Source organism: Cupriavidus pauculus, assembly GCF_022179805.1.
In the GTDB taxonomy this organism is placed as follows: Bacteria; Pseudomonadota; Gammaproteobacteria; order Burkholderiales; family Burkholderiaceae; genus Cupriavidus; species Cupriavidus pauculus_E.
Map to the genome: position 1 here is coordinate 1 of NZ_BPUO01000003.1, position 57465 is coordinate 57465.

The following is a 57465-nucleotide window of genomic DNA, read 5'->3' on the forward strand; positions in this document are numbered from 1 at the left end:
CACGCGTTGATCCATGAGTGACACTTCCTTCCATGGCATGGCAGGTCTCCAAAAAGACACTGCCGGCCAGTCTAGACGTGTTACCCATGTTCCCGAACGGGTGTTACCTATGTTCCCGGTCTGTACACTCAGGAAGGGGGCCCGCCCTTCTCCGTACGGCTCTAATTCGACCACCCCACAGCCATCCGAATAACAGGCTGGCATGGGTGCCGATCTGATCGCCCGATCACAAGACCTATACGGAGAAGACAGAGCATGAGGAAGCAGCTTTTCGCGCTGGCGGCACTGGCCGCGGCCAGCGCCGAGTCGCACGCGCAGTCCAGCGTCACGCTGTATGGCGTGATCGACGGGTCCATCGAATACGTGAACCGCGTGGCCGCTTCGGCCGCGACGCGACGAGAAACATATCGGCAAGGTCATCGCCGACTTCCGCACCACGGCGCCGGCCAACCAGTTGTGATTCTTCGCCAAGGCCACCGGCGAGACGCGCGTGATCTACACCGACGATTCCGCCGCGCGCGACGCCGGATTCCGCGGGCTGCCGCTGCCGCCCACGTTCCTGTTTTCGCTGGAGTTGGCCAACCCGCCCAGCGGCTGGCGCGAGGATCTGGGCATCGTGACCGAGCGCATCCTGCATGGCGAGCAATCGTTCACCTACCACCGTATGGCGTATGCCGGCGACGTGCTGCACTTTCGCACCACCATCGTCGACATCTACGACAAGAAGAACGGCGCGCTGGAGTTCGTGGTGCGCGAGACGCAGGTGCGCAACCAGGACGACGAGCACGTGGCGGACCTGCGCAGCGTGCTGGTGCAGCGCAACGCCTAGGCCGGAGACATATCAATGAGCTTTCCAACGTACCAACAGATCCAGGTGGGCGACACGCTGCCGCCGCTGACGCTGACCCCGGTCGACCGTACCACGCTGGCGCTGTTTGCCGGCGCGTCGAACGACCACAACGCCATCCTTATCGACATCGACTATGCGCGCCGCGCCGGCATGCCGGACGTCTTTGCGCACGGCATGTTGTCGATGGCCTGGCTGGGCCGCCTGCTGACGCAATGGGTGGACCAGCGCCAGCTCCGTGAATTCGGCGTGCGCTTTGTCGGCATCACGCACCTGGGCCACCGCATCACATGTACCGGCCGCGTGGTCGAGAAATACGAAGCCAATGGCGAGCAGCGCGTAAAGCTGGAACTTCGCACGGCGAACCAGTACGGCGAAACAAGAATCCTGGGCGACGCCGTCGTCGCCCTGTAAGCCCCAAACCAATACCAAAGGAGTGGAAGATATGGGAGCACTGGAAGGCAAGGTGGCGCTGGTCACCGGATCGGGGCGCGGCATCGGCAACGCCATCGCCATGCGGCTGGCACGTGAAGGTGCGCGCCTGGTCATCAACGACCTGGACGCCGAGCCGGCGCACGAAACCGTGAAAACGCTGCGAGACATGGGCGTGGACGCCGTGGCGTGCGTGGGCAACGTGGCCGCGCCGGACTTCGCGGACCGCTTCGTGGGTGCGGCCATGAGCGAGTTCAAGGGCATCGACATCATCGTGAACAACGCCGGCTTTACCTGGGACGACGTGGTGCAAAAGATGAGCGACGAGCAGTGGTACGCGATCCTGGACTGCCACATGACGGCACCGTTCCGCATCCCGCGCGCGGCCTACCCGCACCTGAAGGCACTGCACGCCGCCGACAAGGAAGCCGGCCGCGAGGTGTACCGCAAGATCGTCAATATCTCGTCGACGTCGGCGCTGAACGGCAATGCGGGACAGATCAACTACTCGGGCGCCAAGGCCGGTGTGATTGGCATGACGCGCGCCATGGCTCGCGAATGGGGCCGCTTCAACGTCAACGTCAACGCCGTGGCGTTCGGCCTGATCCGCACGCGGATGACCTCGGCCGACGCCAAGGCAGGTGTCACCGTCAACATCGAGGGACGCGACATTCGCGTGGGCCTGAACCCCGAGATGCTGAAGACCCACGCCCAGCCCACTGGCCGTCGCGGCACGCCCGAGGAAGCCGCCGGTGGCGTCTACCTGTACTGCTCGCCCGACTCGAACTACATCACGGGCCAGACCATCGCCGTAGCCGGTAACCTGCAGTAACTCGCGGGATGCCGAAGCCGCCCGGGCCCGTTATGCGGACCTGGGCGGCTTCGGCTTGGGGAGCAAGACTCAGAAGTAGAAGTTGGCCGACAGCTCCGCCGAACGCGGGCGGCCCAGCAGCCATTGCTGGCCACCGTTCGAGAACGATTCGGCGTAGTCGCGGTTGAACAGGTTGTAGACCCGCAGCGTCAGCGCGGCCTGCTTCGACACACGCCACGACAGCGCGGTATCGACCGTCGTATAGCTCGGCACGCGTACCTTGTTCGCCGTGTCGGCGTAGCGGCCACCCACGTAGCGCAGGCCCGCGCCGAACGTCCACTGCGGGATGAAGTTCCAGGTCAGCCACGCGTTGGCCGCCTGCTGCGGCACGCTGGTCGGCACATTGCCGGCGCGCGATACCAGCACGCCGCCCACCGATTCGTTGAAATCGTCATAGCGCGCACGCAGCACCGTGCCGTTCACATCCAGGCGCAGCCCGCGCACCACTTCCACACTAGCCGACGCCTCCAGCCCACGCGACGACTGCTCGCCCACCTGCTGGGTAATGGTCGGATTGGCCGGGTCGCGCGAGAGGAGGTCGTTCTTGCGGATCTCGTAGGCCGCGAACGTCCATTCGCCACGATTGCCCCAGAACACCTGCTTCACGCCCACTTCCACCTGCTTGCCGGTGGCCAGATTGAAATTGCGCTGCGCGTCGGACGTGGTGATCAGCGCGCCCAGCGGATCGGTGGCCGTGGCGTACTGCGCATAGACCGACAGGCTCGGCGTGAACTGGTACACCGTGCCCACGCGCCACGTGGTGTTGGCGAAGGTCTTTTCCCAGCCGGCATTCGACAGCAGGTCGGTGCGGTACAGCGTGGCGTGGTCAAAACGCACCCCGCCGATAACCGACCACTGCGGCGTGAACGCAATGCGGTGCTCGCCGAACAGTGCGTACTGCGTGGTATTGGTGCGGAAGCGCGGCGACGTGACAATGCCCGGCGGGCTGAAGAACAGGCCCGGATCGAAGTTGTACGCATTGACCGTCGACGATCCGCCATACGGCGAGTTGTTCGAATGCGTGAAGTTGATCTTGTTGATGTCGAAGCCGACCGTCGTGGCGTTGTCCATCCCGAACAGGCGGCTCTTGACCGTCATGTCCGCGCGGTTGCCCACCTGTTCCTGGTCGTGCAGGATTTCGAGATAGTCGGTGCGGCGCACCTGCGAGGTAGCGGGCAAGAACGAGTATGTCTCGCTGTCGCGCCAATGGCGATGGCTGGTCAGGTAATAGAACTGGTTGCGCACCGTGACGCGGTCGTTGGGCGTCCATTCGGCGTTCAGGCGCGTCCAGCGGTCGCGGTAGCTGATTTGCGCGTCGCCGACGTTGTAGTTCTTCTTGCGCAGCGAGGTGTCCAGGCTGCCGTTGACCAGCGGCGTGCCCAGGTATTGCTGCGGATGCTGGGTGCCGTCGTCATAGGACAGCGCCAGGTTGAAGTCCGGGTTGATATCCAGCCGTACGGACGCCGACACCATCAGGTTGTTCGAATCGCCGCGATCGACCCAGCCGGCCGAGCGGTTGTAGGCCGTGGCGAAGCGGTACGACAGGTTGTCATTGACCTTGCCGCCGCTGTCGAACGCCACGCGCGCGGTCTTCTCGGTGCCGCCGGTGATCTGGAGTTCGTTCTCGATGGGCCCGCGGATCGGCTTCTTCTGCACCACGTTGACCACGCCGCCGATGGCGCCTTCGCCATACATCACCGACGCCGGGCCGCGCAGCACTTCGATACGATCCACGGACCAGGTATCGAACGGGAACGTGACCGTGCCCGATGCCACGTACATGCGCGTACCGTCGAGCAGTTGCATGACCGAGCCCTGCCCCGCGAACCCGCGCGCCGCCAGCGAGGTGCCGCCGTTGCCGGGTGCCGGGTTGGCCGTGATGCCGGTGGCGCGGGTCACCGCCTCGCGCACGGACTGGTCGCCGCGCGCACGGATCGTCTCGCCGCTGAGCACTTCCACGCTGGCCGGCGTTTCCAGCGGCGTCAGGCCCAGCCGGCTGCCGGTGTATTCGGGCTTCGACAGGGTCAGGCCAGGCTGGGCGGCCTCGCTGACCGTGACGGCCGGCAAGCTCGTGTGCCGGGATTCCGATGCCGACTCCTGGGCCAGTACCCAAGGCATGTTGAAACTGGCGACGGTGCCGACGGAGGCCACCAGCACACGCGAGCGTCGTCCACGCGCGGGACGCAGCAAGGGCTGATGGGATTGGAAAGTTTGGGCCGTGCGCGGGCGGCCAGCGGTATGCGCGGACAGGTTGTATTTCATCGTGAAGCCGAGCGACCCCGCCCGGGCAATGAGAGTCGATGATGACAACAGGCCGGTATCCGGGCTTGCAGGCTGGAGGCTTCCGCCTCCGGGACACCATCGCCTTCCCGCGCCGGCAAATGCCGTTGCGCAGTGACTGTCAATCCCGAACCGGGGATCGACCTGATGGGTCCTGAACCAGCTTACCGTTGCGGGGGCAGCACAGGCTGGCCGAGGGTCGGCATTCCTGTTTCCCGTTTAACCAATGGGATCTTCCATCGGCACCTGCATCACGTACGGCACGCAAGAGGGTGCGTGCCGCGGGCGCATTCTACGCGTAACACACTGTCAGCGGCCCGATACGTGGCAGAAACAACAGTGCGGCATTCGGCCGCTCAGCGGCTGGCGGCGTCGGCCATCGCCAGGTACTCGTGGATCTGGGCGATCACGGCGGCCCCTTCGCCAATCGCGCCGCCGACACGCTTGACCGATCCCGAGCGGACATCGCCCACGGCGAATACGCCGGGGACGCAGGTTTCCAGGGCCGAGGGCTGACGCTCGTCGGAACCCTTGTGGCCCAGGTCCGGCCCGGTGAGCACAAACCCGGACCGGTCGGTGTGCACGCCGCATTCGGCCAGCCACGACGTTTCCGGTTCGGCGCCGACGAAGAGGAACACGTTCCTGAGGGACTTCTTCTCGGTGGCCCCGCTGTGACGGTCTTGCCAGGTGACGCCCACCAGCCCGTTGCAATCGCCCTTGTGCAACTCCACGATTTCGGTGAAGGGCCGTATCTCGATGTTGTGGGCGGCCGCGATCCGGTCGATCAGATACCGCGACATGCTGGCCTTGAGCCCTGCCCCGCGCACCAGCACATGCACCTTCGACGCATGCTGGGACAGAAACACCGCCGCCTGTCCCGCCGAATTGCCGCCGCCGACCAGCGCCACTTCCGCTTGGGCGCACATTCTTGCCTCGATGGCCGAGGCCCAGTACCACACGCCGCGCCCTTCATAGTCCGACAGCGTAGGCACCTCGGGGCGACGATATCTCGCACCGCTGGCAATCACGACGACGCGCGTGCGCAGCCACCGGCCATCGGTCAACTGAATCCGCAACGCGTGGTCACCCCCGTCGCGCACGCAATCAAGCCTGCGAACCTCGGCCGGGATCAGGATCTCCGCGCCGAACTTCTCGGCCTGCACATGCGCGCGCCCGGTCAGCGCCGCACCCGATATGCCCGTGGGAAAGCCCAGGTAGTTCTCGATCCGCGCGCTGGCGCCGGCCTGCCCGCCATACGCGCGCCGATCCAGCACCACCACGTGCAATCCTTCGGACGCCGCATACACCGCCGTCGCCAAGCCCGCCGGGCCCGCGCCCACTACCGCCACGTCGAAGGTCTCGTGCCGTTCCTCGGTATCAACCATGCCCATGCAGCGGGCCAGCGCTGCTTCGCTGGGGTTGACCAGCACCGAGCCGTCGGGACACACCGCCACCGGCTCGCTGGGCGCCGCGCCATACTCCTCGATCAGCGCCGCCGCAGCGGCATCGTCGCGCGCGTCGAGCACGCGGTACGGCTCTCCGTTGCTGCGCAGGAATCCCTCAAGCCGCAGCAGGTCGGCCGACCCGACGCGGCCAATCAGCACCGGCCCGCTGGCGGCCCACTCGATCAGCGAGACGCGCCGCAGGATCAGGGCGCGGATCAACCGCTCGCCGAGATCGGCTTCGGCCACGATCAGCGCGCGCAGTTGCCGGGGCGGTACCAGCAGCGCTTCCACACGCCCCACGGCCACCGCGTCGACGAGTGACGGCTTGCCGGACATCGAACCCAGTTCGGCCGCAAAGTCGCCGCGTCCAAACTGGACGATGGGCCGCGCGTTGCCCAGGCCGTCGCGCTGGATGATGGCGACGGTACCGTTCAGGATCAGGAACATGCCGGGCGTGCGCACGCCGGTGGTCTGCAGATGCACGCCGGACTCAAACGTCTGCCGCGTGCCGAAGCGCAGCATGCGCTCGATCTCTGCCTCCGTGATCTGCGGATACATCTGATGGCGCCGCGAAGTCATTGTGCTGGGGGCGTCGCTTGTCATCGTATGGACTCCAGTGCGGGTTGCCGGTCGGCCGTCCGCAAACGGACGGGACGCTTAGACCTGTTAGGAGTTGGTAGCCCATCGATGGACGCAAGGCAAGGCGTTCCCGCATGCCGCAAGCGGGAAGCAACGCGTGGCTATGCAGCGCCCGCGTTGAACCGGTGCACTGGCCACTGCCCGCTCTCGACCAGCCTGCGGGTGATCGCCAGCAGGCATTGCCATACCGTCGTCACGGCCAGAGAGGCCGGCAGCGCAGCGGCCCGGCACAGGTACACCTGGCGCGTAATGCCGGCTTCGGCGATCTGGCCGCACGATACGATTCCGGCACGCCATTCCTCCTGCACCGAGGCGTGCGACAGGATCGTAAAGCCGGCGCCCGCCGCTGCCAGGGCGATGAGCTCCGGGATCGCGTTCACCTCGGCAATGACTTGCAGCGCGGTGTCATGGGACGCACTGAAGCGGTCGATGAGGCTGCGCAAGCCATGCAGGCCGGCGGGGAGGATCAGCGGATATTGGCTTAACCCGGAGAACGGCACGCTGATCGCGGAATCGATGCCGCCCGAGCCGCATGCGGACAGCATGCCCGGTGGCCCGACCAGCAGCAGCAGCTCTTCGAGCACACGATCGGCGCGCAACCCCGGGTCCGGGGTCCCGCCGAATGTCATGCCGATATCCAGGTGGCCGGTCAGCAGCCCTTGCGGGATGTACCCCGTGCTCTGCTCGATGATCTGCAGGTCGATCCCGGGCCATTCAGCACAGACCTCCTTCACCAGCGGCACGGTCAGCAGCTTTGCCAGCGACTGCGGCAAGCCCACGGCCACCCTGCCCTGCGGCTGCTTGATTGCCGTCCTGACTTCCTCGTAGGCAACATCCACCCGCTTCAGGATATCGATCGCGTGCGCCCGCAGCAGCTCGCCGGCCGCCGTCGTCACCACGCCCCGGGGCGTGCGTTCCAGCAGCGCGGCACCAAACTCCTCCTCGAGGTTCTTCATCTGCAGGCTCAGCGCGGGCTGGGCGATGTGCAGGCGCTCGGCCGCCCGGGAAATCGAGCCGGCGGCGCACACCGTGACGAATCCCCGCAGGGTTCGAAGTTCAAGCGGCATGGGCATCCCTCACCAATTCATCCACTAGTTCATCCATCAATCCATATCGAAATCTTATATCGGCTATCCGAAACCTGTCTTGTACTTATATCACGCCTCTCGGCATCCTGTTCGCAAATCACAGGAGACAAGGATGAATCCGATACGACGCACCCTGGTGCTGGGAGCGGCCGCCGCCATGGTGGCCGGCCCCGTTTTCGCGGCCGACTGGCCGAGCAAGCCGGTACGGATCGTGGTGCCCTTCGCCGCCGGCGGGCCTACCGACTTCATCGCGCGTCTGCTGGCCACGGCCTTGTCCCGCGAACTGGGACAGCCGGTGGTCATCGACAATCGCCCCGGCGCCAGCGGCAATATTGGCGCCCAGCATGTGCTCGACAGCGGCGCCGACGGCTACACGCTCCTGCACAACACCGTGGCCATGCAGGCCGTGAATCCGTTGATGTACCCGCACGCGCGTTTCCAGCCAGGCCGCGATTTCGTGCCCATCGCCACGACGGGCTCCATGCCAAACGTGCTGGTCGTGCACCCCGACAAGCTCGGCGCCAGCACGCTTGCGGACCTGGTCCGCTTGGGCAAAGCCAAGTCCGATGCCCTGACCTACGCCACGTTTGGCGCCGGCACGTCACCGCATATCTACGGGGCGCTACTCCAGAAGGCGGCGGGATTTCACGCGGTGGCCGTGCCGTACAAGGGCAGCTCTCCCGCGCTGACCGACGTGATGGCCGGCCAGGTGGATTTCGTCTTCGACTCGTTCACCACCTGTATCGGGCAGATCCAGGGCGGCAAGCTGAAGGCCCTGGCAATCACGGCGTCGCAGCGATCCCCGATGCTGCCCGATGTGCCGACCTTGAAGGAGGCGGGCTATCCCAGCGTCGACCTGAAGTTCTGGTTCTCGTTGCAGGCATCTGCGCAGACGCCCAAGCCAGTGGTCGACCGCCTGCGCGCGGCCGCGGCCAAGGCAGTCAACGACCCCGAATACGTCGCCGCGCTGCGCAACCGTGGCGCCGAACCGATGCCGACACGCCCCGACCAGCTCGTCGACTTTGTCCGCCACGACACCGAGCGCTGGACCAAAGTGGCGCGCGGACTCGGCATCCAGCCGGAATGAACAAGGAAAGCAAGCGATGCAACCACTGAAAGGCATTCGGGTCCTGGACCTGAGCAAGGTCCTGGCCGGCCCGCTTTGCGGCCAATACCTGGGCGAACTGGGCGCCGACGTCATCAAGGTCGAGCCGCCTGGGTTTGGCGACGACACGCGCGGCTGGCTGCCGCAGGACGCGGGCCAGTCCGCCGTGTTCATGGCGGTCAACCACAACAAGCGCAGTATTGCGGTGGATCTCAAGACCGAAGCCGGCCAGCGCATCGTGCAGCAACTGGCGGCCGATGCCGATGTCGTGCTGCAGGGCTTTGGCGGCGGCACCGCGGCAAAGCTCGGTGTGGACCATGCAACGCTGTCTGCCCTGAATCCACGACTGATCTATTGCGAAATCTCGGGCTACGGCCGCGATGGCCCGCTGGGCAACGAACCTGGCTACGATGTCATGCTGCAGGCGTTCAGCGGCATGATCAGCACGATGGGCGACCCCGGCGGCAAGTTCGCGCGCGCCAGCTTTTCGCCGGTCGATATCGGAACGGGGATGCATGCGCTTAGCGGCATCCTGGCCGCCCTGCTGGAACGGCACAACACCGGCACGGGCACCTATCTCGAAGTGGCGCTCATGGAGACCGCGCTCGGCTTCATGGGATACATGGCGCAGAACTTCTGGCGCAGCGGCAAGGTGCCGGAACGGATGGGCACCGCGCATCCGTCGATGTCTCCCTACCAGGCGTTCGAGACGGCCGACGGCCCGCTGATGCTTGGTGTTGGCAATGACGCCCAATGGAAACGCTTCTGCGCCGTCGCCGGCCTGGAGGAATGGGTCGATCACCCGGACTTTGCCACCAATGCCGCGCGGGTCCGGAACTTCGCCCGTACCGTGGCCCTGGTGCAGTCGCGCCTGGCGACCCAGCCCCTGGCTTACTGGCTGGAACAGCTCCGGCGCATCGGCGTGCCTTGCTCCCCGATCCAGACCCTGGACCAGGCGCTGGCGCACCCACAGGTAAAAGCCCGCCAGTTGATCGTGGAAACAGAACATCCGGTGCTGGGCACCGTGTCGAATGTCGGCCTGCCTATCCGCTTTCGCCGCGAAGCGCGCCAGGCAAGCCGCCACGCGCCGCTGCTGGGCGAACACACCGACGACATCCTGCGCGAAGCGGGCTTCACCCCGGAACAGATCGACGGCATGCACCGTGCCGGTACGGTTACCCGCGCCAATCCATGATGCAAACGCCCATGTCCCTGGTTACCTACACCGTCCGCGACCACGTCGCCGAAATCCTGCTCGACAACGCGCCGGTCAATGCGCTGACCGTACCGATGGTCGATGCGCTGATAAAAGCCCTCGATCGCGCCGCCTCCGACGAGGCAGTGCGCGCGGTCATCATTGCCAGCGCCGTGCCAAACCGCTTCTGCGCAGGGCTCGATATCGCAGCCCTGCAGGGCGCGTCGTCCGACACCGTTCACACGCTGCTGGACAAGCTCTACGTCCAGCTTTCGGAGGCCCAGCACCGCCTGGGCAAGCCGTCTATCGCGGCGGTAAGCGGCGCGGCGCGCGGCGGCGGCATGACCCTGGCGATTTCCTGCGACCTGATCGTGGCCGCCGACGATGCCAGCTTCGGCTATCCGGAGATCGATGTCGGCATGCTGCCCGCCATTCACTTCACGCACCTGCCGCGCATCGTCGGACGCCACGTCGCCTTCGATCTGCTCTTCACCGGCCGCTCTTTTGCCGCGCACGAAGCGCAGGCGCTGCACCTGGTCAACCGGGTCGTTCCGCCAGGACAGGTACTCGAAGCAGCGCGGTCGCTGGCTGCCACGCTGGCCGCCAAGTCGCCGTCGGCCATGCGCATCGGCCGGGCCGCGTTCCACCGGGCGGCCGACAGCGACTACCGTCGCGGCGTGTGGTACGCGGTGGATACGTTCTGCCGCGTCGCGGCGACCGACGATGCACGCGAAGGCATCGCGGCGTTCGTGGAAAAGAGGCGGCCAGTCTGGGGGTAGAGGCAGAGGCGAACAGGGGGGCCGTCACGCCCCGCGCCCGCCATGCACCGGCGCCCCACCCTGCTCCATCCGTGCGCTCAGGATCGTGCCGGTGGTCGATTCGGTCATCAGCAGGGTCTTGCCGTCCGGGCCGCCGAAGCAGAGGTTGGTCAGCGACGCGCCCACCGGAGTGCGGATCACCTCGACCGGCTCGGCGCGGTGGCTGAGCACCCAGACGTACCCCAGCCCGGGATTGGCCACCAGCAGGCAACCGTCGGCGCGCATCGTCAGGCCGTCGGGGCCGCTCGGGCCGTACGACGTGAAGAACTGCCCGACCTTGCTGACCGAGCCATCGGCTTGCAGGGGCACGCGCCACACGCAATTGCCGCGTGTCATGGCCACGTACAGCACGCGCTCGTCGGGCGACAGCACTAGGCCGTTCGGGCTTGGCGCGTTGGTCAGCAGCGCATCGAGCCGGCCGTCCGGCGACAGGCGATAGACGCGGCCCGTGGGATCGTGCATGCCGGTCTGGCCCTGATCAGTGAAGTACAGGTTGCCTGCCGCGTCGAAGGTCAGGTCGTTGACGCCGCGAAAGCGTTCCGAATTCCGGCGTTCCAGAAGCGGGGTGACCGTGCCGGTGCGGGCATCGAGCCGCATCAGGCCGTTGCGGTAGTCGGTGATCAGGAAGTCGCCGTCGGCCATGCGCTTCATGCCGTTGGGCTCGCCGTCGTACTCGGCCACCAGTTCCCAGTCGCCCTGCATCGACACGCGGAAAACACGGCCGTAGGGAATGTCGGTCACCCAGAGGTGGCCATCTGACCAGACCGGGCCTTCGAGGAACGAATCGGTGACGGCCCCGCCGCGATTGGCGCGCGACCAGGCGTTGTCCCGATCCTGCCGGCGAAACGAGTCCGGCAGCCTTGAAAGTACCGTGGCATCACGTACGACAGGTGGCTGAAGCAGCAGCATGATGAGTTCCGCGAGGTGATTGGCGTGGTTATACCCGTGGTTAAACCTGTGGTTAAACCCTTTACTGCCGCTCGATATTGGCCTTCTGCGCGACGGGTGCCCACTGTGCGGTCTCGCGCTGGATCAGCTGCGCAAAGGCGGGGCTGTCCAGATTGCCCGGCTGCGAACCCATCTGCGCCAGGAAGTCCTTCATGTCGGGTGCCTGGAGCGCCTTGTGGATTTCGGCCTGCAGGCGGGCGATAACGTCCTGGGGCGTGCCCTTCGGCGCAGCCAGGCCCGACCAGTTGAACAGGCTGAAGGCCGGCACGCCGGCTTCGGCAAACGTGGGCACGTTCGGAAACACCGCGACCCGGCTCTTGCCGCTGATGCCCAGCAGGCGCATCTGGTTGCCCTTGACCGGCGCGAGCGCGGTGGGCGTGGACACCACCAGCAGGTCAACGCTGCCGCCCAGCAGGCCAATCATCGCTTCGCCAGCCCCCTTGTATGGCACGTGCATCAGCTTGATGCCCGCCGCCTGCTGGAAAGCCTCGGCCGCAAAATGCGGCGAGCTGCCCGGGCCACCAGTGCCGAACGTCACCTCGCCCGGATGCGCCTTGGCATAGCTGACGAGCGAGGCCAGGTCCTTGAAGCGCGAATCGGCCTTGACGCCAAGCACCACCGGCGAGAATGCGAACGGTGCGATGGGCACCAGCGCGGTCTGGTGGTCCCAGTTCAGTTTCTTGAAGACGTAGGGCAGCGTGGTGTACGAGTTGTCGTTGGCCAGCAGCGTGTAGCCATCGGCGGGCGCGTTGACCACCTGCGTGGTGCCGATCGTGCCGGACGCACCGGGCTTGTTCTCCACGACAAAGCTCTGGCTCGTCTGCACGGTGAGCTTCTGCGCGATCTTGCGCGTCACTACGTCGACGGCGCCGCCCGGTGGATTGGGTACGACAATGCGCACGGGCTTGTCGGGATAGGCGGCAAGCGCGGGGGTGGCTGCCACGCCCAGCAGCGTGGCGACGATGGCAAACAGAGGTACGGCACGATCCAACATTGTGGTCTCCTGCAGTCGCGGTGGCGGAGGCCCGGTCACGCGGTCATTGCGCCGGACCTGCCCCACGACGATTTTCAATTCATTCTTGCTTCAATCCATTCAAGCCGGAATTGCGGCGGCCTGCAGTACTGCGATCACGTTCTTCGCGGCGCCCACGCCCATGTTCACGTAGGCCGCGTCGCTGACGCCGCCAATGTGCGGCGAGAGGATCAGGTTCGGCACCTGCTGAAACGGATGCGGCACGGGCATCGGTTCCACCGCAAAGCTGTCCAATCCGGCTGCGTACAGCTTGCCGCTCGCCAACGCCTCGGCCAGTGCGGGTTCGTCGATCAGCCCGCCGCGTGCGGTGTTGACCAGGATGGCGCCATCCTTGAACGTCGCCAGCGTTTCCCGGTTCAGCATGCCGCGGCTTTCTTCGGTCAGCGGGCAATGCAACGAGACCACATCCGACTCGCGGTATAGCTGCGCCAGGTCCACCAGCGTCACACCTTCGGGCGCCGACTTTGCGAACGGATCGAACGCGATCACTTGCATGCCCAGCGCCACGCCCGTGGCTGCCGCACGGCGTCCAATCTCGCCCAGGCCCACCACACCAAGCGTACGGCTGTTCAGTTCGATGGTCCTGTGCGTCGACTTGTCCCAATGGCCCGCGCGCATGCGGTCGTTCAGTTGTGGCACCGCTTTCGCGCAGGCCAGGATCAGCGCCCAGGCATGCTCGGCCACCGCTGCCGCATTGGCGCCGACGGCTGCCTTGACGGCAATGCCGCGCTCGGCCGCGGCCTTCTGGTCGATCACGTCGATGCCGCTGCCGTGCTTGGAGATGACCTTCAGCGACGGTGCGGCGTCCATCACGGACGGGCCGATCTTGCCGTAGCGAACGATGATGGCGACGGGGTCCTTTTCCTGCGCCAGCGCCACGACGGTGTCTTCACTGCATTGCTTGCCGGCAAAGCAGACCTCGAAGTCCGCGAGCAGCGCTAGCGCCTGCGGCGCGAGGTCGTTGCCGGTGACCAGCACGACGGGTTTCTTCACGGTGCTCACAGCGATTCACCCTCGGCCAGCACGCCGGCCGCGCGCAACTCTTTGTCCAGCCAGCCCGGACGCAGGTCGCCGGCCTTGATCGCGGCAATGCGCTTGGCTTCGGCATCCACCTTCTTCTGCGCCAGTTCGAGGATCGCGGGCACGTCTTCGCGCGGGATGACCACCACGCCGTCTGCATCGCCGACGATCAGGTCGCCCGGATTGACTGCCACGCCAGCGACCGAGGCCGGCCAGTTCACCAGGCCGCCGATGGCCTTGGTGGGGCCGCACGGGTTGGTGCCGGCCGAGAACACCGGGAACGCGCCCTGCGCAAGTTCGTGCGAATCGCGCACCGCGGCGTCGATCACAAAGCCTGACAGGCCCGATTCCTGCGCCTGCGTGGCCATGATTTCGCCGCACAGCGCGGCGGTCTGGTCGCCCTTGCCGTCCACCACGATGACATCGCCCGGCTTGGCGATGGCCAGGCCCACGTGGAACATCAGGTTGTCGCCGGGACGCACTTCGATGGTCAATGCCGGGCCGCACACCTTCATGGCCGGCGACAGGCCCTGGACGCGTGCATTCAGCGTGCCGCGACGGCCCACCACGTCCGCCAGGATGGCGGCCTGGAAGTGCGATGCACGCTCGACCAGTTCAGGCGAAACGCGCTCGAAATCGCGACGGATCGCGGGGGATGCTTTGGCTTGGGTGCTCATGTGCTGCTCCAGATATGACGGTCGAACAAGGGGGCGTAACAAAGGGGACAAAAAAAGGGGCTGCCGGCGGATCTCACTTCGCGGAAGCGATCTTCCAGAGGCTTTCGAACTTGCCGCGCTGCGTGGCCATGTGCTGGGTCCATGCCGCGCCAGACAGATAGGAGATGCCGCGCACCTCGTTGACGGCGCGGGCCAGGAATTCGGGGTCCTTGGTTGTGGCTTCGATGGCGTCCTGCAGGCGCCGCGCCACGTCCGGCGGCAAGCCGCGCGGCGCCGCGAAGCCGCGTTCCGACGAAATCACGATGTCCAGCTTCTGCTCCCGGGCCGTCGGCACATCCGCCACCAGGCCGGGACGGCGTTCGTTGCCCAGCTGGGCCAGCGCCTTGACGTCCTTCGATGCACGATCGGCTTCGGTGTACTCCGTGGTGCTCATCGCCATCAGGTCGATGTGGTGGCCTAGCAGGCTGGTCTTGGTCTGCGACGTGCCGGCGAACGGGATGTGGTTGACCTTGGCGCCGGTGGCCTGCTGCAGCGCCAGTGCGGCCATGTGGCCGTTCGTGCCAATGCCGTTGCTGCCCATCGACAAACCCTCGGGATTGGCCTTGAGCTGCTTCACCACGTCTGCCATCGATGCCAGCTTGCTGTCGCCGGCCACCACGAACATGGCCGGATCGTCGATCACGCGTGCCAGCGGCACGATGGCGGCCACGTCGTACTTCGGCTTGCGCTGGATGGGAATCGTCAGCAGCGAAGGCGTGGACACGATGCCGATCGTGTAGCCGTCGGCCGCCGCACGCGACAGCGACGAATAGGCAATCTCGCCCGATGCGCCCGGCTTGTTCACGACGATGATTCGGGCCTTGCCGCCCAGGTGCTTCTGCAGGTAAGGCGCCATCGCACGGGCCAGCAGGTCGGTTCCGCCGCCGGCCGCAAAACCGACATACACCTCGATCGGCCGGTCATCCGGCCACGCGGCGTGCGCGGACATCGCGGTGGTTGCCAGTGCGGCTAGCAAGAGGGATCGGGCTGCGTGCATCGTTGTCTCCGTTTTGTCGCGTTGTACGATGTACAACTGCGTTTCATTACTGTGAGACAACTATAGTCGGATACAGTCCTCGCTCCACTTGTCGTTTACCCGTGTACGCTACAAAATATCGTTGTACACAGTACAATGCCTAAAACGTGGACAGGATCGAACAATGAGTAATCACGGGGTAGCCGCCGTCGAGAAGGCGCTCGGTTTGCTGGACTGCTTCCGGCTCGGCGCCGAGATCCAGTCGCTCGCGCAGCTTTCCAGCACCTCCGGCATGCACAAGACCACCGTTTTCCGGCTGCTGAATTCGCTGGAGCGGATGAGCTATGTGGTGCGCACCGCCGATGGCCGGTATGCGCTGGGGCCGCGCGTGCTCTACCTGGGCAAGCTTTACGAGCAATCTTTCCAGTTGGGATCGGTCATCGAACCGGTGCTGCAGGAACTGGCGCTGGCCACCAGGGAAAGCGCGTCGTACTACGTGCTGCACGGCGACGAGCAGCGCATGTGCCTGTACCGCGCCGAGCCCAGCGAAGGATTGCGGGAGACCCGCCTGCCGGGCACCATCCTGCCGCTGGACGACACCGCAATCGGGTCCGTACTCAAGTATTGGGGCAAGGCAGAGGAATCGGCGCGGCGAGACGAACCGCTGCCGTGGTTCACCTCTGGCGTGCGGGACGTCTACACCGCGGCATTTGCGACGCCATTGTTCGGCGCCGGCGACAAGTTCATGGCGTCGCTCACGCTATCCGGACCGGCCACGCGCCTGCAGGCAGCGGATCGCGGCGAGATTGCCCGCGTGCAACTAGTGGCGGCTGCCAAGTTGTCCAGGCTGCTCGGCGCGAGTTCGGCGTGGTGCGAGAAGGTCTACAGCACCGGCAACTACGTCCACGACTGAATCCCCTGCTCGCCAATCAACCGCCTTCGGCAAACCACCGCAACAGCAACTGATTGACTTCAGCCGGACGCTCGTATTGCACCCAGTGTCCGGCGCCAGGCACCAGGCACCATTCCCGATTCGGCGAGTCGCCCGCGATCTGCTGCGCCGCGTCGACGGGATGGGCCGTGACGTCGTGCTCGCCCCAGATCAGCAGCGTGGGGCCCTGGTAGCTGTCGAGGGCCGGCTCCAACAGCGGGCCGCGCGAGATGGCCTTGCTGCGAAACCGCGTGGCAAGGCAACTCTGCTCATGCACGCGCAGCGCGAGCGGGTCGATGTTTGCCGCGTCGTGGAGCATCAGCACGGCGAGATTGTGCCGCAATCCATCCAGCATCTGCGTGCGGTCTTCGCTGCGCCATTCGATCATTTCGGTCTGCTGGCGCCGCTTGCCGCCGTGCCCCGCCGACCCCAGCAGGGCCAGCTTGCCGATGTTCGGCAACGCCGCCGCCAGGCGCGCGGCCACGAGACCGCCAAACGAAAAGCCCGCCAGACCGAAATCGTCGGCGGTGCCAAACCAGTCTTCGAGACTGCGCGCAACCGCCTCGACCAGCCGCTCCAGGCGATCGGCGGCGCGCGGATCGCCGTCGAGCGCTGCGGAGTCGCCAAACCCAGGCAGGTCCGGCAACAAGAGCGTGTGCTGCCGGCTCAGCGCCTCGATATTACGCACCCAGTGCAGCCAGCTACCGTGACCGCCATGGATCAGCACCAGCGGCGTCCCCCTGCCGATTTCGCGCCAGACAATCTCCGTGGGGCCCGAGCGGTCCCTGCGGAGCGTGGTCATCGCGCCAAGCCGGCCGAGGATCGCGTCCGGGCCAGCCGTGGAAGTCGCCGCCGGTTTCATCGTCAGGCCTGCAGCACCAGTGCATCCACCGCCAGCACGCCCTGGCCTTCCGGCAGCACCATGAGCGGGTTGACCTCGGCTTCGGCAATGCGCAGGTCCGGCTTCACAGCGAGCTGCGACAGCGCGGATACGGCCTTCGCCAGCGCTTCGAGATCGCCCTTCTGCTTGCCACGCAGCCCGGAAACCGTCTTCAGCGCCTTCACCTCGGCGATCATGTCGCGCGCCACGTCAACCGTCACCGGCGCCAGGCGGATGCTGCGGTCGCGCGCCACTTCGGCCCAGATGCCGCCTGCCGCAAGCATCACAATCGGCCCGGCTTCCGGATCGACGCGATAGCCGACCAGCACTTCGGTCAAACCCTTCGTCATCGGCTGGACCAGCACTTCGTCGCAGCGCTTGTCGGCCGCACGCTCGCGCAGGTTGTCGCGCAGCGTCGACAAGGCCGATTCCAGTTCGCGCTGGTTCTGGATGCCCAGCACTACGCCGCCGACTTCGGTCTTGTGCAGAATCTCGGGCGAGCACACCTTGGCGACGACCGGGAAGGCAAACGGCAGCGTGCTGGCCGGACCCGCCAGCGGCATGGTCACTGCCGGCGCGTGCGGAACACCCAGCCGATCCAGTACGGCGTAGGCCTGTGCTTCGCTCAGCGGCTTGGCACTGCTCAAGTCTCCGGCGTCCAGCGGTTGCTGGCCCGGCGCGCGGCGCGCGAACAGCGACGCAATGGCATCGGCGCAGGCCTCGGGCGAGCGGAAGCAAGGCACGCCGGCCTCCGTCAGTGAACGCAGCGCTTCGGGGGCATCGGGCACCAGCATCGCCGCCAGCGGTTTGCTGCTGGATGCACTGTCGATGATCGGCTTGACCGCCAGGTGCGGCTGGAAGCGTGCGGACGACCCCACCACGGCCAGCACGACGTCGAATTCCGGCGCGTCGAACATGATGTCGAGCGCGCCCTTCATGACGTTGTAGTTCGTACCGGCCAGCGTCAGGTCCAGCACCCGGCCCGGCGACACGCCAATGCCGGCGGCCTCGAACCTGGCCAGCGTCTCCGCCGACACCGGCTCGACGACCACGTCGCGGATGCCGAGCTGGTCCACCGCCATTGCCGCACCGCCGCCGGTGGTCGTCACCACGCCCACGCGGCGAAGCGAAGAATCCCGGGTCGGCAGCGGAATGCGCTTGGCCAGCGGGAAGGTCTCCAGCAATGCCTCAAGGATGCCAACGCGGGCGATGCCCAGGTCCTTGAGGAAGGCATCGGCAATGTCATCCTCACCGGCGAGCGCGCCGGTGTGCGTGGCGGCCATCTCCGCAGCCGCAGCCGACCGGCCCAACTTGTAGGCAATGACCGGCTTGCCACGCTTGGCCGCTTCCACGGCAAAGGCACGCAGTTGATCGCCATGGTGCAGGGTTTCCAGGAACAGCAGGTAACCCTCGATCGAAGGATCGTCGAGCGTGGCCGAGCAGATCTCGCCAACGCACAGGTCCGCCTCGCCGCCGACCGACACGAGCCCGGCAAACCCTACCCCGCGCGCCTTGCCGCGCGAGACCAGCGCGCCGATCATGCTGCCGCTGTGCGATGCCACGAACACCTTGCCGCGCGGCAATTCCGGTTCGGCAAACGCGGCATTGGCGGTCAACACCAGTCCCGCGCCGGGATTGATCACGCCCAGGCTGCTGGGCCCCAGCACGCGGATGCCGGTCTCCTTCGCCAGCACGCGCAGCGCCTGCTCGCGCGCCGCGCCTTCCGGCCCCGATTCCGAGAATCCGCTGGCCAGGATGGTGACTACCTTCACGCCCAGCCGCGCGCATTCGGCCACCGCTTCGAGCACAGTGCTGGTCGGGGTCAGGATGAAGACGTGCTCCGGCACCTCGGGCAGCGCTGCCAGGCTCGCGTAGGCCGTCTCGCCCTGCACCGTCTCGCGGTTCGGGTTGATCGGATAGATCCGGCCCTGGAAACCCGCCGCGCGCAGGAACTTCAGCGGCCGGCCGGCGGTTTTTCCGGCATCGTCCGACGCGCCATACAGCGCCACGCTGGCTGGGGCCAGCAGCGCCTGGGCCAAGGTTGCGTCTGCGCGGGTGGAGGCGGGAGCGGAAGTATTCATGGTCAATCCAGTGTCTCGTGTGTCGTTATCGCGTGGTTATCGCGCTGTTCTGGCCTGTTCGTTCAGCCGGCCTTCGGCGGGCGCTGCGAGAACGTCCGCTCGAACACGCCTTCCGCGATGCGGTTCTTCAGCACCTCGATGGAACCGCCGGCAATCATCCAGCCCCGGATACGGCGCAGGCAGTATTCGACGATGGATTCCTGGCTGTAGCCCATGCCGCCCATGACCTGCAGCGCCTCGTTGGCCACGTCCCAGCCCGCCTGGTTGCAGGCCAGCTTGGCCATTGCAGTGCTGTGCGCCGACGGCAGGCCGTGCTCCCCTTCCATCGCGGCGCGGTAGAGCAGCAACTGCGCGGATTCGAGCTTCAGCGCCATCTCGGCGAACTTCCACTGGATGCCCTGGAATTCGCACAGCTCGCGGCCAAACTGCTTGCGGATCTTGGCGTGTTCGCGGGCAATGTTGAAGCAATGACGGCCCAGCGCCAGCGCGCGCGACGAATTGCCCAGGCGCTCGACATTAAATCCCGAGATCTGGCGCTTGAAGCCGCCTTCGCCCAGCAGCAGGTTTTCCTTCGGAATGCGGCAGTCTTCGAAATAGAGCTGGCACCACTCTTCGCCGCTCATGAACTTGGAGGGCTCGCCCACCTGGAAGCCGGGCGCGCCGCGCTCCACCAGCACCGATCCGATGCCGCCCACGCCCGGACCAAAGCGCACGTAGATCAGGAACAGTTCGGCCTCGGGGCTGTGGGTCGAGAAGATCTTGCTGCCGTTGATGACGTATTGGTCGCCGTCCTGGCGTGCGGACGTCTTCAGTTCCGTCACGGCGGAGCCGGCATCGGGCTCGGTCATGCCCAGCGCGATCAGCTTCTTGCCGGCCAGCAGGTTGGGCAGGAAGCGCGCCTTCTGCTCGGGCGATGCGTATTCGACAAAGGTACGGATGGGGCCGAAGTTGCCTGCCTGCACGATGTCCGCGCTCTTGGGGCAGACCAGCGCCACTTCCTGGATGGCGATCACGGCGTGCATCAGCGTGCCGCCCTGGCCGCCGTCTTCCTCGGGGAAGGCGATGCCCAGCAGGCCCTGTTCCGCCAGCATGGCGGCTGCGTCCCACGGGTACTGCGCGGAATGGGCGCGCTCCAGGGCGCCGGGGGCCAGCTTGTCTTGAGCGAAACGGCGGACGGATTCCGCAAACGCCTGATGTTCTTCGCTAAGTTCGAAATTCATTTCCTGTCTCTCTCGTTGGATTCCTGACAGATGTCAGGATCGCCCATCGAGGTCGAGTTGAGAACTTCGCGTTTGGATCCTAGCCAGAACAAATTGGAATGCCTGCGCTTATGGCTAAGTCTATGCCTCGGATTTTCCGCCTTCCTTTGCCACCGTTTCCAGCAGCCAGTCGCGGAACGCCACGATCTTGCGTGACTCCCGTTGCACCAGCGGACGCACAAGGTAGTACGCCTTGTCCCGGCGATAGGGCAGATCGAAAGGCCGGATCAGGCGCCCGGACTCCAACTCTGACTTCAGCATCGACGTCTGGCCGATAGCGATACCGAGGCCATCGAGCGCCGCTTGCCAGGTCATCACGGAACTGCCGAAGCTCATGCGTTCGGTGTCCTGCGCGGCATCGCCCATCTGCGCGAACGCGAGCCAGTCGTCCCAGTCCGCGCGGCGATAGTGCGACACCAGCAGCCGGTGTTTTAGCAGCGGCTGCAGCGACTTGCCCCGGCTTGCCTTGTGGCTTTGCAGATAGGCCGGCGTGCAGACCGGCTCGATTTCATCGCCGAACAGCATGTCGCTGTGGACCCGTGGCCAGCGGCCGTCGCCGAACTGGATGGCAAGGTCCGCCGGATCGCGGTCGAAATCTACGTCCGGGATGGCGTTGTCGATACGGACTTCGATACTGGGAAACTGGGCCTGGAAATCCGGCAAACGCGGAATCAGCCACTTGGCCGCGAAGGTCGTGTAGGTGCGCACGCGCAGCGCGCCCTGGGACGTGCTCCTGAGCAGCCGCGCGGTGGCCGTGGCCACGGCGTCGAATGCCGGGACCACCTCTTCCGCATAGCTCTGGCCGGCACGCGTCAGCGTCACGCCATGGCGTTCCCGGCGGAACAGTTCCACGCCGAGATAGGTCTCCAGCACCGCGATCTGTCGGCTGACCGCCGACTGCGATACATGCAATTCCTGCGCGGCGAGCGTCAGGTTCTGCGTCCTGGCCACGACTTCGAAGACCCGCAATGGATTCATCGGAGGAATGCGTCGCGCCATGTCACTGAGCCTTGAGAAATGATTTTTGATTATATCTGAGCGGCCCCAATGCAAATCGCCACCCGAAGGTGGCGATGCGTTCCTGCCTTGCTTTCCAGGCTTACGGCACTTCAAGGCAACGATGAAGCCTGCTCCAGTGTCCACAGGCATTGCAGCAGATCCCTGGCTGCGGCGGTACCCAGAACCGGGCCGGCCAGCTCGAAGAACTTCTCGTTCAGGTCGTCGTCGCTGAGCGGTTCCTCGGGGTCGCCCTTGCGATTCGGCTGCAGGTAGGCGAGTTCGCGACCGTCGCGCAGGCGCACCGCCACCCGCGCGGCACGCTTGCCCGGAAACGCCGCATCGATTTCCGGATCCACCTGAAGCTCGATCCGTTGCATCATCGCGCGTACCGAGGCATCGGTGAGCCGTTCCGGCGTAAAGGCCGCCAGCCGCACGCTGCCGTGAATCAGCGCATTGGCCACCACGTACGGCAGGCTGAAGCGCCCTTCCGCCGCCGTCCTCGGCTGCGGATTGCCCGCGACTTCGAGCGCCGGGCGATAGGTGGCCACGCGCACCAATTCGATGTCCTCGGCGCTGAATCCATGCTGGCGCTGCAGTGCCTGTGCCCCGTCGATGGCGGCAAACGTGTGGCCGCAGCAGGCGTGATTCTTGAAGGTCATCTGGGTGATGTTGTACTCGCGGCCCAGCGTGGCGGCTGCCGCCGTCCAGTCCGGACCATCGCTCATCGCCCGGCCGATGCCGGCCTCGCCATCGATGACGTCCAGCGAACCCGTGACACCGGTCTCGGCGGCCAGCGCGGCCAGCACGCCGCCCTCGGCCGCGCGCCCGGAATGCAGCGGCTTCGACATCGAATCCATGCGGAACGCCTGCTGCAGCCCGGCTGCGAACGTCGCGCAGGTGGCCAGCGCATGCGCGGTCCGCCTGGCGTCGAGCTTCAGCACGGCGGCCGCAGCGGCGGCGGCGCCGAACGTGCCGACCGTCCCCGTGTTGTGCCAGTACTTGTAGTGCGTGCGCCCCATGGCCGCACCAATGCGGGTGGAGACCTCGTAGCCGATGATGACCGCGCGCAGGAATGCCTTGCCATCGATCCCGCGTGCCTGGCCCGCCGCCAGCGCAGCCGCGATGGTTGGCGCGCCCGGGTGGTAGATGGCGTGCTTGTAGATGTCGTCCACCTCCACGGTGTGCGCGGCGGTGCCGTTGATCAACGCGGCCGCCCTGACCGTGGCGCGGCGCCCCAGCGCCAGCCGTGCATCGCCGCGATCCAGATCCTCGGCCAATGCCGCCTCCAGCAACGTGCCGGGCGCCGTCACCGCCCCGGGAATCAACGCCGCGTACCAGTCGACGACCGCGCGCTTGGCGTGGTGCAGCACTTCGCCCTGATCGGCGCCCGAGCCGGGGTGTTCCGCGTAGGCGGCAAATGTCTCGATGATTGTCATAGTGGTGTGTCGCGGCGAGGTCGCGGGAGTCTGCATGCCTTGCCTCGCATGTTGGCGCGGGGTCCACCGCGTCACCACTTCCAATTTGGCACCGAGCCATGAGTTTTTCGAATTTCAGGCGGGCCAGCCGAGGCAACTTTACAGCAATGACTTTTTGTTATGCCACGGTGCGCAATGGGCATTTCTCCCGTCACCCGAAATCGCCCACTATGGCGATGACACGAGATGCACGCCCGGCCCATCGGTCCACGGCGACAGCGTCCGACGGTTTTTCGGAGACAACACCATGCAATTCCCTCGTCCACGCCTGGGCGTGGCAACGGGCGTCCTGCTGACGCTTGGCGCCGCACTCGTTGCACATCCCGTTCATGCGGCGGAGCCCTACCCTTCGCAGCCGATCCGCATCGTCGTCGGCTACCAGGCCGGCGGCCCGACCGACCTGACCGCTCGGCTGGTTGCCAATGCCATGCAGGCATCCATGGGGCAACCGATCATCGTGGAAAACAAGGTTGGCGCGGGTTCGAACATCGCGTCCGAGTACGTGGCAGCGGCAGCACCCGATGGCTACACGCTGCTGCTGGCGGCGGCGCCCATCACGATGACGCGGTACCTGTACAAGAACCTGAAGTTCGATGTGCAGAAGAGCTTCGAGCCGATTGCCAACGTGATGAACGCGCCCGCCGTGCTGGCCGTCTCCAAGACGCTGCCGGTGACCGACCTCAAGTCCCTGATCGCGCTGGCCAAGCAGAAGCCGGGCAAGCTGACGTTCGGCTCCAGCGGCCTCGGCGGCACCCAGCATCTGGCCGGCGAACTGCTCAAGCAGAAGGCCGGGCTCGACATGCTGCACGTGCCATACAAGGGCGCATCGGGCGCGCTGACCGACCTGATGGCCGGCAACGTGGACATGGTGTTCATGACGTCGATGTCAGCGCTGCCGGCGCTGAAGTCGGGCAATCCGCGCCCGCTGGCGGTGGGTTCGAAGAAGCGGCTGCCGCAGATGCCCGACGTGCCCACGATGGACGAATCGGGCCTGCCCGGCTTCGAGGCCGACTCCTGGAACGGACTGCTGGCGCCGGCCGGCACGCCGGCCCCGATCCTTGACCGTCTCAATGCCGAAGTGAACAAGGCGCTGGCATCGCCCGCCGTGCGCGAGAAGCTCGAAGCGCAAGGCGCGGTGGTGGTGGGCGGCTCGCGCCAGGACTTCAAAAACTACCTCAAGCACGAAGTCGATCGCTGGGGCACGGTGTTCAAGACCGTGAAGGTCTCGCTGTAGGCGAACTACGCCGACAGCTGCCGCATCACGCTGTAGAGGTCTGACTTGCCCTCGAAGCCGATACCCGGCAGGTCGGGCATCGTCAGGTAGCCACGCTCGACCTTGACGCCATCGGGAAAGCCGCCGAACGGCTGGAACAGGTCGGGATAGCTTTCATTGCCGCCCAGGCCCAGGCCGGCGGCAATGTTCAGTGACATCTGGTGGCCGCCGTGCGGAATGCAACGGCTGGCCGACCAGCCGTGCTGCTTCAGCATGTCCAGCGTGCGCAGGTATTCGACCAGGCCATAGCTCAGCGCGCAGTCGAACTGCAGCCAGTCGCGGTCGGAGCGCATGCCGCCATAGCGGATCAGGTTGCGCGCGTCCTGCATCGAGAACAGGTCCTCGCCGGTAGCCATCGGCTTGTCGTAGTAGTTGCGCAGCGTGGCCTGCAGCTCGAAGTCGAGCGGATCGCCCGGCTCCTCGTACCAGAACAGGTCGTACTGCGAGAGCGCCTTGGCATACTGGATCGCCGTGTCCAGATCGAAACGGCCGTTGGCGTCCACCGCCAGCTTCTGGCCGTCCTGCAGCACGCTCAGGATCGAGTCGATACGGCGCAGGTCTTCGTCCAGCGACGCGCCACCGATCTTCTTCTTGACCACGGTATAGCCGCGGTCGATGTAGCTGCGCATCTCGTCCTTGAGCTTGCCGTGGTCCTGTCCCGGGTAGTAGTAGCCACCGGCGGCATACACGAACACCTTGCGATCAGGCTGTCCGTTGCCATAGCGGTCGGCCAGCAACTGGAACAGGGACTTGCCCTCGATCTTTGCCACCGCGTCCCAGATCGCCATGTCGATGGTGCCGATGGCCACCGAACGCTCGCCATGACCGCCCGGCTTCTCGTTCTTGAACATCGTGTCCCAGATCTTGTGGGGATCGAGGTTGTCGCCAGTGGCGTCCACCAGCGAGGCGGGATCGGCTTCCATGATCCGGGGAATAAAGCGCTCGCGCATCAGGGTGCCCTGCCCATACCGGCCATTGGAGTTGAAGCCATAGCCCACCACCGGCTTGCCGTCGCGGATCACGTCGGTGATCACGGCGACCAGGCTGAGGGTCATCTTGCTGAAGTCGATGTAGGCGTTGCGAATGGGCGAGCTGATCGGGAAGGTCTTCTCGCGGATTTCTACGATTCTCACTGGGTGTCTCCTGATACACGTAAGCGCACGCAACCGGCGTGGGAGTTCGTAGCTTAGGCGTGGGAGCCTGTTCTAGAATTCAATCAGGCTCACAACATTATTAACTCAAGGTGAAGACTGATCTTGCTTCGGAACTGGAGTTCTTTGTGCTCGTCGCCCGGCTCGGAACACTGTCGGGCGCCGCTCGCGAACTGGATCTGACACCGCCCGCGGCCACCAAGCGGCTGGCGCTGATGGAAGCCCGGCTGGGGGTTCGCCTGGTCAATCGCACGACGCGCAGCATCAGCCTGACGAACGAGGGCGAGACGTACCTGGCCTATGCCACGCGGATCCTGGCGGACCTGCGCGAGATGGAGAACGTGGTGTCCAGCAGCGGCGCCGAGCCGCGCGGCTTGCTGCGGGTGAATGCGACGCTGGGCTTCGGGCGCACCACCATCGCGCCACTGGTATCCGAATTTGCCAGGCGTTACGCCCATGTAGAAGTCCAGCTAGAGGTCACCGACCGGCCCGTGGACCTGGTGGACAGCGGCATCGACCTGGCCATCCGGTTTGGCGAACTGCCTGACCGCAGATTGTCCGCGCGCCGCATCATGTCGAACCGGCGCTTCCTGTGCGCGGCACCGGGCTATCTGAAGAAATTCGGCACGCCGCAATCGCTTGCCGACCTGGCGCAGCATCGCTGCATCATCCACCGGCAGAACGACAGCGCCTATGGCGTGTGGCGCTTCGACCGGGGCGGACGCCAGGAGACGATCAAGGTGGAAGGCGCGCTGTCGAGCAACGACGGCGACATCGTGCTGGGCTGGGCGCTTGACGGCCACGGCATCCTGGTCCGCTCGGAATGGGATCTGGCCAAATACCTGGAGAGTGGACGCCTGAGGGTGGTGCTGCCCGACTACAAGGTGCCCTCGGCAGACCTGTTCGTCTACTACCCGCAGCGCCGCAATCAAACGGCACGCGCACGCGCCTTCATTGACTTCCTGATCGAGGCTTTCAATCGGCCAGGCGAGGAAAAGACCAGACGCGGCCGATGATCATTGCCGCGCCCATCACGCGGCTCATGTCTTGATTGTTTCCATTCCTGTTCGTCAAATCCGCGCGTCGATTGTCGCCATTCGAACAACACACTGAGCGCCTTGGCGGCCCTACTGGTGCGCGCACCCCCTGCCTACAATCGGTTCCGACGGTCGAGGAAGTCATCCGCGCAGCAAGGCGGAATCGATGACTCCCATACGGTGCACCGGTCAATAAGCGCCCCCGCCGCCAGCGCGGCCTACCCATTTGATGAACAGGACTACAGAAATGCAAACAACCCGCAATGTGCAGCCGGTTATCGAAAACATCGGCAAGGAAGGTTCCGGCGAACTCGTGTCGTCCCGCTACGCCGTGCGCATCGGTGACGTCGACGTGGTGCTGATCAGCGATGGTTTGCTGCCGCTGCCCACCACCACGATGTCCACCAACGTCAGTGATGCGGACCGCAATCAATGGTTCGACAACCGCTTCCTGCAGCGCGACATGTTCGACTGGGCGCTGAACATCGCGCTGGTGCGCAGCGGCAACCGCCTGATCCTGATCGACTCGGGCGTGGGCGACGGCTTCGAGTACTTCACGCGCGCCGGCCGCTCGGTGATGCGCCTGGAAACGGCCGGCATCGACCTGAGCGCGATCACCGATATCGTGATCACGCACATGCATATGGACCACGTCGGCGGCCTGAACACCGATGGCGTCAAGGCCAAGCTGCGCCCGGACGTGCGCATTCACGTGGCGGCAGCCGAAGTCGAATTCTGGAAGAACCCGGACTTCAGCAAGACGGTGATGCCGGAGACGGTGCCGCCCGCACTGCGCAAGGCGGCCGCAACGTTCATGCAGCTGTACGGCGAGAACGTCGTGCAGTTCGACCAGACCGTGGAAGTTGCGCCGGGCGTGTCGGCGCGCGTGACCGGTGGTCACACGCCGGGTCACTGCGTGGTGGACGTGGCATCGAACGGCGAGAAGCTGACGTTCGTGGGCGATGCGATCTTCGAAGTGGGCTTTGACCACCCCGAATGGCAAAACGGCTTCGAGCACGACCCCGAGGAATCGACCCGGGTGCGTATCGGGCTGCTCAACGAAGCCGCCGAAACCGGCTCGATGCTGGCCGCCGCGCATATCGCATTCCCGTCCATCGGACACATCGCCAAGAACGGCAACGCATTCCGCTTCGTGCCGGTGCTGTGGGATTATTGATTGGCGGGTTGAGCCTGACTGACTGAAAGAAAGCCGCCGGGAGTCCTGCAGGACTCCCGGCGGCTTTCTGCTTTACTCCCCTCTCCCGAGTCTGATTTGTTCCCCTCTCCCCCAGCCGCTCTCCCACGTTGTGGTAGAGGGGAGCGCATTATGCCTATCTGGAATCCCGTGAAGGTACGAATTTTGCGTCATCTCCCCCGCGCTGGCCAGCGTCTGCGCCGGCCAGGTACCAGGCAACGTACCTGATGCAAACTTTCCCCTCGGAGACCGACATGGACAAGTCAAAAGTACCTGTTGAACAGCGCCCGGCCATCGGCCTCTTGATGGACGACCATCGCGCCGTCAAGAAGCTCTTCAAGCAGTTCGAGTCGGCATCGAACCAGCGCGAGAAGCACTCGATTGCCCAGGAGACGTGTCAGCATCTGAGCGTCCATGCGCAGATCGAGGAAGAGATCTTCTATCCCGCGCTGCGCGACGTCTCCGACAAGCTGGACGACATGCTCGACGAGGCCAAGGTGGAACATGGCGTGGCCAAGGACCTGATCGCCGCGATCGAGCAAGGTGCCGACGAGATGCTTGAAGCCAACTACAAGGTGCTGACGGAATACGTGGGGCACCATGTGGAAGAAGAGGAAAGCGAACTGTTCCCAGCCGTGATCAAGGCGAAGATCGACCTGCGCGAGGTGGCAATGCAGCTCGAAGCGCGCAAGATGGAACTGCTCGGCCAACCGGCCTGACAACAAAAAGCCCTGCTGGCCTTTCGGCCGGCAGGGCTTTTCCCACCCCGCCTCTCGCGGCGAGCCGCCGTTTCCGCCGAGATCAGCGGGTCGACCACGGTAATGCCCTCCTTGCCCTCGATCATGGTCATGTTCGACAGGTCCTGGTTGCGGACCTGGTAGATGCGATCGGTAACCCGGAACAACCCGCTGATATTGATGAGCTGCGCCTGCCGCCAGAGGCTGGGGTTGACCGTGCCGGGCGCGGCCGCCCCTTCCTTGATAAAGGCGTACTGCTGCGGATTCCAGATCGCGTTGCCGTACGGCCCCTTGATGACGGCGTCGGGAAGCGGCGCGACAAAGCCGCGATGCGCGTCATCGAAATCCGAAAAGTGAGAATGGCCAGCGTGATGCCACTGACCAAGACATTGCGGTTTTTGGTCACCCCTGACTCCCCAATTCATTTCCGGTTCCGTTGTGCGCGGCACCAATCCGGGCGGTGGCGCCTCCTTTTCCAAGTGCTGGGAAAACCTCTGACAACCCAGTTAGCAGCGGAACTGAATCTTTTCGGAAAGCCTGTTAATGGAAATAGGAGCCACCGGCGGAGGCCGATTTTCGCTCCGCCTGATGGGCCATTTTTCTTCAACTTTCCTGCTGGATCACGCCTAACCTTAACCCAAGCGGTGACGCGCGCACGCCATTGGCCGCCGACTTGATTCCCAAACAATAAGGAGACAATCCAGATGTCCAAGTCAAAGAACAAGAAAGGCGCTGAAGGGGTTGAAGGCCAGGCCTCCCGATCCACCTACCTGACGGCCGACGAGCGCTCCGCCAAAGGCCGCGCGCTGCGCGATACCGTGCCGCGATCGTCCCAATCCGGATGGAAGAGCCCGGCCAAGCGCAAGGACCCCGTGGCGCTGCTGGAGGCATCGAACACCGGCCGCATACTGGAACTCGTCCCCATCCGGTTTGGGCGCATGTCTGCCTCGCCGTTCGCCTTCTATCGGGGCGCGGCCGCGATCATGGCCGCCGACCTGGCGACCACGCCGTCCAGCGGCATTCGCGTGCAGTCCTGTGGCGATGCGCACCTGATGAACTTTGGCGGATTCGCGACGCCGGAGCGCAACATCATTTTCGATATCAACGACCTGGACGAAACCCTTCCGGCTCCGTTCGAGTGGGACCTGAAGCGCCTGATCGCCAGCATCGTGATTGCCGCCGACCATCTGGCACTGCCCAGAAGCGATGCGGCACGCGTGGCGACGGATTCCGTTCGGGAGTACCGCGAGCGCATGCACAACTACGCCGGCATGCGAGCGCTCGACGTCTGGTACGACCGCATCGACCTGCAGAAGTACGAGGACCGCACGGGCGACCCCAAGGTCGTCGAGGCCACGCGCAAGCGCCTGGCCGAGCGCATTGAGGCGGAGCGGCGCAAATCAGTGCCAGACCACCTGTACCCGAAGTTTGTGGCCGAAGAGGGTGTGCACCCGAGAATCAAGGACGAGCCGCCGTTGATCTTCCATCCGACCGAAGAGCTGGCGCCCGACATGGAGTCGGGATACCAGGCCGCGATCGAAGCGTATCGGCAAAGCCTGGCCGACCATACGCGCGTACTGTTCGACCGCTACCACTTCTTCGACATGGCCATCAAGGTGGTTGGCGTCGGCAGCGTGGGCACCATGTGTGCCGTGTGTCTGTTCATGGCCGCAGACAACGACCCGCTGTTCCTGCAGGTGAAGGAGGCGCGCGAGTCGGTGCTGGAACCCTACGCCGGCAAGAGCGTCTACAGCAATCACGGCCAACGGGTCATCGTGGGGCAACGGCTGATGCAATCGGCCTCGGATGTGTTCCTGGGCTGGACGCGCGGCAAGAATGGCAAGGACTTCTACGTCCGCCAGTTGCGGGACATGAAGCTGTCGGCACTGATCGAGGATTGGGACAGTGGTACGCTGCGCCAGTACGGCAGGATGTGCGCCCACGCCCTGGCCCGCGCCCATGCCCGCACCGGTGACGCCGCGATGATGGCCGGATACATGGGCTCGGGACGCACGTTCGATGACGCGATCTGCGAGTTTGCCACCGAGTACGCATCGCAGAACCGCAGCGACTATCGCACCTACCTCGCGGCCATTCGCAGCGGGCGTATCACGGCGACGATCGAGGACATCTGAATGGTGCAAATCGGGGCGGACCTCAACCCGCCCCATGCCCCTGCATGATTTCCTTGGCGATGGTATTGCGCTGGATTTCACTGGTTCCCGTGACGATGCGGTATAGCCGGAGCCTGCGGAAGATGAACTCGACCGGATGGTTCTTCGTGACCCCCACGTTGCCGTGGATTTGCACGGCCTTGTCCGCGATCTGGAAGCAGGCTTCCGAGACGAAGAGCTTGCACATCGACGCTTCCATGCGGACATCGATGCCCGCATCGGCACGGCGCGCGGCGGCCAGAACCATGCTCTCGCAGGCAAACAGGCTGGACGACATGTCCGCCAGCATGTGCTGGATGGCCTGGAATCGCATGATCGGGCCGCCGAACTGGCGGCGTGTGTTCGCGTAGTCAATGGACAAGCGCAGAGCCTGGCGGGCCAGGCCGATCATGGTCGGGCAGTGCAATAGCCGGTTGAGGCTGATGCGGTTCATCGCCAGCCGGAATCCATTGCCTTCTCCACCGATGCAGTTGCGGCGCGGCACGCGAACATGGTCGAGGATGATGTCGGCGTCCACGTACTGTCCGGTGATGGGCACGCAGGCGGTATCGAGCGTGACGCCCGGACTATCCAGGTCGATGAAGATCGCGGAGATGCCTTCGTTGCCCTTGTCGGGGTCCGTGACGCACATCGTGAGTGCGTAGTCCGCAAACACCGAGGCGGTAATGAAGTGCTTGCGGCCCGTAATGACGTAGTCATCGCCATCCACGACCGCACGTGTCTGGATGCTGGCGGCATCCGAGCCCGACGCCGGCTCCGTCATGGCAAAACACGCGCCGAGCTCGCCGGCGATCACCGGGTCGATGTAGCGTTCCCGCTGGTACGGCGTGGCAAACCGGACGAGGTTGCCCACGCGCGACGGCCCGCCCCAATCGCCCAGCACATGGGGGAACAGGATGGCGCCCGACGCCGCCACATCGTCCTTGAGCTGGCACATGGCTTCCACCGAAAGCCCCTGCACCCCGAGTTCGACTGGCAACTGGGCGCCATAAAGGCCGAGTTCCCGGCTACGCCGCCAGATCGATCGGACCAGCTCGCGCGAGATCCGGTCTTCGTAGCCGATGTTCTGTTCCCGCTCCAGCGGCAGCAGTTCGTCCTCCAGGTAGCGATGCAGCACGGCACGCAGGTCGCCAAGGTTGGCGGTAACGTCGGGCATTTTTGACTCCTCTTCCGATCCGGGCAGTGTTGACCGGCCGGTATTCCTCCCCCATGATCGGAACGTCAGTTTCGATAACGCGGCGGAATCAGATGAGGCTTGAGGACCTGAATTATTTTCTGGAAGTGGCGCAGGCCGGCCACGTGGGACGTGCCTCGGAAAAGCTCGGCCAGAGCCAGCCGGCCTTGACCAAGGGAGTACAGCGGCTGGAGCAGGAGCTTGGCATCCAGTTGTTCGAACGCAGCGCAAAAGGCATGACGCTCACATCCGCCGGGGCGGTGTTCTTTGAACGCGTGCTGCAGGTACGGTCATCGCTGGACGATGCCATCAAGGAAGCCAACGACCTGCATCTTGGCAAGATCGGCCTGGTGCGCGTGGGCGTACCGGCATCCATCCTGAGCATGTTCTTCTCGGACGCCTGCACGGAGCTGATCAAGCAGCGTCCGGCCGCCCATATCCAGATCACCATCGGCCTCAACGATTCGCTCTACTCGTCGTTGCGGCTGGGCGACCTGGATCTTTGCATCGCGGCACTGGCGCGCAAGGGCGATCCCGAATTCGAGCAAATTCCCCTGTTCGACGACGAACTCGTTGTGATCGCCCGCGATCGGCATCCATTGCTGGATCGGCGCTCGCTGCGGCTTGCCGACCTGTGCGACTACTCCTGGTTGCTGCCCAATGCCAACGTCGTGGCGCGCCGCCTGGTGGAAGCGCGCTTCGCGGAAGCCGGCCTGCCTGCCCCGAACGTGGCCATGGAGACCAACTCGTCGGCCGCCGCCCTGCTCTCCGTCATCCACAGCAGCGATCTGCTGACCGTGTTGGGCTGCCGTATCGTGGCGCAGACCCAAGGCCTCGCCATCCTTGAAATCGCCTCGGCCCGCTGGCCGCGTTCCATTGGCGTGCTGCGCCGCAAGGATGCCTACCAGTCTCCGCTGGCCGAGCGCCTGATCGAAATCTTGCTGGATCGCTCGCAGGTCTTTCGCGATACCTGAAGCCGCCGCTTCATCACGCGCCTGGCCGATTCCGTGGCGTTATCGGCCAGGCGCACACCGCTATCGGCACGCCCCGCACCGCTGCCTAGACTGATCGCCCCAACTATCCAACGGGGAACATCATGAATCTTGGGCGATTCGTATCACGCAGCGCGCACTACTGGCCCGACCAGTCCGCCATCATCTTCGCCGACCGCCACATCACTTTTGCCGAACTGGATGCGCGCTCCAGCCGCCTGGCCAACGCGCTACTCGACTTGGGCCTGCAAAAGGGCGACCGGGTGGCCGTCCAGTCGTGGAACCGGCCGGAGCTGATCGAACTCGAAACCGCGCTGTACAAGAGCGGCCTGGTCAAGGTGGCTCTCAATGCGCGGCTTTCCAATGACGAAGTGCTGGAGACGCTGCGCAATGCCGCGCCCGCCGTGCTGATCAGCGGCCCCGCCCATGCGGATCGCTTGCATGGGTTGGCCGATGCCGTGCCTTCCGTGCGCCACCGTATCCTCTTCGGCGGTACTGACCCGCGCTTCCAGGACTATGAACGGATACTGTCGCAAGCGTCCGCCGCCACTCCTGACGTTGAACTGGCGGATTCGGAACTGGCCGTGCTCCACTACACGTCGGGTTCCACCGGCAAGCTCAAGGCAGCCATGCAGACCATGGGCAACCGCATGGCATCGCTGCGCAAGGTGCTGACCGGCCGGATGCGTGTCAACCCCGGCGACGTGCTGGCGCTGGCCGGCCCCATCACGCATGCCAGCGGCATGTTCATGCAACCGTTCCTGTCGCAGGGCGGCACCATCCTGCTGCACGAGCGATTCGACCCCGCAGCCTTTCTTGCATCGGTAGCGGCGCATCGCGTCACGCATACCTTCGTGGTGCCCACCATGATCAATATGCTGCTGACGGTGCCGGACCGCGCACGCTTCGACCTTTCCACGCTGCGTTCGATGACCTACGGCTCCGCGCCAATGGCCCCGGCACGCATCGTCGAAGCCTGGCACGCGTTCGGGGCCATCCTGTCGCAAGGCTATGGCGCCGGTGAAACGACGGGCGGACTGGTCGCCCTGACCATCGACGATCACCGCGAGGCCATCGAGCAAGGCAGGCCCGAGCGGCTGGCTTCGTGTGGACGTGCGTTCAGCGAAGCCCAGGTGTGCCTGGTCGACGACGCCGGCCAGAAAGTACCGGCCGGCGAGATCGGCGAAATCGTCATCGCAGGCCCCGACGTGTTTGCCGGCTACTGGCGCGAGCCCGAACTGACCGCTGCCGCGCTGCGCGATGGCTGGCTCCATACCGGCGACCTGGCACGTGCAGACGACCGGGGCTACCTGTACATCGTCGACCGCAAGAAGGACATGATCATTTCGGGCGGCTTCAACGTGTACCCTGCCGAGATCGAAACGGTGCTGTACCAGCACCCCGCCGTCTACGAAGCCTGCGTGGTGGGCGTGCCCGACCCGGTCTGGGGCGAAAGCGTCAAAGCCGTCGTGGTGCTGCGCGATGGCGCCAGCGCGCAGGCCGACGACCTGATCCAGCATTGCGCCGAACGGCTGGCCGATTTCAAGAAGCCGAGGTCTGTCGACGTCGTCGCCGAACTGCCGAAGAACGCTAACGGCAAGCTGTCCCGCAAGGCAGTACGCGAAGTCTTCTGGAAGGATCAGGAACGGCGCGTGGCCTGACCACCCTTGGCTAGCCCTCAAATGACATAGACCTCGCGCGAGCGAGGTCTATTCGTTGGCAGACGATGCGGATTCAGCCCATCAGCATTTCGGCAATTTCCCGATGCAGGCGTGCGTACGGCACCTCGAACGGATGCGGCGACTGCCCCGGTGCCGCGCCAAAGTGCGCGATCACGACATCGGCTGTCGGCGATACGTAGAGGCGCTGGCCATAGCGGCCTTGCGCCGAGATGCCCTGCAGACAATCGTGAGACAGGTAGATATAGTTGCGATAGGAGCCGCCCGGGTGGGCCGCGGCAAAGCGGCCTTCCGCGAACAACGCCTTGTCGCCGCCGGCACGGATGTCAGCCAGCACCTCCTCGGGAATGATCTGCCGGCCGTTGAAGAAGCCATTGCACCGGATGGTTTCGCCGAAGCGCGCCAGGTCGCGCAGCGTCAGGCTCAGCCCGCCGGACGCAAACTCGGCGCCGGTCTTGTCGACCGAGTAGAACCCGTCGCGCCCGGTCGACATCGGCTGGAACAGGTAGGTCGACATCAGTTCGGCGATGGAGTTGCCGGTCACCCTGCGCAGCACCCAGGCCAGTGCCTCGGGCTGACCGTTGTCGTAGTAAAGCCGCTCACCGTGGCGCCCAGCAACCGGCTTCTTGAGCACAAAGTCGTAGAAATCGGTCGGGGAATCGGGGCGGCGCGGCAACAGCCCAAGCACTTCGAACACACCTCCGTCCTGGGCGCCCAGCGCGGAGGGCCTGTCGCCGAGGTCCGGACGCACGATGCCGGCCTGCATGTCCAGCAACTGCTGCAGCGTGGCACTGCCCATTGCCGTACCGCGCATTTCGGGTACGTAGCTTTCCGCCGTGGCCGCCAGGTCCAGGGCACCCTCTGCTGCCAGGATGCCGGCAACAATGCCCAGGTAGGACTTGCTGATCGACGCACTGCCGTGCCGCAGGTGGGGTGCCATGCCGTGCAGGTAGCGCTCGAATACCACCTTGCCACGATGCAGCACCATGAAGGCGTCGATTTCCAGCTGGTCCAGGGCCTGGTCGAGGCCCATCTTCGAGCCGTCAGGCCCCGACACCAGCGTCGCGCCATCGAGCTCGTCGCCCGACGGCAAGGCCGAAGGTGCGGCGTCGCCGCGCCAGATATCGACGGTGGGTACCGACAGCGAACGATGGATCAGCGACCAGCGCAGCCACGGCAGTTTGAACCAGTTGGTGGGCCCCACGCGCGTTTCGGGGGCTGGCGGGAATCCGGCCATCACCTGGCTTTCAGGTACGAGATCGGTATGGGCCTGCATTGTCGTTGCTAGTGGGTTCACTTGTACGTTCACTTGTGCGCTCATGTCACTCAGTCTCCGAATACACCCGAACGGCGCACGAGGTCGCCCCATGCGGCCACTTCGCTCTGCAGTTGCTGTTGCAGCTCGACCGGCGTCAGCGGCTTCCAGCCGGACCACACCTCGTCGCGCTTGCGCGCCCATTCCGGCGTTGCATTGATCTTGTTGATTGACCGGTTCAGCGACGCGACGATGTCGGGCGACGTGCCGGCCTTGGCCATGAATGCCGTCCAGCCGGTGCGCTCATAGCCGCTAAAACCGAGTTCGCGGAACGTCGGCACATCGGGCAGGTATTGCGAGCGGTCCGCCCCGGTCACCGCCAGAATGCGCACCTGCTTCTTCGCCAGCAGCGGACGCAAGTTGAACGTGTCGAGCATGATGTACGAGATCTGCCCGCGCAGCATGTCGATCAGCGCCGCGCCCGACGCCTTGTACGGAATGTTGGTGGCATCGAGCTTGAAGTCGTCGCGGATCTGGAACCCGTACAGGTGCGATACCGATCCATTGCCCAGCGATGCGTAGTTCAGGTTGCCTCGCTGCTGCTTCGCCCAGGCCACCCACTCCTTGAAGGTGCGCGCGGGGTTGGATGCCGGCACCGCGAAGCCGATCGGGGCCGAACCGGACAGCGCCACCGGCACGAAGTCCGACAGCGGCCTGTACGGGAGCTTGCGGAAGTACGAGGGCGTGATTGTGAACGTGGCGTTGGCCAGCAGGAAGTCGTAGCCTTCGGGCGGCGCCAGCAGCACGGACTGGGCGGCAATCTGCCCGGCCGCGCCCGTCTTGTTCTCAACGATCATCGGCGTGTTGCGGTACTCGTGCGTTAGCGATTGCAGGAAGTCGCGCAGGCGCAGGTCCACCGGGTCGCCCGCGCCCGAATACGTGACAAAGCGCACCGTGCGCTCCGGCCATTGCGCCGCGAAGGCACGCAGCGGCAGCCCCAGGGCGCCAAGGGTGCTCAGTCCCAGCAGGCCGCCACCGGCCCCCGCGATGAAACGGCGTCGATCCGCCGCGAAGTTCGATTCACTCATGCTTTACCTTCAGTGAGGACGTGGTTGGCGCGATCAGAAAATGTGTTTGATGCCCAGGCTGACGGAGTAGCCGCTGTCTCCACTGCCCTGGTCGATCGGAATGGCGTTGATGGAAACGCTGCCGCCTGGCGAGTTACGGATGTAGGCCACGCGGCTGTACAGCATCGTCCGGCGCGACAGCGAATGGTCCACGCCAAACGCCATGCCCAGCGGCCGTTCGGTCATGCCGACCACCACGCGCTTGACCACCGCCAGCTTAATCGTCCAGGCAGGCGTGGCGACCCAGTCCATCGTCAACGCGTAGTAGCGGGCCGCCGCGGTTGTCGCGATCTGGCTCGCGCTGTAGCCAAAGAACGCACCCAGCTCCACCTTCCTGGCGATGTTGTAGGTGCCGCCCACGTAGTGCGAGCGCGTCTGGCCTTGCGGAATGGCTGCCGTGGCCGGCTTGTTGGTGCTGGCCTGGAAGCCGTACATCAGGTAGACCGGCCCGCGAAAGTACTGGATGTTGGCGCCGTAGGTACTGGCTTGCTGCATCTCGCCGGGCACCTCGCCAAACGCGTAGGTGGCCGATGCGGAGAGCCCGTTCCAGTCCGGCGTGTTGTAGGTGACGGCGTTATCGGCGCGCGACGCGTAGGGCACGTAGCCCGTACCCTGGGCGCTCGACTTGGCGACCAGCGTGAACGGCGACACCGCCGCGTTGAGTGAGAACGGGTCGAGCCGCGCGATGACGTAGAAGGCCGGCGTGTACTGCCGGCCCATGCGCACTTCGCCCCAGTTCCCTTTCAGGCCGACAAAGGCTTGCCGGCCGAATAGCGATCCATTGCCGAAGAACTCGGCGCCCGTATCCATCCGGAAGCCCGCTTCGGCAACGAAGATTGCCTTCAGGTTGCCACCCAGGTCTTCGACGCCACGCATGCCGAACCGCGAGGCCGCCTGGCGGCCATCTTCAACGCGGGTCACGCTGCTCGACCCATGCGCGTACTCCACCGCCTGGTCCGCTACACCGTACAGCGTCACGGATCCCGCATGTACGGCACCGGCGCCCAGGGCCAGCCCGCCAATGGCGAGCCCCCTGCTCCATCCTCCTCCCATCTTGCTCCCCCTCTTGTCAGAATCCCTTGCGCATACGGCTCAGCGCAAAAGTTAGAGGAAGACGGCAGGCGGACAGATAACGCGGACGGCTTGTCCGATAACGCAGCGGAATCGCACGACCGGTGCGTCATACCCCGGTCATCGGCAAAGGATCAGGCGTGCCGCGCGTGGGCGTGGGTGTCGGCGTGGTGATCGTCGATATGGACTGCCTGGCCCACGCGCCACCCCAGGCCGCACATCAGCAGTGTCAGTACGATGCAAAGCGCCAGCGGCGGCGTCCAGCCCCCGACGTTCTCGTGAAGGATGCCGCACAGCGTCGGGCCGACCGCCGCCAGCAGGTATCCCACGCACTGCGACATGCCGGACAACGCCGCCGCCACGCGCTGGGTGCCGGCGCGCAGCCCGACGAACGCAAGGCTGAGGATCAGCGCGGAGCCCATGCCCATCCCAAGCAGGAAGACCCAGACGACGGCCCCGTGCGGCAGCACGATCAGCCCGGACAGCCCCACGGCACTGATGGCCGGCGACACCAGCGCCGCCGCGCGCTGATCGGGCATGCGCTTGAGAACCGGCAGCAACAACAATGACGGCAATGCCGAACCCAACTGCATCCAGCCATGCAGCGTGCCTGCCTGTGCCGGCGAATACCCGACGTCGTGCAGGATCGACGGCAGCCACGCCAGCGCGGCAAAGAACACGAAGCACGTCAGGCCCAGATAGATGGCCACCTGCCAGGCCAGCGGCTCGTGCCACACCGAGCGCCGGCGCCGCGCGTGCGGCTGCAGCACTGGCGGCGCCGATGGTGGCACCGGGGCCGGAATCGGCTGGCGTGCCGGCAGCAGCGGCAACCACAGCAGTGCCGCGATGGCTGGCAGCAATGCCACCGATGCCAGCGGCACGGTCCAGTGTCCGCCGATTGCCGTGTGCAGCGGCACCGCCAGCGCAGACGCGCCCCCTGCCGCCGCGATCATCGCGAACGCGTAGCACGCAGTAAGCCTGGCCACATGCTGCGGAAAATCGCGCTTGAGCAGGCTCGGCAGCAGCACGTTGGCCACCGCGATGGCCGCGCCCATCACGGCCGTGCCGCCATAGAGCGCCGCCGCCGAGCCATCGACCGAACGCGCCACGATGCCGGCGCCCAGTATCAGCAACGCCCCGAACAACGCACGCTCCACGCCCCAGCGACGCGCAAACCCTGCCGCGAACGGCGAGACGACGGCGAACGCCAGCAATGGCAACGTGGTCAGCATGCCGGCCTGCGAAGCATCGAGGCCGATGTCGGCGCGAATCACGTCGAGCAACGGGCTGACCACCGTGATTGGCGCGCGCAGGCACGCCGCCATCACCAGGATGCCCGCGATCAGCAGGACGGGGGAATTCTTTCGCATAGCGGAGCGCGGAGGGTTGCGGAGAGCGTCCGATTCTAGGGATCCGTCACGTGCCTGAATTGGCGTATTCTGTCTAAATCTGTGCAGAACCCGTCAACATGGTCGCCCCCGCCTCTACCACTTCCGCCTCCCCTTCACGCCGCTCGCCGTGGTCGTTCGATTTCGATCGCATGGATGCCGACCTCGATGCCGTCCGGGTCGAATCGAAGGCAGAACGCGAGGAACTGCCCACGCATCGCCACCGCCAGGCACAACTGGCCATCGTGCTGCGCGGCGCGATGGCTTGCGAGGTACCCGGCGCGCTATGGATGGCCCCGCTGCACGGCGGCCTGTGGATTCCGGGCGGCGTGCCGCACAGCAACCGGATGACGCCGAATGGCGAGGTGTGCTTTCTGTTCGTGCAGGCCGACGTGCCGCACATGCCTGAAACCTGCTCGCAGTTGGCGGTGACGCCGCTTCTGCGCGAACTCGTGCGCCACCTGGCGGCTCTGGCGCCCGCCCAGCAGCGCGGTGCCGAGGCAGCACGACTGCGCGCGGTACTGCTCGACCAGCTCAAGCTGGCGCCCACACAATCGCTGCACCTGCCCGTCAGCGACGAACCCCGGCTGCGCCGCCTGCTCGACGCACTGATGGAACGGCCCGGCGACGGCCGGACAGTCGCGCAATGGGCCGCCGCGCTGGCGATGAGCGAGCGGACGCTGACGCGCCTGATCCAGACCGAAATCGGCATGCCGCTGGGCCGCTGGCGCCAGCGGCTGCATCTGGTCATTGCCGTGCAGCGGCTGTCGATGCGGGTGTCCGTGCAGCAAGTGTCGGCGGAACTTGGCTATGAATCGGTGAGCGCGTTCATCCGGATGTTCCGCAAGGCGCTGGGCAGGTCGCCGGGGCAGTATCTGGCGGGGACGGCGGGAGCGTAAAGGCGCCGTCATTATTCCAATCTCAGCAACTCAGTTGCTTCAATTTCAGCATCAATAGTCCTTCGCCAGATTCCGTTAGCCGCTCTGTCGGCGCCAAGGCGAACATGCCTGCCTGCGCCTTTTATAAAGGATATCCATAATGTATTTGGCTGCGACTAGTGCTATTCCACCCGCCACGACTCCCGACGTCTCGCTCAATCCGGCCACGCCGGCAGCGGCTTCGACCGACCAGGCCGATGCCACGCGTCCCGCGGAATCGGTGGACCAGCAGGACAACGCCAACGCCGGAACCGATGCGAAGAAAGTCACTGCATCCGACCGGATTACGGTGTCGGACGGTGGCCGCATTCTTTCGAAGTCGGGCAAAAGCGGCAAGGACGCGGTGACGCAGGCCATCGAGAACAGCAAGTATCCCGACGAGATCAAGAAGCTGATGATCAAGATCCGCGAGCTTCAGCAGCAGCTACGCGACAAGGCCAAGGAATTGCAGGAGGTATCGGCCGATCAGCAACTGCCCGCGCGCCAACGGGAAATGAAAGTGTCCGCCATCCGCGACGCCGTGGGCACGATCACGTCCGCCATTCAGGCAGCCACGACCACGCTCAACGACACCATGACCACGATGCGAATGTCCAGCGACGACCGCAAGGAGATCGCCACGCTGATCTCGGCCTAGGGCACGCCGCGCTTATCGCCGGCGGCGTCGAGCCTTAGCTGGCGCATTGGCCAGACCAGGCTCGCATGGCACCGCGTTGGAGGCCTTGGGCCTGACCCGTTTTCCCAGCACATCAGACAGCTTCGGACCCTGTTCGAACGCAACCGCCCAGGGCGTGCGCTGCGCGCCCGACGCCGGGCGTTCCGTCCGGGGTTCGAAGCAAAGCACGTAGGCACTCAGGCACGCCACCAGTACCAGGTCCTCATGCCCACCGAACCAGGCATCGTTCTCGAACCAGGCGGCAACGTCGACGTCGAACGAGAGCCTGCCATCGAGCTGCTGCAGGTCCGGCGTCACGGAATCGACCGCCATCAAGAACGAGAGATCTGTCGTCGTATTGAGGAAGCGAAGGGTTGCGGTAGCCGAAGCGAGGGTGTTCTCCTTGTACCAGTCGTAATGAGACTGGAGGTATCCGTCGATGCGAAACTCGGTCTGAAAGCGAATCTTGCTTCGGACAGGCTCGCCGCTCACGAGGGGGACGTCGATACCGCGTGCCCAGCAACGCAGGTAGACGAGCGTATTGCAGGGCTCCGGACCCTGGGCCGGCGAGCGGATGATCTCGGTCTTCGCGGTGCTTTGGATATCGGCCATATCAACGTACCGGTCGGAAGCGATCCACCGAGAAATCGATGCCGTTGGCGTCCGGAGCCGTGCCCGTCAGCGTAATGGGCCTCGGTCCCGCAACCTGCCCTACGCCTATCGACCCCGGCCATCCCGCGCCCACCAGCTTGACCTCCACAACAAGCGACGTGGCAAAGGGGCAATTGTCGATGGCGTATTCGACAAACTGCATGCCGTCGCTGCCTTGTCGCAGTGCGTGGGTTGCGCCCACTGCAACCGGGATCAGCTTTTCGAACGCGAAGCCACCCGGCACCCCCCCCTGTTCCACCCGATTCGCGGTGATTTCAAAAGCGTTACCCCTGTCCGCCGGCGCGAGCCCTCGCAGGTCACGAATCCCAGCCGGGACGCCAATCACGCCGGAGATTTGCGCGCGAGCCCGGCGCACATGCGCGACGATCTGATAGCTGAACCGGTGTAGATATGTGTCTTCGCCGAGAATGGCGGCCACGACTCGCAGAATCAATTCGCCACTGGCTGGATCGAGCTCGAGCTTGCCCTCATCCACGGCGAACAGGAAATTCGTCTCATCATTCTGGATACTTGCCAGCCCGACATTTGTCACCGCCTTGTCGAGTTGTGCCACGTGCACGCCCAGCCGGACGACGATCTCCTGCTGATTGACCTCTTCATCATGGTTGGTCCGGAACTCCGGGATCGCGATGCCCGACATGATCAGCAGGCGCTGTGCCGGTTCGCCGAGCAGAACTTCAAATTGCGTCGCCGACGCGACCTGCTTGGGGTCGAGGGCCGAGAGTACGATCGCCATGCGATGGCTCCGTGAGCGGTTGTCGGGGTCAAACAAGCCGGAAGGAAAGCCGGGGCCAGCGCTGAGAAGAGAATAAGAAAGCGTCGGCGGAATGCAAATTCCGAATGGTTAGCTCAGACGTAAGGCCGATTTACTGACGGCAGACAGCGGCGGCTGTCGTTGCCACGTGTCGAAAGTGCCGGGATAAGGACCCCCACCCAACTGTTGACTGGCACTACTCAGACGGGCCATGGACGCCAGATCATCTCGGCTTCCGCCCACCACGCCGCCCACACGCCACCTTCGCTTACCGAACAGTATCTGCAAATCCACATTGACCAAGTGTGAATGCGCGAATGATAATCACTCCCATTCAAATATTACAATGCGTTACACAGGGAAATGAGCCGTTATCTTCACTCGAAATACGTTGTCCGGACCCTGGCGGCTTGCCCCGCCCTGCTAGTCAGCCTGGTCCACGGACAAACCGCGACATCCGAACCGCAAACCCTTCCGCCCGTTACCGTCAGGGCCGATGTCAGCAAGGAACTTGGCGCCGGCTACAACCCGCCCAACGCGGTCAGCGCCACCAAGACCGACGCGCCACTGCGCGACATTCCGCAAACCGTGAACGTGGTGACCGCCGAGGTCATGCAGGACCAGCACGCCACGTCGATGCAGGACGCGCTCAAGAACGTGCCGGGCGTGAGCTTTTCTACCGGTGACGGCCAGCGCGACCAGGTATCGATCCGTGGCTTCTCCGCCATTGCCGACCAGTTCGTCGACGGCATCCGCGACGACGCGCTCTACTTCCGCGATCTGTCGAACGTGGATCGCATCGAAGTGATCAAGGGCCCGGCCGCCGTGCTGTACGGCCGTGGCTCGTCGGGCGGCCTGATCAACCGCGTGACCAAGAAGCCGGGTATCGACGTCACCGACTTTGCGTTGAGCTACGGCATGTGGGCCGACCGCCGCGTCGAGGGCGACGTGGGCCGCGTGTTTGGCGATGGCGCCGCAGCGTTCCGCATCACGGCCGCGCACGAAGAGGCCAACAGCTACCGCTCGCAGCAGTTCCTGAACCGCACGGCCGTGGCGCCGTCGCTGGAACTGCGCATCGCGCCGCAGACCACGGTGCTGCTGCAGGCCGACTACCTGGAAGACCGCCGCGTCACGGACTTCGGCATTCCCGCGTACAAGGGCCGCCCGGTGGCCGTCGACCCGTCCACCTACTACGGCGCCGCCAACGCACGCGACGCCGACTACAGCCAGAGCCGCGTGTATTCGGGCACGGCCACGGTCAATCACCGGTTCAACGAGAACTGGTCGATCCGCAATGCCACGCGCTACTACCACTACTCGCTGGACCGCAACAACACGCTGCCCGGCACGGTGAACGAGTCGGCGCTGACGGTGAGCCTGAACCGGTCGAACGTCTACCGCGAGGAACATGGCTGGTTCAACCAGACCGACCTGATCCAGAAGGCCGAATTCCTCGGCATGAAGCACGAACTGCTTTACGGCGTGGAAGTGGGTCAGCAGAACAAGGACCTGGTGAACTATTCGCGCAACAACATCGCCACGGTCGACCTGTTCAATCCGGTGCTGCCCACGCTGCCGCGCCTGCTGGGCGGCACGCCGGGCACCAGCAACCTGGGCATCTTCAAGACGCTGGGCATCTACACGCAGGACATGGTGCAGTTCAGCGAACAGTGGAAGGCGCTGGTGGGCATCCGCTACGACCGCTTCGAACAGGAAACGATCCAGCGCGTTGCCGGGCAGCAGAACCTGTCGCGCACCGACAATAACTGGAGCCCGCGCGCCGGCCTGGTGTGGCAGCCGTCGAAGCAGCAGTCGTACTACGTATCGTGGAGCCGCTCGTTCCAGCCGTCCGGCGAAGCGTTCTCGATCGCGGCGAGCAATGCCCAGTTGGCGCCGGAATCCACACGCAACACCGAAGTCGGCGCCAAGTACGACTGGCTCGATGGCAAGGCGACGACCACCGTCTCGCTGTTCCGTATCGAACGCACCAACATCAAGACGACCAACCCGGCCGCCCCGACCGTGCTGATCCCGATCGGCGAACAACGCACCGATGGCCTGGAACTGAGCGGCGCGGCAGAGCTGGGCGGCGGCTGGCGCATGCTGGCCGGCTATGCCTACCTGGATGCCAAGGTCACGAAGTCCACCCCGGCGCTGCAAGGCAAGCAGGCCACGCTGACGCCGCGCCATTCGGGCAATTTCTGGCTGACCAAGGACCTGGGCCATGGCTTTGGCCTGGGTGGTGGCCTGAACCTGGTGGGTGCACGCCAGGCCGACCCGGCCAACACCGTGACGCTGCCCGGCTACGTCACCGCCGACATGGTGGCCTGGTATCGCCGTGGCAAGTTCGAGGCGCAGCTCAACGTGTACAACCTGTTCAATCAGGGGTATATCGTGTCTGGCCACGGATCGAGCCCGAACCTCAACATGCCCGGCGCACCGCGCAGCGTGATGGGGACGATCCGGTATCGGATGTAAGCAGGCAGTACCGTGGGTGACACCGGGCGCCTTGGGCGCCGGCGTGCCACCCACGTTGCATCAACCCGCTGTGTGCCGGGTGGCCGTGCGATTCAGCGCGACGCCCACCTGGATCACGGCCTTCTCGGCGCCCTTGTCATTGAGCCGCCCTTCCGCGTCAAACGCCTGATGGGCCAGACCCAGCGCGAAAGACTCGGGAATCACCAGCACGCCAAGCTTGTCCAGCACCGTGCGCATGCCCATCTGCGAACGCAATCCACCCAGCGGCCCCGGCGACGCCGACACCATCGCGGCCACCTTGCCCGCGAACAGCGCCACCCCCGACGTGCCGTCCGGCTGCGGACGGCTCACCCAGTCAAGCGCGTTCTTCAGCGCAGCGGTATAGCCGCCGTTGTACTCGGGCGTGGCGATCAGCAACGCGTCGTGCCGGGCAAACTCCTGCTGCAGACGCAGCGCCTCGGCCGGCAAGCCATGCTCGGCCTCGAGGTCACCGTCATAGAGCGGCAGGGCAAAGTCCGCCAGCCGGATCGACGTCACGGTCGCGCCCGCATCGCGAGCGCCATGGGCGGCAAGGTCCAGCAGCTTCTGGTTCAGCGATTCGCGACGCGAACTTCCGCTTACGGCAAGGATTCGAATACTCACAGGGTCTCCTGAAGGACGATGTTGGCAAACAGTGGTGGAAGGGAATGCCCCTTGCCTCGCATGGTGCCGTCATCGGCGCGTCCCGGGTAGCCATCCCCCCATCCGCGCTGCACGAGGTGGTTCGATCGCTATAGAAGCGTGCGAATTGGCAATGCCCGACAGCCCCCGTGCCGACATCCTGTAAAAGAATTCACTGCGCGCGAAGAAGACGTTTAATACGCTTCCGCCCCCGAAGATCAAGCGACCGCAAGTGATCGAAGGTACGCGCATCCGCCAGCACTGCCAACAATCCCAAACCACGCGCCAGGCCTTGATCCGCTTCGGATTTGTGCTCGCAGCCTGCCAGAATGTCGGCCGTGGTGCGCCCCCGCCACGCAACCCGATGCGGCCGGCATCGCCCGATCATCGATTCGCGGCACCCAGGCAAGCAGTGTCCGCCATCGCTGCCTCCTCTCATTCGGTGATAACAATTTCCGTCGAGAGCGCCTAATGTAGTTCGCGAACCTCTTCCATTATTTCAGCGACCTGCCTGAAGGGAGTCCGTCATGGTGCGCTTAGCCGTCCTGAGCCTGATTGCAGTCACCGTTGCGGCATGTAGCAATGCGCCGCCGAAAACTACCCCCGACCAGTCCAAGGCACCGCCTGCCGCCATGACGCCAGCCACGGCGGCAGCGTCATCGCCTGGGGCGGCGCCGCCGCCCGCCGCCAACGCGGTAGACCCGGCCACCGTGCAGGCGCTGCGCGACATGGGCACCTACCTGCAATCGCTCAAGCAGTTCGAGGTGATGGTGAACCTGTCCGGCGAACGCGTGCTGGCCGATGGCCAGAAGCTCACGCACACGGCCACGTCCAAGCTCGTTGTGCAGCGGCCGAACAAACTGCGCGCGGACATGCGCAGCGCCCGCTCGGCACGTGACCTGATCTACGACGGCAAGACCGTGGTGCTCTACCAGCCCGAGGAGAAGTACTACTCCACGGCGCCGTTCACCGACAACCTGGGACAACTGGTGGGGCGGCTGCGCGAGCGCTTTGGCATCGAGATTCCCATGGCGGACCTGTTCCTCTGGGGCACCGATCATGCGCCGCTCGACAACATGACGTCGGCCATGAACGCCGGTCAGGACTTCGTCGACAACACGCTGTGCAATCACTACGCCTTCCGGCAAGGCGACATCGACTGGCAGATCTGGGTGGAGGCCGGCTCGCGCCCGCTGCCGCGCAAGCTGGTGATCACCAACCGGACCGACGACGCGCGGCCGCAGTCGATCTCGCTGATGCGCTGGAACCTGAGTCCGAAGCTGTCGGAGTCGCTGTTCACGTTCAAGCCGCCACAGGGCGCCAAAGTGGCAGAGTTCGTTCCCCTGAAGACCAAGTAGAAGGAGCGTCATCATGAGACATACTCTCGCGCGGCATTGTGCGGCATGGATGGTGGCCCTCTTCTTGTGCGCCGTGAGCTGGTCACCGCTGGCGGATGCACGGCCCGGCGGCGGCGGTGGACACGGTGGAGGGGGTGGACACGGCGGTGGCGGTGGTGGCGGACAGCGCGCCGCTGCACATGCCGGCGGCGGTGGAGGCGGTGGCCGGCAAGTCAACAACACGCGGGCCGATGCGCGGACCAACAATGTCCGCAGCACCAGCGTCAACAGCGTCAACTCCAACCGGAACGTCAACGTCAATTCGAACCGCAACGTCAACGTGAACGTGGACAACGGCGGGTGCTGCCATGGCGGATGGGACAACGACTACCACCCGGTTGCCACAGCGGCAGCCGTGACGGCCACGGTGGCCGTGACCTCGGCCGTCGTGGGATCCATCGTGCGATCGGTGCCGCCGACGGGCTGCGCGCCGGTCAACTACGGGGGCATGATCTACCAGCAATGCGGCAGCACCTGGTACCAGCCGCAGGGTTCGCAGTACGTCGTGGTCAACGCACCGTACTGACGGACAACCCACTGCACTCTCCATGCTCTGAGGGACATCTCCCGCGCGTCAGCAAGCACGTGCGGGGAGCCTTCTAGTCGCACACCCTTTTCGATGATGTTCGAACTCCCGATTGAGGCCGGTTTGGCGGGATCGGATACGCTGTCCGCGCCCGTCTCCATCCGACCGACGAAGCGACCAATAAAGCCCCCGCCGAGACATGCTCGCAGTGAAGACGTACCGCGTGTGCCTGTTCCAGCGCGCGAATCGCCAGTGTCACCGTGGGCCCGTCGTACCCACGCTTGACGCGGCCCCGGCTCCCGCCAAATACCCGCCGAACACCCTTCCTGTCACTTCGCGCAGATAGAAAAATCTGCCCCCTAGGGTAAATACCAATCACGCCCCGCTTGGCTTACGGCGGCGTCCTCCCTATCATTTATCACATGATCACTTATCGATCGATAATCATCAGGAGGCAAACATGGGACTGACGAAACTGGCCCACTATTCGATCCGCACCAACGACCTCGAACGCTCCTGTGCGTTCTATGAACGGGTACTCGGTTTCCGGCGCGGCTACCGGCCGCCCTTCGACTTTCCCGGCGCATGGCTCTACATGGGCGACGACGAGCGCAACTTCGGGACGGTACACATCATCGGCGTCGATCCGAACAATCCGGCCGGGCTCTCGGCATACCTCGGCGACAAGACGCTGGCGCAAACCGGTACCGGAACGATCGACCATATCGCCTTCCTCGCCACCGGCGTCTCGCAGATGTGGCAGACCCTGCTGGCCGAAGGCATCCCGTGGCGCGACCGCACGGTGCCAAGCCTTGGATTGCACCAGGTGTTCATCGAAGACCCCTCGGGCGTCACCATCGAGCTCAACTATCCGGCCGAGGAAGTGGCGGGCCTCACCCCGCCCGCGCAAGCCCGGAGCCACGCAGGAGTGAAAGCATGACCGCAGCACACGACCCTCGGCGCAAGGCCATCGTCATTGGCGGCTCGGTGGGCGGATTGTTCGCCGCCAACCTGCTGTCGCGCAGCGGCTGGGACATCGAGATATTCGAGCGCACGCCCGAAGCACTCACGGGACGCGGCGCAGGCATCGTCACGCATCCCGAGCTCTTTGAAGCGTTGACGGCCGCAGGCGTGGAGGTCGATGAGAGCATCGGTGTGTCGGTCAACACCCGGATCACACTGGCACGGGACGGCAGCGCTATCTCGGAACGGGAGATGCCGCAGACGCTGACGGGCTGGGGCAAGATGTACGAAGTCCTCGGCAACGCATTCAGCGGGACATATCGCACCGGCGCCCATGTCATGGCCGTTGCCTCGCACGCCGACCATGCCGAAGTCACACTCGCCGATGGCTCGACGCATCGCGCCGACATGGTGATTGCCGCCGACGGGTTCCGCTCCGGGGTACGCGAGCAACTGCTGCCCGAAGCGCGACTCGAATATGCGGGGTACATCGCATGGCGCGGACTTGTCAACGAAGGCGAGCTGACACGGGCCACGCATGCGGCGATCTTCGACAAGTTCGCCTTCTGCCTGCCGCCGCGCGAGCAGATTCTCGGCTATCCGGTGGCTGGCGAGCACAACAGTACGGTTGCTGGCGAGCGCCGCTTCAACTTCGTCTGGTATCGGGCGACGTGCGAAGACGAACTCGCGAGCCTGCTGACCGATGCACAAGGCAAATGCTGGTCGACAGGCATCCCTCCCGGAATGATCCGCCCCGACGTGATTGCCGACATGGAGAGCGCCGCCACCGATCTGCTTGCCCCGCAATTCGCGGAAGTCGTGGCGCGCACCGCACAGCCGCTGTTCCAGCCTATCTACGACCTGACGGTTTCGCGGATGTCCTTTGGTCGTATCGCGTTGCTGGGCGATGCGGCGTTCGTTGCGCGTCCGCACTGCGGCATGGGCGTCACGAAAGCCGCTGGCGATGCCATGGCGCTCGTCCGCGCGCTGGAAGGTAACGCCACTGTGGAATCTGGCCTCGATGCGTACAGCGCGGCGCGGGTACAGGTGGGCCAGGCGATCGTCGAGCATGCGCGACACCTGGGCGCCTACATGCAGGCGCAACTGAAGAGCGACGAGGACCGTGCGATGGCCGAGCGCTACCGCACGCCGGAAGCGGTCATGCGAGATACCGCCGTATCGCGCCGCTTTTAACTGCTTCCGAGCTTCCGACCAGAAAACAAGGAGACAACATGCCTCAAGCAGCCCCCCAATCCATTGCGTCCGGCGTCCACTACGGCGCAGGCGCCGACGATGCGCTTCCGCCTTTTGTTCCCCATCCGATGCTGGCACGCCGGGATTTCCAGACGCTGCACAGCGCCCGTCGCCGTTTTTCCTGGACACTGACCGCGATCATGCTGCTTGCCTACTTCGGCTTCATCCTGACGCTGGCATTCCGCCCCGACCTGCTGGCCATCCAACTCGTTTCCGGCCAGCCGATGAGCGTCGGCATTCCGGTCGGCTTCGGCATGTTCGCCTTCACCTTCGCACTGGTGGCCGTCTACGTCTATCGCACCAATACCGTCTACGACCGGATGATCGCCAATGTGCGTGATGGAGTGCAATCATGAGCCGCAGCCTCTGCGCAGCCATCGCCATGGGGTTGACGACCCCTGCCTTCGCAGCCACTCCGCCTGTCGGTCAAGGTCTGAACATGATCGCCATCGCGATGTTCCTGGTATTCGTGATCGCCACGCTCGCCATCACGAAGTGGGCCGCGCGGCGCAATCATAGCGTCGCGGACCACTACGCCGCAGGAGGCAAGATTACCGCGATGCAGAATGGCTGGGCCATTGCGGGGGACTACATGTCCGCCGCATCGTTGCTCGGTATCTCTGCACTGGTATTTACCAGCGGCTACGACGGCCTGATCTATTCGATCGGCTTTCTCGCAAGCTGGCCCATCATCCTGTTCCTGATTGCGGAGCCACTGCGCAACCTGGGGCGCTATACGCTGGCCGATGTGCTGTCGTACCGGTTGCGGCAACGGCCGATCCGCGCGTTCTCGGCGTCCAGCTCCATCGTGATCGTGCTGCTCTACCTGGTATCCCAAATGGTGGGCGCCGGCAAGCTCGTGGAATTGCTGTTCGGATTCAACTACACCTCGGCAGTGGTTCTCGTCGGCGTACTGATGGTGGTGTATGTGTTCTTTGGCGGCATGCTGGCGACCACGTGGATCCAGATCATCAAGGCGGTCATGCTGCTGGCCGGCTGCGCGTTCATGGCCTTCATGGTGATGAGCCGTTTCGGCTTCAGCCTGAACAGCCTGTTCGAGCACGCCATCACCGCGCATGGCAAGCACGATGCGATCATGCGGCCGGGCGGCCTGGTCTCCGATCCGGTATCGGCGGTGTCGTTGGGATTGGCGTTGATCTTCGGCACGGCGGGACTGCCGCACATCCTGATGCGCTTCTTCACCGTCAACAACGTAAAGGCCGCGCGAAAGAGCGTGCTGTATGCCACCGGCATCGTCGGCATGGGCTACGCCATGATCATCGTGATCGGCTTCGGCACGATTGCGCTGGTGGCACAGGACCCGCTGTACCACAACAGCAATGGCGCGATCATCGGCGGCATCAACATGGTGGCGGTACACCTGTCGCATGCGGTTGGCGGCAACGTGTTCCTCGGCTTCATCTGCGCCGTGGCCTTCTCCACGATCCTGGCCGTGGTGGCGGGGCTCACCCTGGCGGGCTCATCGGCCATCTCGCATGACCTGTATGCCGCCGTGATCCGCAAGGGGCAGGCGTCCGACAAGGACGAGATGCGCGTCTCCCGCATCACCACGCTGGTGCTCGGCGTGCTGTCGATCCTGTTAGGCATCCTGTTCGAGAAGCAGACCATTGCCTTCATCGTCAGCCTGACGTTCTCGATTGCCGCCAGTTCCAACTTCCCGGTTCTGCTGCTGTCGATCTATTGGCGCGGCCTGACCACGCGTGGCGCGGTAGTCGGCGGCATGATGGGGCTCGTCACGGCCGTGGTACTGACGATCCTGAGCCCGACCGTCTGGGTGCAGGTACTGGGCCACGCCTCGGCCATCTATCCGTACGAGTACCCGGCGCTTTTCTCGATGCTGGTGGCGTTTGCCAGCATCTACGTGTTCTCGATCACCGACCGTTCGGCACGTGGCGCCTGGGAGCGCAATGCCTACCAGAACCAGCGCGTGGACTGCGAACTGGGCACCATCGCGAAGTCTGGAGGCTGATTCTTCGCTCCAGCCTTCGCTTGAGGGCGGCGGCCTGCACCGGGCGGCCGCCCCTGTTCCCATTTATCGGGCGATTGGTAGAATCGGAGCATTTCCCGGACAGCAGACCACAAAGACCGCCATGGAGTCACGCGCCACTTCCACCGAAGACGACACCGCAGCGAAATCGACCCGAAGGCTGCTGCCCGAGGAACGCGAGCAGCAGATCGTCGAGAAGGCAATCGAGCATTTCACGCGCAACGGCTTCGGCGGCAGCACGCGAGAGCTGGCGCGCCAGATCGGCGTGACGCAACCTCTTCTCTACCGGTACTTCGAGAGCAAGGACGCCCTGATCGATCGCGTCTACAACGAAGTCTTCCAGTGGCGCCCTGACTGGGAACGCCAGATTGCCGACCGCACGCTGCCGCTGGCCGAACGGCTCCATGCCTTCTACCTCGACTATTCGTCGGTGATCCTGCGCGAGGAGTGGATCCGCCTCTTCATCTTTGCCGGCCTGACGCACGAAGGCATCAACAACAAGTACCTCAGCAAGCTGCGCACCAAGGTCTTCCTGCCGGTACTAGCCGAGGTGCGCGAGGCGTTTGGTATCGCCGCGCCCCGTAACACTGCCGAGACGGACGCCGAAATCGAGATGATCTGGAGCCTGCACGCCGCCATCTTCTACATTGGCGTGCGCAAGTGGGTCTATGGCCTGAAGGTTCCGACCGACCTGGACGCAGTGATCCGGCAGAAGGTCGACCTGTTCCTGTATGGCGCGCCCGCGGCAATGGAAAAGCTGCGCGAGCGGAAGGTGTAGCACGCTGCTGGTTGCATCACATGCAATCAGGCCTTGCCCAGCGGCGGCCGCGACAGATACCCCGCCATATTGCAGAGCTTGCCGAGTTCATCGGCTGCCTCGCAAAGCAGCACCGAGTGCTCATGGACTTTTGCGGCGGTCAGACGTGTCTTGGGTCCCGCCAGGCTGATCACGCCCACGCAGCGACTGCCTCGTTTCACGGGCACGGCCACCGCCGCCATACGGGCTGCAAACACCTCATCGATCATGGCATAGCCGCGTACGCGCGCCGCGTGGATGAATCCGAGCAGTGCCTTCAGTGACGTTGGCGCGTTCGGACCATACTCGTTGGGGTGGCCGAATCCCTGCTTCATGACCAGCGCGACGGCTTCCTCATCCGACATCGTCATCAGCCACGCATGACCGGTGGACGTGCAGGACAACCGCGCCGCCAGACCCATGTCGGGGTCGTACCGAAAGCCGGTGCGTTGACCGTCGGCTTTTGCCACCCAGATGATGGCGTCACCGTCCACCAGCGACAAACGGGCCAACTCGCCCGTGCGCGCTGCGATCCTCTCGATGATGGGTTGTGCGATGTCGGCGATGCCCGTCAGGCTCAGGAACTCGAGCCCGTTCGACGTCATGCGCATCGACAGGATGTAGCGGCTGTCATCGGCGATTTGCCGCACGTAACCACTTTCCACGAGTTCGCTCAGCACGCGATGGCATGTGCTGCGCGGCACGGACACGGCGTCGGCAATTTCCGAAAGCGCTGCGCCCTCGCCCTGGGACGCCAGCAGATCGAGGATCTTCAATCCCGTCTTGAGCGACATATTTCGTAATGTGGAATGATGTTCCGGTGCGGAACGGGTCGGTTTGGCCTGGCGAACAATAGCAGTGCACGTTACCCGTAGCAATCGGGAACGATATCCACAAAGAAAAGGGGAGACACTCATGTCAGCCATCACTGACTCCGACATCAACGTGGCCGATCTAGCCGCATCGCAGCATTCCATGGCGCGCCGCGCCGTTGCGGGTGCAACCGTGGGCACGGCGCTGGAATGGTTCGACTTCGCGCTCTACGGCGTCGTTGCCGCGACCATTTTTCCGAAGCTGTTTTTCCCTTCGCTCGACCCTACCGCCTCGCTGCTGGCTTCGCTTGCCAGCTTCTGGGCCGGCCTGGCGGCACGGCCCCTGGGCGCCATCGTTTGCGGCATCCTGGGAGATCGCTGGGGACGCCGCAACCTGATGCTGATCACGGTATCGGTGATGGGCGTCTCGTCATTCCTCATGGGACTACTGCCGACCTATCAGCAGGTGGGGATCATGGCGCCGATCCTGCTGGTCAGTCTGCGCATCATCCAGGGCTTTGCGCTTGGTGGGGAATCCACAGGCGCGCAGCTGATGGCCGTCGAACACGCAGCGGCCGATCGTCGCGGCATCTATTCCGGCTTGCTCGGTATCTGCTCGCCACTGAGCCAGATCCTGGCCAACATGACGCTGTTCGCGTTGGCGGGGATGCTGTCTCCCGAAGACTTTGAAAGCTACGGCTGGAGAATTCCATTCCTGGCGAGCTTTCTGCTGGTGATCCTCGGCATCTATATCCGGATGCGTGTCAGCGAGACGCCCGCCTTCGAAGCCCTGCGCAAGCAAGGCCAGCAGCAGGGAAAGCGGGTGCGCGGTGCCAATCCGCTGGGCGTGGTGTTGCGCCACCACTGGAAGACCGCGCTGCGCCTGACGCTGTTCTTCTGCGGCCCCGCCGCGCTGTTCTACCTGATCGTAGTGTTCTCGCTGAGCTATCTAACTAGGAACCTTGGCCTGCCCAAGCAGACCGGCTTCATGTTCCTGATGGTGGCCAACGCATGCGCCATCGTGGGCGCGCTGGCTGGCGGGTATCTCAGTGACCGGATTGGCCGCAAGCGCGCGCTGCTGCTGGGCTCGTTCTGCACACTGGGCTGCTGCCTTATTTACTTTCCGGTCCTCAACCAGGGCTCGTTCGGCATGACCATGGCAGTCATGGGCGCATTCCTTGGCTTCACGCAGTTCCAGAGCGGCATCCAGCCGGTCTGGTTTGCCGAGTCCTTTCCCACCGAGGCGCGCTACACGGGCTCCGCGCTGTCCTACTCGGGCGCCAACCTGCTGACCGGCGGGCCGATGCCGATCGTAGCGGTTGCATTGCTGCAGGCGTTCAACGGATCGCCGTGGGCCATCGTGGCGGTATGCGGATCGCTGAACCTGCTGTCGTTCGTCATGATCGCCATCTCTCGCGAAACCCGAGGCACCAGCCTGGAAAGCAGCCACTGAATTGCCGCAACGTATTGCAGAAAATTAGCCGTCACTGAGCACCCATCATGAAGCGAAAACTCTACATCCTCAACGGTTCGAACCTGAACATGCTCGGTGTTCGCGAGCCGCATATCTATGGCAGCACCACGCTCAAGGACATCGAGCAGGCCTGCATGGCCATGGCCGACACGTTCAAGTTCGACTGCGTATTCCGTCAGACCAACAGCGAAAGCGATTTGATCGACTGGATCCAGGAGGCCTATTTCGAGAATGCCGCGCTGATCATCAATCCGGCCGGCTTTTCATTTGGACGCATCCCCGTGCTCGATGCGGTAAAGCTGATCCAGCGCCCCGTCGTCGAGGTGCACATCAGCAATATCCACCGCCGCTCGGAAGAGTATCGCCATTCGACCATCTCCGTGGCCGCCACAGCCGTGATCTGCGGTGCCGGGGCCAATGGCTACCTGCTCAGCATCCGCGCCATCGACGACCTGTGGGCGGCAACCGAGAAGCCACAATAGCGCGGTGACCTGCAAAGCTGTTGCTTAAGCTATCATTTCGGCTTAGACCCGTTCCAAGCGAACCTTTCGATGCCGAAGTCCAACCCTTCGCCGCGCGTAACCCGCCCGGTTACCGATGCCGGCGCCAAGCCGGGCCAGCCGGTATCGGCGGGCAAGGCTGCCTTGCAGCCACTGCCCACCAAGCGTCCCGACCATGACCTCGACCATTCGGTTGGCTATCTGCTGAACCGCGCCGCCAGCATCATTGCGGCACGGTTCAGCGACGACCTGAAGCCGCACAACATCAACCTGCAGGCATGGCGCGTGCTGGCGGCGCTGCGCCATGAAGACCACCAGACGCTGTCGGACCTGGCCAGCCATACCGGCGCGGAAATCTCCTACCTGTCCCGGGCAGTGGTGGCGTTGGAGGAACGCGGCCTGCTGCGGCGCGTCGTCTCGGCCACCGACAAGCGCAATATCCACCTGTCGCTGACGCCCGCTGGCGGCGCCATCGTTGCCGAACTCGCGCCGCGCGCCTGGGATATCGAGCGCGCATCGATGTCTGGCGTGACACCCGCAGAGCTTGCCGCCACGTTGAAGACGTTGCGGGCGATCTTTACGAACCTGGTCGATGCCTGCCAGGATTCCACCGGCGTCAACCGCAAGCTCACCGTGGCGCGCCGGGTCCGCCGCAAGGCGGCGCAGGACGACCCGGACGCCTGATCGCCCCTGCCGGCGCGCTCAGAAGACGTGCTTGATGCCCAGCATCGCCCCAAGCTGCGTGCCGCCGGGCGATGCGCTCGCCCCCGGATTGCTGCTCACCGACTGCGCCAGTTGCCCGCCGTTGTCGATGAAGCCGGCCGTGGCGTAGATCGACGACCGCTTCGAGAAGCTGTACGTACCGCGCACCGTGTACAGCCATGCCTTGTTGGCGCTGTCGTGATAGCGCTGGTGATAGACCTGGCCCGCGACATTGAAAGCCGGGGTCAGGTCATAGGACGCGCCCAGCCAGAACAGGTCGCTGCGCGGCGCGGGATTGCCGTCGTTGTTGTGCCGCAGCCAGCCCGCCCCCGCCTTCACACGATCGAACAACGTATAGGCACTGAGCGACAACCGGTCGTCCTTGCGGCCGCTGTTGGTAAGCCCGCCAAACGCACCCGGGCCGCCACGCCAGGAATCGTAGGCCGCCGCCACGCCAAGATGCGGGGTCTCGTACATCAGCAGCGCCGACCACTCCCGGCACGCCTTCTTGTCCGCGGGATTCTCGCCCGCGCAGTTGGTGCTGGCAGGGCTGGGCGTGGCCACCGCCGCGTCGCGGCCAAAGCTGTAGGTGGCGCCCACCGTCAGTCCGCCGAACTTTCCCTTGTACGAAATCGCGTTGTCGGCGCGCGAGTTCGGAATCGTCGGATCGAGTGACCCCGAGCCAAACGCGTTCGGCCCCAGGATGTCCGAGTCGAGCGTGGCCCAGAACATCATCGTGTACTGACGCCCGAAGGCCACCTGCCCCCAGTTGCCCGACAGTCCGACCCAGGCTTGCCGCCCGAACAGGCGATTGCCGAAATTGGCCACGCCCGAATCCGGCGCGAAGCCGGACTCCAGCACGAACTGCGATTTCAGGCCACCGCCAAGGTCTTCCGTCCCCCGCAGCCCCCAGCGCGACGGTACCGACGCGGACAGGTTCGTCATGCGTGCCACGGTGCTCTGCGTCGGGCCGGCGTGGTTCACTACCTCCACGCCGGAATCCACCACGCCATACAGCGTCACGGACTGCGCGCCTGCCAGCGCCGGCATGGCCGCCGCGCAGCCAAGTACAAGATGTCTCAGTTTGATCGTCATGGTCTCCTCCTGTTTTTTTGTGGATATCTATGCCTTGTCGAACTAGCTTGCCGATGCCTCCCCCAGCCGCGCCCCCTGGCTTGCCACCCGTGCCAGCAAGCGCGCGGCATTGCCGCCCTCGACGGCGCGCAGCTCGTCGGCGCTGAAGCCGACGTCCCGCAGCCCGGCGAACGTGGCCTGCGTGCCCTGCTCCGGGACAAACGGAAAATCGGTGCCCAGCACCACGTTGGCGGGCGTCACCAGCTTCAGCAGCGCGGCCATCGAGATCGGATTCGCGGCAATGGCGGTGTCGTAGTACAGGCGCTTGAGCAGCGGCATCACGCCTTCCGGCACCTGCTTGGCCAGGCTCTTGTCGAGCGAGCCCAGGATGGCCATACGGGTGGCCAGGTAGGGCACCGTCCCGCCCGCGTGCGAGAAGATGAAGCGAATGTCCGGACAGCGGCTGAACACGCCCGAGAACATCAGGCTGGCCACGGCGCGCGTGGTGTCG

General features: G+C 64.8%; 51 protein-coding genes, 2 pseudogenes and 1 riboswitch (1 of these 54 only partly in view). Of the genes and pseudogenes, 28 read left to right on the plus strand and 25 right to left on the minus strand.

Annotation, left to right across the window (positions count from 1 at the left end):
- Positions 1-255 precede the first annotated feature (255 nt).
- From MFF62_RS06115 to MFF62_RS06130, 4 genes and pseudogenes are all read left to right on the plus strand, one after another.
- Positions 256-393 (plus strand): annotated as a pseudogene (locus tag MFF62_RS06115) (porin); the annotation flags it as partial.
- 13 nt (positions 394-406) lie between these two features.
- A pseudogene (locus tag MFF62_RS06120) lies at positions 407-829 on the plus strand (MaoC family dehydratase N-terminal domain-containing protein).
- 15 nt (positions 830-844) lie between these two features.
- Positions 845-1261, plus strand: coding sequence for a MaoC family dehydratase (locus MFF62_RS06125; RefSeq protein WP_238261245.1), 417 nt, complete (start codon positions 845-847; stop codon positions 1259-1261).
- Between the two features lie 31 nt (positions 1262-1292).
- Positions 1293-2111 carry an SDR family NAD(P)-dependent oxidoreductase gene (locus tag MFF62_RS06130; protein ID WP_238261248.1) on the plus strand — a complete coding sequence of 273 codons (819 nt, stop codon included), beginning with the start codon at positions 1293-1295 and terminating at the stop codon, positions 2109-2111.
- A gap of 69 nt (positions 2112-2180) precedes the next feature.
- On the opposite strand, the gene MFF62_RS06135 is transcribed toward MFF62_RS06130, so the two are convergent.
- The 3 genes from MFF62_RS06135 to MFF62_RS06145 form a co-directional block, all read right to left on the minus strand.
- The gene (locus MFF62_RS06135) at positions 2181-4460 is read right to left on the minus strand and encodes a TonB-dependent receptor (RefSeq protein ID WP_309295901.1); all 2280 of its coding nucleotides are present in this window, start codon (positions 4458-4460) and stop codon (positions 2181-2183) included.
- Positions 4446-4691: riboswitch (cobalamin riboswitch) on the minus strand. Its footprint overlaps the gene before it by 15 nt.
- 95 nt (positions 4692-4786) lie before the next feature.
- On the minus strand, positions 4787-6478 hold the full coding sequence (locus tag MFF62_RS06140; RefSeq protein WP_238261250.1) for an FAD-dependent oxidoreductase: 1692 nt from the start codon (positions 6476-6478) through the stop codon (positions 4787-4789).
- Between the two features lie 137 nt (positions 6479-6615).
- Complete coding sequence (locus tag MFF62_RS06145) at positions 6616-7581, minus strand: LysR family transcriptional regulator (protein WP_238261252.1); 966 nt, start codon at positions 7579-7581, stop codon at positions 6616-6618.
- A 133-nt stretch (positions 7582-7714) separates the two neighbouring features.
- On the opposite strand from MFF62_RS06145, the gene MFF62_RS06150 reads away from it, so the two are divergent.
- The 3 genes from MFF62_RS06150 to MFF62_RS06160 are packed head-to-tail and all read left to right on the plus strand — an operon-like array spanning position 7715 to position 10681.
- The gene (locus MFF62_RS06150) at positions 7715-8689 is read left to right on the plus strand and encodes a Bug family tripartite tricarboxylate transporter substrate binding protein (RefSeq protein WP_238261254.1); all 975 of its coding nucleotides are present in this window, start codon (positions 7715-7717) and stop codon (positions 8687-8689) included.
- 16 nt (positions 8690-8705) lie between these two features.
- The gene (locus MFF62_RS06155) at positions 8706-9902 is read left to right on the plus strand and encodes a CaiB/BaiF CoA transferase family protein (RefSeq protein ID WP_238261256.1); all 1197 of its coding nucleotides are present in this window, start codon (positions 8706-8708) and stop codon (positions 9900-9902) included.
- Between the two features lie 11 nt (positions 9903-9913).
- On the plus strand, positions 9914-10681 hold the full coding sequence (locus tag MFF62_RS06160) for an enoyl-CoA hydratase/isomerase family protein (RefSeq protein ID WP_238261258.1): 768 nt from the start codon (positions 9914-9916) through the stop codon (positions 10679-10681).
- Between the two features lie 24 nt (positions 10682-10705).
- Here the strand turns inward: MFF62_RS06160 and MFF62_RS06165 are convergent, their stop codons facing one another.
- The 5 genes from MFF62_RS06165 to MFF62_RS06185 all read right to left on the minus strand — a co-directional run bounded on the left by MFF62_RS06165 (position 10706) and on the right by MFF62_RS06185 (position 15434).
- Entirely contained in the window at positions 10706-11629 is a 924-nt protein-coding gene (locus MFF62_RS06165; protein WP_238261260.1) for an SMP-30/gluconolactonase/LRE family protein, read from the minus strand.
- Positions 11630-11690: 61 nt separating this feature from the next.
- Positions 11691-12662 (minus strand): Bug family tripartite tricarboxylate transporter substrate binding protein, encoded by a 972-nt coding sequence (locus tag MFF62_RS06170; RefSeq protein WP_238261262.1) that lies wholly within the window; start codon positions 12660-12662, stop codon positions 11691-11693.
- Between the two features lie 99 nt (positions 12663-12761).
- Entirely contained in the window at positions 12762-13703 is a 942-nt protein-coding gene (locus tag MFF62_RS06175; RefSeq protein ID WP_238261264.1) for an NAD(P)-dependent oxidoreductase, read from the minus strand.
- Positions 13700-14398 carry an RraA family protein gene (locus tag MFF62_RS06180; protein WP_238261265.1) on the minus strand — a complete coding sequence of 233 codons (699 nt, stop codon included), beginning with the start codon at positions 14396-14398 and terminating at the stop codon, positions 13700-13702. Before MFF62_RS06180 ends, MFF62_RS06175 begins: the two co-directional genes overlap by 4 nt.
- Positions 14399-14471: 73 nt before the next feature.
- Positions 14472-15434, minus strand: a complete 963-nt coding sequence (locus MFF62_RS06185; protein ID WP_238261267.1) for a tripartite tricarboxylate transporter substrate binding protein — start codon at positions 15432-15434, stop codon at positions 14472-14474.
- A gap of 163 nt (positions 15435-15597) precedes the next feature.
- Here MFF62_RS06185 and MFF62_RS06190 point away from each other — a divergent pair, with 163 nt between their 5' ends.
- Positions 15598-16326, plus strand: a complete 729-nt coding sequence (locus tag MFF62_RS06190; protein WP_238261269.1) for an IclR family transcriptional regulator — start codon at positions 15598-15600, stop codon at positions 16324-16326.
- A 16-nt stretch (positions 16327-16342) separates the two neighbouring features.
- On the opposite strand, the gene MFF62_RS06195 is transcribed toward MFF62_RS06190, so the two are convergent.
- The 5 genes from MFF62_RS06195 to MFF62_RS06215 all read right to left on the minus strand — a co-directional run bounded on the left by MFF62_RS06195 (position 16343) and on the right by MFF62_RS06215 (position 22999).
- Positions 16343-17146: an alpha/beta fold hydrolase gene (locus MFF62_RS06195; RefSeq protein ID WP_238261271.1), complete on the minus strand. Its 804-nt coding sequence runs from the start codon at positions 17144-17146 to the stop codon at positions 16343-16345.
- Between the two features lie 62 nt (positions 17147-17208).
- Positions 17209-19305 (minus strand): acetate--CoA ligase family protein, encoded by a 2097-nt coding sequence (locus MFF62_RS06200; RefSeq protein ID WP_238261273.1) that lies wholly within the window; start codon positions 19303-19305, stop codon positions 17209-17211.
- Positions 19306-19367: 62 nt separating this feature from the next.
- On the minus strand, positions 19368-20525 hold the full coding sequence (locus tag MFF62_RS06205) for an acyl-CoA dehydrogenase family protein (RefSeq protein ID WP_238261275.1): 1158 nt from the start codon (positions 20523-20525) through the stop codon (positions 19368-19370).
- A gap of 120 nt (positions 20526-20645) precedes the next feature.
- Positions 20646-21563 (minus strand): transcriptional regulator GcvA, encoded by a 918-nt coding sequence (gcvA, locus tag MFF62_RS06210; protein WP_283205315.1) that lies wholly within the window; start codon positions 21561-21563, stop codon positions 20646-20648.
- A 110-nt stretch (positions 21564-21673) separates the two neighbouring features.
- On the minus strand, positions 21674-22999 hold the full coding sequence (locus MFF62_RS06215; protein WP_238261280.1) for an MmgE/PrpD family protein: 1326 nt from the start codon (positions 22997-22999) through the stop codon (positions 21674-21676).
- 286 nt (positions 23000-23285) lie between these two features.
- Between MFF62_RS06215 and MFF62_RS06220 the strand changes: the two genes are divergently transcribed.
- On the plus strand, positions 23286-24272 hold the full coding sequence (locus tag MFF62_RS06220) for a Bug family tripartite tricarboxylate transporter substrate binding protein (RefSeq protein ID WP_238261282.1): 987 nt from the start codon (positions 23286-23288) through the stop codon (positions 24270-24272).
- Positions 24273-24277: 5 nt separating this feature from the next.
- Here MFF62_RS06220 and MFF62_RS06225 read toward each other — a convergent pair whose 3' ends face one another.
- Positions 24278-25444 (minus strand): mandelate racemase/muconate lactonizing enzyme family protein, encoded by a 1167-nt coding sequence (locus MFF62_RS06225; protein WP_238261284.1) that lies wholly within the window; start codon positions 25442-25444, stop codon positions 24278-24280.
- A 110-nt stretch (positions 25445-25554) separates the two neighbouring features.
- Here MFF62_RS06225 and MFF62_RS06230 point away from each other — a divergent pair, with 110 nt between their 5' ends.
- From MFF62_RS06230 to MFF62_RS06245, 4 genes are all read left to right on the plus strand, one after another.
- Complete coding sequence (locus tag MFF62_RS06230) at positions 25555-26478, plus strand: LysR family transcriptional regulator (RefSeq protein ID WP_238261286.1); 924 nt, start codon at positions 25555-25557, stop codon at positions 26476-26478.
- 268 nt (positions 26479-26746) lie between these two features.
- Positions 26747-27676 (plus strand): MBL fold metallo-hydrolase, encoded by a 930-nt coding sequence (locus MFF62_RS06235; RefSeq protein WP_404990679.1) that lies wholly within the window; start codon positions 26747-26749, stop codon positions 27674-27676.
- A gap of 272 nt (positions 27677-27948) precedes the next feature.
- Positions 27949-28413 carry a hemerythrin domain-containing protein gene (locus MFF62_RS06240; protein WP_238261289.1) on the plus strand — a complete coding sequence of 155 codons (465 nt, stop codon included), beginning with the start codon at positions 27949-27951 and terminating at the stop codon, positions 28411-28413.
- A gap of 722 nt (positions 28414-29135) precedes the next feature.
- A complete protein-coding gene (locus tag MFF62_RS06245) occupies positions 29136-30566 on the plus strand; it encodes a DUF2252 domain-containing protein (RefSeq protein ID WP_238261291.1) in 1431 nt (476 codons plus the stop codon).
- A 22-nt stretch (positions 30567-30588) separates the two neighbouring features.
- Here MFF62_RS06245 and MFF62_RS06250 read toward each other — a convergent pair whose 3' ends face one another.
- On the minus strand, positions 30589-31761 hold the full coding sequence (locus MFF62_RS06250; protein WP_238261293.1) for an acyl-CoA dehydrogenase family protein: 1173 nt from the start codon (positions 31759-31761) through the stop codon (positions 30589-30591).
- 92 nt (positions 31762-31853) lie between these two features.
- On the opposite strand from MFF62_RS06250, the gene MFF62_RS06255 reads away from it, so the two are divergent.
- Positions 31854-32753: a LysR family transcriptional regulator gene (locus tag MFF62_RS06255; protein ID WP_238261294.1), complete on the plus strand. Its 900-nt coding sequence runs from the start codon at positions 31854-31856 to the stop codon at positions 32751-32753.
- Positions 32754-32875: 122 nt separating this feature from the next.
- Positions 32876-34432, plus strand: coding sequence for an acyl-CoA synthetase (locus MFF62_RS06260; protein ID WP_238261296.1), 1557 nt, complete (start codon positions 32876-32878; stop codon positions 34430-34432).
- A 73-nt stretch (positions 34433-34505) separates the two neighbouring features.
- Here MFF62_RS06260 and MFF62_RS06265 read toward each other — a convergent pair whose 3' ends face one another.
- The 4 genes from MFF62_RS06265 to MFF62_RS06280 form a co-directional block, all read right to left on the minus strand.
- Positions 34506-35771, minus strand: coding sequence for a serine hydrolase domain-containing protein (locus MFF62_RS06265; RefSeq protein WP_238261298.1), 1266 nt, complete (start codon positions 35769-35771; stop codon positions 34506-34508).
- Positions 35772-35776: 5 nt separating this feature from the next.
- A complete protein-coding gene (locus tag MFF62_RS06270) occupies positions 35777-36793 on the minus strand; it encodes a Bug family tripartite tricarboxylate transporter substrate binding protein (protein ID WP_238261302.1) in 1017 nt (338 codons plus the stop codon).
- Between the two features lie 33 nt (positions 36794-36826).
- Positions 36827-37885: a porin gene (locus MFF62_RS06275; RefSeq protein WP_283205316.1), complete on the minus strand. Its 1059-nt coding sequence runs from the start codon at positions 37883-37885 to the stop codon at positions 36827-36829.
- Between the two features lie 152 nt (positions 37886-38037).
- Positions 38038-39273, minus strand: a complete 1236-nt coding sequence (locus MFF62_RS06280) for an MFS transporter (RefSeq protein ID WP_238261305.1) — start codon at positions 39271-39273, stop codon at positions 38038-38040.
- 98 nt (positions 39274-39371) lie between these two features.
- Between MFF62_RS06280 and MFF62_RS06285 the strand changes: the two genes are divergently transcribed.
- Together MFF62_RS06285 and MFF62_RS06290 are read left to right on the plus strand one after the other, a co-directional pair.
- A complete protein-coding gene (locus tag MFF62_RS06285) occupies positions 39372-40190 on the plus strand; it encodes an AraC family transcriptional regulator (RefSeq protein WP_238261307.1) in 819 nt (272 codons plus the stop codon).
- Between the two features lie 139 nt (positions 40191-40329).
- On the plus strand, positions 40330-40866 hold the full coding sequence (locus MFF62_RS06290) for a hypothetical protein (protein ID WP_238261309.1): 537 nt from the start codon (positions 40330-40332) through the stop codon (positions 40864-40866).
- Positions 40867-40878: 12 nt separating this feature from the next.
- Here the strand turns inward: MFF62_RS06290 and MFF62_RS06295 are convergent, their stop codons facing one another.
- Positions 40879-41496 (minus strand): hypothetical protein, encoded by a 618-nt coding sequence (locus MFF62_RS06295; RefSeq protein ID WP_238261310.1) that lies wholly within the window; start codon positions 41494-41496, stop codon positions 40879-40881.
- 1 nt (position 41497) lies between these two features.
- The gene (locus MFF62_RS06300; protein WP_238261312.1) at positions 41498-42292 is read right to left on the minus strand and encodes a hypothetical protein; all 795 of its coding nucleotides are present in this window, start codon (positions 42290-42292) and stop codon (positions 41498-41500) included.
- A gap of 381 nt (positions 42293-42673) precedes the next feature.
- Here MFF62_RS06300 and MFF62_RS06305 point away from each other — a divergent pair, with 381 nt between their 5' ends.
- Complete coding sequence (locus MFF62_RS06305; RefSeq protein WP_238261314.1) at positions 42674-44788, plus strand: TonB-dependent receptor; 2115 nt, start codon at positions 42674-42676, stop codon at positions 44786-44788.
- Positions 44789-44848: 60 nt separating this feature from the next.
- Here the strand turns inward: MFF62_RS06305 and MFF62_RS06310 are convergent, their stop codons facing one another.
- A complete protein-coding gene (locus MFF62_RS06310; protein WP_238261316.1) occupies positions 44849-45430 on the minus strand; it encodes an NADPH-dependent FMN reductase in 582 nt (193 codons plus the stop codon).
- A gap of 545 nt (positions 45431-45975) precedes the next feature.
- Here MFF62_RS06310 and MFF62_RS06315 point away from each other — a divergent pair.
- From MFF62_RS06315 to MFF62_RS06345, 7 genes are all read left to right on the plus strand, one after another.
- Complete coding sequence (locus tag MFF62_RS06315; RefSeq protein WP_238261318.1) at positions 45976-46806, plus strand: DUF2092 domain-containing protein; 831 nt, start codon at positions 45976-45978, stop codon at positions 46804-46806.
- A 13-nt stretch (positions 46807-46819) separates the two neighbouring features.
- On the plus strand, positions 46820-47371 hold the full coding sequence (locus MFF62_RS06320) for a hypothetical protein (protein ID WP_238261320.1): 552 nt from the start codon (positions 46820-46822) through the stop codon (positions 47369-47371).
- Positions 47372-47831: 460 nt separating this feature from the next.
- Positions 47832-48311 (plus strand): VOC family protein, encoded by a 480-nt coding sequence (locus tag MFF62_RS06325; RefSeq protein WP_238261322.1) that lies wholly within the window; start codon positions 47832-47834, stop codon positions 48309-48311.
- Positions 48308-49528 (plus strand): FAD binding domain-containing protein, encoded by a 1221-nt coding sequence (locus MFF62_RS06330; protein WP_238261324.1) that lies wholly within the window; start codon positions 48308-48310, stop codon positions 49526-49528. The genes MFF62_RS06325 and MFF62_RS06330 overlap by 4 nt, the downstream gene beginning before the upstream one ends.
- Before the next feature lie 38 nt (positions 49529-49566).
- Positions 49567-49944 carry a DUF485 domain-containing protein gene (locus MFF62_RS06335; RefSeq protein ID WP_238261327.1) on the plus strand — a complete coding sequence of 126 codons (378 nt, stop codon included), beginning with the start codon at positions 49567-49569 and terminating at the stop codon, positions 49942-49944.
- Complete coding sequence (locus tag MFF62_RS06340) at positions 49941-51578, plus strand: cation acetate symporter (RefSeq protein WP_404990680.1); 1638 nt, start codon at positions 49941-49943, stop codon at positions 51576-51578. Before MFF62_RS06335 ends, MFF62_RS06340 begins: the two co-directional genes overlap by 4 nt.
- A 121-nt stretch (positions 51579-51699) precedes the next feature.
- On the plus strand, positions 51700-52374 hold the full coding sequence (locus tag MFF62_RS06345) for a TetR/AcrR family transcriptional regulator (protein WP_238261329.1): 675 nt from the start codon (positions 51700-51702) through the stop codon (positions 52372-52374).
- 26 nt (positions 52375-52400) lie between these two features.
- Here MFF62_RS06345 and MFF62_RS06350 read toward each other — a convergent pair whose 3' ends face one another.
- Positions 52401-53186: an IclR family transcriptional regulator gene (locus tag MFF62_RS06350; RefSeq protein WP_309295902.1), complete on the minus strand. Its 786-nt coding sequence runs from the start codon at positions 53184-53186 to the stop codon at positions 52401-52403.
- Between the two features lie 121 nt (positions 53187-53307).
- Between MFF62_RS06350 and MFF62_RS06355 the strand changes: the two genes are divergently transcribed.
- The 3 genes from MFF62_RS06355 (at position 53308) to MFF62_RS06365 (ending at position 55862) form a co-directional block, all read left to right on the plus strand.
- Entirely contained in the window at positions 53308-54657 is a 1350-nt protein-coding gene (locus MFF62_RS06355; protein WP_404990681.1) for an MFS transporter, read from the plus strand.
- A 47-nt stretch (positions 54658-54704) separates the two neighbouring features.
- The gene (locus tag MFF62_RS06360; RefSeq protein WP_238261333.1) at positions 54705-55160 is read left to right on the plus strand and encodes a type II 3-dehydroquinate dehydratase; all 456 of its coding nucleotides are present in this window, start codon (positions 54705-54707) and stop codon (positions 55158-55160) included.
- 69 nt (positions 55161-55229) lie between these two features.
- The gene (locus tag MFF62_RS06365) at positions 55230-55862 is read left to right on the plus strand and encodes a MarR family winged helix-turn-helix transcriptional regulator (protein WP_238261335.1); all 633 of its coding nucleotides are present in this window, start codon (positions 55230-55232) and stop codon (positions 55860-55862) included.
- 18 nt (positions 55863-55880) lie between these two features.
- Here MFF62_RS06365 and MFF62_RS06370 read toward each other — a convergent pair whose 3' ends face one another.
- Positions 55881-56969: a porin gene (locus tag MFF62_RS06370; RefSeq protein WP_238262158.1), complete on the minus strand. Its 1089-nt coding sequence runs from the start codon at positions 56967-56969 to the stop codon at positions 55881-55883.
- 48 nt (positions 56970-57017) lie between these two features.
- Positions 57018-57465: the final stretch of an amidohydrolase family protein gene (locus tag MFF62_RS06375; protein ID WP_238261337.1), read on the minus strand. The gene runs 692 nt beyond the window's last position; the window shows 448 of its 1140 coding nt (coding positions 693-1140); its start codon lies beyond the right edge, outside the window; the stop codon is at positions 57018-57020.

Excerpts from the sequence above, each read along its gene's own strand:
- MFF62_RS06125 (WP_238261245.1), top strand. The coding sequence starts at position 845 with ATGAGCTTTCCAACGTACCAACAGATCCAGGTGGGCGACACGCTGCCG.
- MFF62_RS06130 (WP_238261248.1), top strand. The coding sequence starts at position 1,293 with ATGGGAGCACTGGAAGGCAAGGTGGCGCTGGTCACCGGATCGGGGCGC.
- MFF62_RS06140 (WP_238261250.1), bottom strand. The coding sequence starts at position 6,478 with ATGACAAGCGACGCCCCCAGCACAATGACTTCGCGGCGCCATCAGATG.
- MFF62_RS06145 (WP_238261252.1), bottom strand. The coding sequence starts at position 7,581 with ATGCCGCTTGAACTTCGAACCCTGCGGGGATTCGTCACGGTGTGCGCC.
- MFF62_RS06150 (WP_238261254.1), top strand. The coding sequence starts at position 7,715 with ATGAATCCGATACGACGCACCCTGGTGCTGGGAGCGGCCGCCGCCATG.
- MFF62_RS06155 (WP_238261256.1), top strand. The coding sequence starts at position 8,706 with ATGCAACCACTGAAAGGCATTCGGGTCCTGGACCTGAGCAAGGTCCTG.
- MFF62_RS06160 (WP_238261258.1), top strand. The coding sequence starts at position 9,914 with ATGTCCCTGGTTACCTACACCGTCCGCGACCACGTCGCCGAAATCCTG.
- MFF62_RS06165 (WP_238261260.1), bottom strand. The coding sequence starts at position 11,629 with ATGCTGCTGCTTCAGCCACCTGTCGTACGTGATGCCACGGTACTTTCA.
- MFF62_RS06170 (WP_238261262.1), bottom strand. The coding sequence starts at position 12,662 with ATGTTGGATCGTGCCGTACCTCTGTTTGCCATCGTCGCCACGCTGCTG.
- MFF62_RS06180 (WP_238261265.1), bottom strand. The coding sequence starts at position 14,398 with ATGAGCACCCAAGCCAAAGCATCCCCCGCGATCCGTCGCGATTTCGAG.
- MFF62_RS06185 (WP_238261267.1), bottom strand. The coding sequence starts at position 15,434 with ATGCACGCAGCCCGATCCCTCTTGCTAGCCGCACTGGCAACCACCGCG.
- MFF62_RS06190 (WP_238261269.1), top strand. The coding sequence starts at position 15,598 with ATGAGTAATCACGGGGTAGCCGCCGTCGAGAAGGCGCTCGGTTTGCTG.
- MFF62_RS06195 (WP_238261271.1), bottom strand. The coding sequence starts at position 17,146 with ATGACCACGCTCCGCAGGGACCGCTCGGGCCCCACGGAGATTGTCTGG.
- MFF62_RS06200 (WP_238261273.1), bottom strand. The coding sequence starts at position 19,305 with ATGAATACTTCCGCTCCCGCCTCCACCCGCGCAGACGCAACCTTGGCC.
- MFF62_RS06205 (WP_238261275.1), bottom strand. The coding sequence starts at position 20,525 with ATGAATTTCGAACTTAGCGAAGAACATCAGGCGTTTGCGGAATCCGTC.
- gcvA (WP_283205315.1), bottom strand. The coding sequence starts at position 21,563 with ATGGCGCGACGCATTCCTCCGATGAATCCATTGCGGGTCTTCGAAGTC.
- MFF62_RS06215 (WP_238261280.1), bottom strand. The coding sequence starts at position 22,999 with ATGACAATCATCGAGACATTTGCCGCCTACGCGGAACACCCCGGCTCG.
- MFF62_RS06220 (WP_238261282.1), top strand. The coding sequence starts at position 23,286 with ATGCAATTCCCTCGTCCACGCCTGGGCGTGGCAACGGGCGTCCTGCTG.
- MFF62_RS06235 (WP_404990679.1), top strand. The coding sequence starts at position 26,747 with ATGCAAACAACCCGCAATGTGCAGCCGGTTATCGAAAACATCGGCAAG.
- MFF62_RS06240 (WP_238261289.1), top strand. The coding sequence starts at position 27,949 with ATGGACAAGTCAAAAGTACCTGTTGAACAGCGCCCGGCCATCGGCCTC.
- MFF62_RS06245 (WP_238261291.1), top strand. The coding sequence starts at position 29,136 with ATGTCCAAGTCAAAGAACAAGAAAGGCGCTGAAGGGGTTGAAGGCCAG.
- MFF62_RS06250 (WP_238261293.1), bottom strand. The coding sequence starts at position 31,761 with ATGCCCGACGTTACCGCCAACCTTGGCGACCTGCGTGCCGTGCTGCAT.
- MFF62_RS06255 (WP_238261294.1), top strand. The coding sequence starts at position 31,854 with ATGAGGCTTGAGGACCTGAATTATTTTCTGGAAGTGGCGCAGGCCGGC.
- MFF62_RS06260 (WP_238261296.1), top strand. The coding sequence starts at position 32,876 with ATGAATCTTGGGCGATTCGTATCACGCAGCGCGCACTACTGGCCCGAC.
- MFF62_RS06265 (WP_238261298.1), bottom strand. The coding sequence starts at position 35,771 with ATGAGCGCACAAGTGAACGTACAAGTGAACCCACTAGCAACGACAATG.
- MFF62_RS06270 (WP_238261302.1), bottom strand. The coding sequence starts at position 36,793 with ATGAGTGAATCGAACTTCGCGGCGGATCGACGCCGTTTCATCGCGGGG.
- MFF62_RS06275 (WP_283205316.1), bottom strand. The coding sequence starts at position 37,885 with ATGGGAGGAGGATGGAGCAGGGGGCTCGCCATTGGCGGGCTGGCCCTG.
- MFF62_RS06280 (WP_238261305.1), bottom strand. The coding sequence starts at position 39,273 with ATGCGAAAGAATTCCCCCGTCCTGCTGATCGCGGGCATCCTGGTGATG.
- MFF62_RS06285 (WP_238261307.1), top strand. The coding sequence starts at position 39,372 with ATGGTCGCCCCCGCCTCTACCACTTCCGCCTCCCCTTCACGCCGCTCG.
- MFF62_RS06290 (WP_238261309.1), top strand. The coding sequence starts at position 40,330 with ATGTATTTGGCTGCGACTAGTGCTATTCCACCCGCCACGACTCCCGAC.
- MFF62_RS06295 (WP_238261310.1), bottom strand. The coding sequence starts at position 41,496 with ATGGCCGATATCCAAAGCACCGCGAAGACCGAGATCATCCGCTCGCCG.
- MFF62_RS06300 (WP_238261312.1), bottom strand. The coding sequence starts at position 42,292 with ATGGCGATCGTACTCTCGGCCCTCGACCCCAAGCAGGTCGCGTCGGCG.
- MFF62_RS06305 (WP_238261314.1), top strand. The coding sequence starts at position 42,674 with ATGAGCCGTTATCTTCACTCGAAATACGTTGTCCGGACCCTGGCGGCT.
- MFF62_RS06315 (WP_238261318.1), top strand. The coding sequence starts at position 45,976 with ATGGTGCGCTTAGCCGTCCTGAGCCTGATTGCAGTCACCGTTGCGGCA.
- MFF62_RS06320 (WP_238261320.1), top strand. The coding sequence starts at position 46,820 with ATGAGACATACTCTCGCGCGGCATTGTGCGGCATGGATGGTGGCCCTC.
- MFF62_RS06325 (WP_238261322.1), top strand. The coding sequence starts at position 47,832 with ATGGGACTGACGAAACTGGCCCACTATTCGATCCGCACCAACGACCTC.
- MFF62_RS06330 (WP_238261324.1), top strand. The coding sequence starts at position 48,308 with ATGACCGCAGCACACGACCCTCGGCGCAAGGCCATCGTCATTGGCGGC.
- MFF62_RS06335 (WP_238261327.1), top strand. The coding sequence starts at position 49,567 with ATGCCTCAAGCAGCCCCCCAATCCATTGCGTCCGGCGTCCACTACGGC.
- MFF62_RS06340 (WP_404990680.1), top strand. The coding sequence starts at position 49,941 with ATGAGCCGCAGCCTCTGCGCAGCCATCGCCATGGGGTTGACGACCCCT.
- MFF62_RS06345 (WP_238261329.1), top strand. The coding sequence starts at position 51,700 with ATGGAGTCACGCGCCACTTCCACCGAAGACGACACCGCAGCGAAATCG.
- MFF62_RS06350 (WP_309295902.1), bottom strand. The coding sequence starts at position 53,186 with ATGTCGCTCAAGACGGGATTGAAGATCCTCGATCTGCTGGCGTCCCAG.
- MFF62_RS06355 (WP_404990681.1), top strand. The coding sequence starts at position 53,308 with ATGTCAGCCATCACTGACTCCGACATCAACGTGGCCGATCTAGCCGCA.
- MFF62_RS06360 (WP_238261333.1), top strand. The coding sequence starts at position 54,705 with ATGAAGCGAAAACTCTACATCCTCAACGGTTCGAACCTGAACATGCTC.
- MFF62_RS06365 (WP_238261335.1), top strand. The coding sequence starts at position 55,230 with ATGCCGAAGTCCAACCCTTCGCCGCGCGTAACCCGCCCGGTTACCGAT.